The sequence below is a fragment of the Nocardia sp. NPDC004711 genome (genome assembly GCF_053601595.1).
In genome coordinates this window covers 57,097-113,527 of record NZ_JBSGCB010000003.1, presented here as the reverse complement: position 1 = coordinate 113,527, position 56,431 = coordinate 57,097, and the positions used below count along the sequence as shown (strand labels likewise).

52 protein-coding genes (1 of these 52 cut by a window edge) are annotated in these 56,431 nt (G+C 69.4%); 20 read left to right on the top strand and 32 right to left on the bottom strand.

Translation table 11 applies throughout. From position 1 onward, the window contains the following. Positions 1-1,274 carry the 5' portion of an FAD-dependent oxidoreductase gene (locus ACWEKS_RS03575; protein ID WP_452338611.1) on the bottom strand. 235 nt of this gene lie to the left of the window's left edge, so only the first 1,274 of its 1,509 coding nucleotides appear in the window; it begins with the start codon at positions 1,272-1,274; its stop codon lies off the left edge, out of view. Between the two features lie 166 nt (positions 1,275-1,440). Between ACWEKS_RS03575 and ACWEKS_RS03570 the strand changes: the two genes are divergently transcribed. From ACWEKS_RS03570 to xylB, 5 genes are all read left to right on the top strand, one after another. Beyond that, entirely contained in the window at positions 1,441-3,831 is a 2,391-nt protein-coding gene (locus tag ACWEKS_RS03570; RefSeq protein WP_452338610.1) for a PEP-utilizing enzyme, read from the top strand. 169 nt (positions 3,832-4,000) lie between these two features. Continuing rightward, entirely contained in the window at positions 4,001-4,915 is a 915-nt protein-coding gene (locus tag ACWEKS_RS03565; RefSeq protein ID WP_354834944.1) for a tyrosine-protein phosphatase, read from the top strand. A gap of 99 nt (positions 4,916-5,014) precedes the next feature. After that, positions 5,015-6,022: a glycoside hydrolase family 172 protein gene (locus ACWEKS_RS03560; RefSeq protein WP_452338609.1), complete on the top strand. Its 1,008-nt coding sequence runs from the start codon at positions 5,015-5,017 to the stop codon at positions 6,020-6,022. Positions 6,023-6,125: 103 nt separating this feature from the next. Beyond that, entirely contained in the window at positions 6,126-7,136 is a 1,011-nt protein-coding gene (locus ACWEKS_RS03555; RefSeq protein WP_379382428.1) for a zinc-dependent alcohol dehydrogenase family protein, read from the top strand. Positions 7,137-7,153: 17 nt separating this feature from the next. Continuing rightward, the gene (gene xylB / locus ACWEKS_RS03550) at positions 7,154-8,542 is read left to right on the top strand and encodes a xylulokinase (RefSeq protein WP_452338608.1); all 1,389 of its coding nucleotides are present in this window, start codon (positions 7,154-7,156) and stop codon (positions 8,540-8,542) included. On the opposite strand, the gene ACWEKS_RS03545 is transcribed toward xylB, so the two are convergent. After that, positions 8,533-8,703 (bottom strand): ribbon-helix-helix protein, CopG family, encoded by a 171-nt coding sequence (locus tag ACWEKS_RS03545; protein WP_379382431.1) that lies wholly within the window; start codon positions 8,701-8,703, stop codon positions 8,533-8,535. The genes xylB and ACWEKS_RS03545 overlap by 10 nt on opposite strands. Before the next feature lie 167 nt (positions 8,704-8,870). On the opposite strand from ACWEKS_RS03545, the gene ACWEKS_RS03540 reads away from it, so the two are divergent. Continuing rightward, positions 8,871-9,386 (top strand): OsmC family protein, encoded by a 516-nt coding sequence (locus tag ACWEKS_RS03540; RefSeq protein WP_452338607.1) that lies wholly within the window; start codon positions 8,871-8,873, stop codon positions 9,384-9,386. A gap of 30 nt (positions 9,387-9,416) precedes the next feature. Next, positions 9,417-10,724, top strand: coding sequence for a bifunctional o-acetylhomoserine/o-acetylserine sulfhydrylase (locus tag ACWEKS_RS03535; RefSeq protein WP_452338606.1), 1,308 nt, complete (start codon positions 9,417-9,419; stop codon positions 10,722-10,724). Positions 10,725-10,727: 3 nt separating this feature from the next. Here ACWEKS_RS03535 and ACWEKS_RS03530 read toward each other — a convergent pair whose 3' ends face one another. The 4 genes from ACWEKS_RS03530 to ACWEKS_RS03515 form a co-directional block, all read right to left on the bottom strand. After that, positions 10,728-11,387 (bottom strand): TMEM175 family protein, encoded by a 660-nt coding sequence (locus ACWEKS_RS03530; protein ID WP_452338605.1) that lies wholly within the window; start codon positions 11,385-11,387, stop codon positions 10,728-10,730. Positions 11,388-11,421: 34 nt separating this feature from the next. Then, entirely contained in the window at positions 11,422-12,897 is a 1,476-nt protein-coding gene (locus ACWEKS_RS03525; RefSeq protein WP_452338604.1) for an FGGY-family carbohydrate kinase, read from the bottom strand. A gap of 1 nt (position 12,898) precedes the next feature. After that, the gene (locus ACWEKS_RS03520; RefSeq protein WP_452338603.1) at positions 12,899-14,317 is read right to left on the bottom strand and encodes an L-fucose/L-arabinose isomerase family protein; all 1,419 of its coding nucleotides are present in this window, start codon (positions 14,315-14,317) and stop codon (positions 12,899-12,901) included. Positions 14,318-14,428: 111 nt separating this feature from the next. Beyond that, positions 14,429-15,268, bottom strand: a complete 840-nt coding sequence (locus tag ACWEKS_RS03515; protein WP_452338602.1) for a glycosyl hydrolase family 32 — start codon at positions 15,266-15,268, stop codon at positions 14,429-14,431. A gap of 54 nt (positions 15,269-15,322) precedes the next feature. Here ACWEKS_RS03515 and ACWEKS_RS03510 point away from each other — a divergent pair, with 54 nt between their 5' ends. Beyond that, positions 15,323-15,820 (top strand): DNA glycosylase AlkZ-like family protein, encoded by a 498-nt coding sequence (locus ACWEKS_RS03510; protein WP_452338601.1) that lies wholly within the window; start codon positions 15,323-15,325, stop codon positions 15,818-15,820. A 32-nt stretch (positions 15,821-15,852) separates the two neighbouring features. Here the strand turns inward: ACWEKS_RS03510 and ACWEKS_RS03505 are convergent, their stop codons facing one another. The 6 genes from ACWEKS_RS03505 to ACWEKS_RS03480 form a co-directional block, all read right to left on the bottom strand. Further along, the gene (locus tag ACWEKS_RS03505) at positions 15,853-16,596 is read right to left on the bottom strand and encodes a succinate dehydrogenase/fumarate reductase iron-sulfur subunit (protein WP_452338600.1); all 744 of its coding nucleotides are present in this window, start codon (positions 16,594-16,596) and stop codon (positions 15,853-15,855) included. Between the two features lie 14 nt (positions 16,597-16,610). Then, entirely contained in the window at positions 16,611-18,545 is a 1,935-nt protein-coding gene (locus ACWEKS_RS03500; protein ID WP_452338599.1) for a fumarate reductase/succinate dehydrogenase flavoprotein subunit, read from the bottom strand. 2 nt (positions 18,546-18,547) lie between these two features. Beyond that, positions 18,548-19,228: a succinate dehydrogenase cytochrome b subunit gene (locus tag ACWEKS_RS03495; protein WP_452338598.1), complete on the bottom strand. Its 681-nt coding sequence runs from the start codon at positions 19,226-19,228 to the stop codon at positions 18,548-18,550. A 202-nt stretch (positions 19,229-19,430) separates the two neighbouring features. Continuing rightward, entirely contained in the window at positions 19,431-19,766 is a 336-nt protein-coding gene (locus ACWEKS_RS03490) for a BP74-related protein (RefSeq protein ID WP_452338597.1), read from the bottom strand. A gap of 162 nt (positions 19,767-19,928) precedes the next feature. Continuing rightward, on the bottom strand, positions 19,929-20,960 hold the full coding sequence (locus tag ACWEKS_RS03485; RefSeq protein WP_452338596.1) for a MauE/DoxX family redox-associated membrane protein: 1,032 nt from the start codon (positions 20,958-20,960) through the stop codon (positions 19,929-19,931). 249 nt (positions 20,961-21,209) lie between these two features. Beyond that, on the bottom strand, positions 21,210-21,605 hold the full coding sequence (locus ACWEKS_RS03480) for a phage tail protein (protein ID WP_452338595.1): 396 nt from the start codon (positions 21,603-21,605) through the stop codon (positions 21,210-21,212). Between the two features lie 245 nt (positions 21,606-21,850). On the opposite strand from ACWEKS_RS03480, the gene ACWEKS_RS03475 reads away from it, so the two are divergent. Next, complete coding sequence (locus ACWEKS_RS03475) at positions 21,851-22,822, top strand: LysR family transcriptional regulator (RefSeq protein WP_452338594.1); 972 nt, start codon at positions 21,851-21,853, stop codon at positions 22,820-22,822. A 22-nt stretch (positions 22,823-22,844) separates the two neighbouring features. On the opposite strand, the gene ACWEKS_RS03470 is transcribed toward ACWEKS_RS03475, so the two are convergent. Both ACWEKS_RS03470 and ACWEKS_RS03465 read right to left on the bottom strand, forming a co-directional pair. Further along, positions 22,845-23,609 carry a tyrosine-protein phosphatase gene (locus ACWEKS_RS03470; RefSeq protein WP_452338593.1) on the bottom strand — a complete coding sequence of 255 codons (765 nt, stop codon included), beginning with the start codon at positions 23,607-23,609 and terminating at the stop codon, positions 22,845-22,847. A 7-nt stretch (positions 23,610-23,616) separates the two neighbouring features. Further along, the gene (locus tag ACWEKS_RS03465) at positions 23,617-25,797 is read right to left on the bottom strand and encodes a pyruvate, phosphate dikinase (RefSeq protein WP_452338592.1); all 2,181 of its coding nucleotides are present in this window, start codon (positions 25,795-25,797) and stop codon (positions 23,617-23,619) included. A gap of 406 nt (positions 25,798-26,203) precedes the next feature. On the opposite strand from ACWEKS_RS03465, the gene ACWEKS_RS03460 reads away from it, so the two are divergent. Further along, positions 26,204-27,814 (top strand): FadD3 family acyl-CoA ligase, encoded by a 1,611-nt coding sequence (locus ACWEKS_RS03460; RefSeq protein ID WP_452338591.1) that lies wholly within the window; start codon positions 26,204-26,206, stop codon positions 27,812-27,814. A 22-nt stretch (positions 27,815-27,836) separates the two neighbouring features. Here the strand turns inward: ACWEKS_RS03460 and ACWEKS_RS03455 are convergent, their stop codons facing one another. The 7 genes from ACWEKS_RS03455 to ACWEKS_RS03425 all read right to left on the bottom strand — a co-directional run bounded on the left by ACWEKS_RS03455 (position 27,837) and on the right by ACWEKS_RS03425 (position 34,064). Beyond that, a complete protein-coding gene (locus ACWEKS_RS03455; protein ID WP_452338590.1) occupies positions 27,837-28,439 on the bottom strand; it encodes a Dabb family protein in 603 nt (200 codons plus the stop codon). Then, the gene (locus ACWEKS_RS03450; protein ID WP_452338589.1) at positions 28,436-28,762 is read right to left on the bottom strand and encodes a hypothetical protein; all 327 of its coding nucleotides are present in this window, start codon (positions 28,760-28,762) and stop codon (positions 28,436-28,438) included. The genes ACWEKS_RS03455 and ACWEKS_RS03450 overlap by 4 nt, the downstream gene beginning before the upstream one ends. Then, entirely contained in the window at positions 28,759-29,661 is a 903-nt protein-coding gene (locus ACWEKS_RS03445; protein ID WP_379382483.1) for an LLM class F420-dependent oxidoreductase, read from the bottom strand. The genes ACWEKS_RS03450 and ACWEKS_RS03445 overlap by 4 nt, the downstream gene beginning before the upstream one ends. Positions 29,662-30,029: 368 nt before the next feature. Continuing rightward, positions 30,030-30,845, bottom strand: a complete 816-nt coding sequence (locus ACWEKS_RS03440) for an SDR family NAD(P)-dependent oxidoreductase (RefSeq protein ID WP_379382484.1) — start codon at positions 30,843-30,845, stop codon at positions 30,030-30,032. A 29-nt stretch (positions 30,846-30,874) separates the two neighbouring features. Next, positions 30,875-31,606, bottom strand: a complete 732-nt coding sequence (locus tag ACWEKS_RS03435) for a glucose 1-dehydrogenase (RefSeq protein ID WP_452338588.1) — start codon at positions 31,604-31,606, stop codon at positions 30,875-30,877. Position 31,607: 1 nt separating this feature from the next. Beyond that, complete coding sequence (kstD, locus tag ACWEKS_RS03430) at positions 31,608-33,287, bottom strand: 3-oxosteroid 1-dehydrogenase (protein ID WP_452338587.1); 1,680 nt, start codon at positions 33,285-33,287, stop codon at positions 31,608-31,610. Between the two features lie 12 nt (positions 33,288-33,299). Further along, complete coding sequence (locus ACWEKS_RS03425; RefSeq protein WP_452338586.1) at positions 33,300-34,064, bottom strand: glucose 1-dehydrogenase; 765 nt, start codon at positions 34,062-34,064, stop codon at positions 33,300-33,302. Between the two features lie 167 nt (positions 34,065-34,231). Here ACWEKS_RS03425 and ACWEKS_RS03420 point away from each other — a divergent pair, with 167 nt between their 5' ends. From ACWEKS_RS03420 to ACWEKS_RS03405, 4 genes are all read left to right on the top strand, one after another. After that, positions 34,232-35,359 carry an LLM class flavin-dependent oxidoreductase gene (locus ACWEKS_RS03420; protein ID WP_452338585.1) on the top strand — a complete coding sequence of 376 codons (1,128 nt, stop codon included), beginning with the start codon at positions 34,232-34,234 and terminating at the stop codon, positions 35,357-35,359. 35 nt (positions 35,360-35,394) lie between these two features. After that, entirely contained in the window at positions 35,395-36,150 is a 756-nt protein-coding gene (locus ACWEKS_RS03415; protein WP_354834881.1) for an SDR family NAD(P)-dependent oxidoreductase, read from the top strand. 26 nt (positions 36,151-36,176) lie between these two features. Continuing rightward, complete coding sequence (locus ACWEKS_RS03410) at positions 36,177-37,130, top strand: alpha/beta hydrolase (protein ID WP_452338584.1); 954 nt, start codon at positions 36,177-36,179, stop codon at positions 37,128-37,130. Positions 37,131-37,203: 73 nt separating this feature from the next. Next, positions 37,204-37,653, top strand: coding sequence for a DUF4189 domain-containing protein (locus ACWEKS_RS03405; RefSeq protein ID WP_452338583.1), 450 nt, complete (start codon positions 37,204-37,206; stop codon positions 37,651-37,653). Positions 37,654-37,669: 16 nt separating this feature from the next. On the opposite strand, the gene ACWEKS_RS03400 is transcribed toward ACWEKS_RS03405, so the two are convergent. The 3 genes from ACWEKS_RS03400 to ACWEKS_RS03390 all read right to left on the bottom strand — a co-directional run bounded on the left by ACWEKS_RS03400 (position 37,670) and on the right by ACWEKS_RS03390 (position 39,045). After that, positions 37,670-38,038, bottom strand: coding sequence for a DUF5313 family protein (locus tag ACWEKS_RS03400; RefSeq protein WP_354834872.1), 369 nt, complete (start codon positions 38,036-38,038; stop codon positions 37,670-37,672). Next, entirely contained in the window at positions 38,035-38,520 is a 486-nt protein-coding gene (locus tag ACWEKS_RS03395; protein ID WP_379399025.1) for a MarR family winged helix-turn-helix transcriptional regulator, read from the bottom strand. The genes ACWEKS_RS03400 and ACWEKS_RS03395 overlap by 4 nt, the downstream gene beginning before the upstream one ends. 99 nt (positions 38,521-38,619) lie before the next feature. Beyond that, the gene (locus tag ACWEKS_RS03390; RefSeq protein WP_452338582.1) at positions 38,620-39,045 is read right to left on the bottom strand and encodes a nuclear transport factor 2 family protein; all 426 of its coding nucleotides are present in this window, start codon (positions 39,043-39,045) and stop codon (positions 38,620-38,622) included. An 84-nt stretch (positions 39,046-39,129) separates the two neighbouring features. Between ACWEKS_RS03390 and ACWEKS_RS03385 the strand changes: the two genes are divergently transcribed. The 3 genes from ACWEKS_RS03385 to ACWEKS_RS03375 all read left to right on the top strand — a co-directional run bounded on the left by ACWEKS_RS03385 (position 39,130) and on the right by ACWEKS_RS03375 (position 42,455). Beyond that, the gene (locus tag ACWEKS_RS03385) at positions 39,130-39,687 is read left to right on the top strand and encodes a TetR/AcrR family transcriptional regulator (protein ID WP_452338581.1); all 558 of its coding nucleotides are present in this window, start codon (positions 39,130-39,132) and stop codon (positions 39,685-39,687) included. 245 nt (positions 39,688-39,932) lie between these two features. Further along, on the top strand, positions 39,933-41,156 hold the full coding sequence (locus tag ACWEKS_RS03380) for a glutamate ABC transporter substrate-binding protein (RefSeq protein ID WP_452338580.1): 1,224 nt from the start codon (positions 39,933-39,935) through the stop codon (positions 41,154-41,156). Positions 41,157-41,231: 75 nt separating this feature from the next. Next, positions 41,232-42,455, top strand: a complete 1,224-nt coding sequence (locus tag ACWEKS_RS03375) for an RtcB family protein (RefSeq protein WP_452338579.1) — start codon at positions 41,232-41,234, stop codon at positions 42,453-42,455. Between the two features lie 6 nt (positions 42,456-42,461). On the opposite strand, the gene ACWEKS_RS03370 is transcribed toward ACWEKS_RS03375, so the two are convergent. Beyond that, positions 42,462-42,860, bottom strand: coding sequence for a hypothetical protein (locus ACWEKS_RS03370; RefSeq protein ID WP_452338578.1), 399 nt, complete (start codon positions 42,858-42,860; stop codon positions 42,462-42,464). Between the two features lie 584 nt (positions 42,861-43,444). On the opposite strand from ACWEKS_RS03370, the gene ACWEKS_RS03365 reads away from it, so the two are divergent. Next, complete coding sequence (locus ACWEKS_RS03365; protein WP_452338771.1) at positions 43,445-45,667, top strand: RecQ family ATP-dependent DNA helicase; 2,223 nt, start codon at positions 43,445-43,447, stop codon at positions 45,665-45,667. Positions 45,668-45,680: 13 nt separating this feature from the next. On the opposite strand, the gene ACWEKS_RS03360 is transcribed toward ACWEKS_RS03365, so the two are convergent. Beyond that, a complete protein-coding gene (locus tag ACWEKS_RS03360; RefSeq protein WP_452338577.1) occupies positions 45,681-46,187 on the bottom strand; it encodes a MarR family winged helix-turn-helix transcriptional regulator in 507 nt (168 codons plus the stop codon). A 111-nt stretch (positions 46,188-46,298) separates the two neighbouring features. On the opposite strand from ACWEKS_RS03360, the gene ACWEKS_RS03355 reads away from it, so the two are divergent. Beyond that, on the top strand, positions 46,299-47,141 hold the full coding sequence (locus ACWEKS_RS03355) for an SDR family oxidoreductase (protein WP_452338576.1): 843 nt from the start codon (positions 46,299-46,301) through the stop codon (positions 47,139-47,141). 114 nt (positions 47,142-47,255) lie between these two features. Then, positions 47,256-48,356, top strand: a complete 1,101-nt coding sequence (locus ACWEKS_RS03350) for a methyltransferase (RefSeq protein WP_452338575.1) — start codon at positions 47,256-47,258, stop codon at positions 48,354-48,356. 110 nt (positions 48,357-48,466) lie between these two features. Here ACWEKS_RS03350 and ACWEKS_RS03345 read toward each other — a convergent pair whose 3' ends face one another. From ACWEKS_RS03345 to ACWEKS_RS03320, 6 genes are all read right to left on the bottom strand, one after another. Further along, entirely contained in the window at positions 48,467-48,970 is a 504-nt protein-coding gene (locus ACWEKS_RS03345; protein WP_452338574.1) for a DUF4254 domain-containing protein, read from the bottom strand. Between the two features lie 322 nt (positions 48,971-49,292). Further along, positions 49,293-50,375 carry a glutamate 5-kinase gene (proB, locus tag ACWEKS_RS03340; RefSeq protein ID WP_452338770.1) on the bottom strand — a complete coding sequence of 361 codons (1,083 nt, stop codon included), beginning with the start codon at positions 50,373-50,375 and terminating at the stop codon, positions 49,293-49,295. Positions 50,376-50,577: 202 nt separating this feature from the next. Beyond that, positions 50,578-52,032, bottom strand: coding sequence for a GTPase ObgE (gene obgE, locus ACWEKS_RS03335; protein ID WP_452338573.1), 1,455 nt, complete (start codon positions 52,030-52,032; stop codon positions 50,578-50,580). Between the two features lie 211 nt (positions 52,033-52,243). Beyond that, positions 52,244-52,510 carry a 50S ribosomal protein L27 gene (rpmA, locus tag ACWEKS_RS03330; protein WP_067828966.1) on the bottom strand — a complete coding sequence of 89 codons (267 nt, stop codon included), beginning with the start codon at positions 52,508-52,510 and terminating at the stop codon, positions 52,244-52,246. A gap of 40 nt (positions 52,511-52,550) precedes the next feature. Continuing rightward, a complete protein-coding gene (rplU, locus tag ACWEKS_RS03325; RefSeq protein WP_030512746.1) occupies positions 52,551-52,862 on the bottom strand; it encodes a 50S ribosomal protein L21 in 312 nt (103 codons plus the stop codon). 339 nt (positions 52,863-53,201) lie between these two features. Next, a complete protein-coding gene (locus ACWEKS_RS03320; RefSeq protein WP_452338572.1) occupies positions 53,202-56,390 on the bottom strand; it encodes a translation initiation factor IF-2 N-terminal domain-containing protein in 3,189 nt (1,062 codons plus the stop codon). Positions 56,391-56,431 lie beyond the last annotated feature (41 nt).

The following is a 56,431-nucleotide window of genomic DNA, read 5'->3' as shown; positions in this document are numbered from 1 at the left end:
GGCGGGCGCACGCCGGCCTTGACGTCGATGGCGGCGAACGGCGGGGTCAGCTCGCGCAGCCAGCGGGGCGACTTGTGGTGGTCGAGATCGGTTCCCTGCCGGGCGAATTCGTTGTAGCGGGTGATGGCCGCGGTGAGCGAGCCGGCGGGCAGGCCGGTCAGCTCTTCCAGTTCGGCGGGCGTCTCGGCGACGTGGGTGGGCCGCACACCCCAGCGCTGCGGCTCGGGGACGTCCTCGAAGCCGTCCTCGTCGACGACGACCCAGACCGCGGTGTCGTCGCCCGCCCAGCTGCCGCCCATGTTCTGGCGGTAGAGCGCGTGCTGGCCGATGCGGCCGGGGTAGGTGTCCTCGTTGATGAAGCGGCGGCCGAGGGCATTGACCACCAGGCCGCGCACGGCCAGCCCGGGAATGAGGGACATGCCGACCTGACCGGCGGACATGTGGCGCACGGCCGCGCCGAGAGCCTGGGCCATGCGGACGCCGGAACCGTCGTCGGTGCCCGCGCTGACCTTGGTGTGGCCCAGCAGTTGCGGCGCGTGGGCGGCGAGCATGTCGTCGTTGTCGACGAAACCGCCGGTGGTGAGCACGATGCCGCGACGGGCGCGGATGGTGATCTCCTTGCCGTACCGCCGCGCGACCACTCCGGCCACGACACCGTCGCCGTCCACGATCAGGGTGCCGACGTGGGTGTCGAACAGTGCGGTGGCGCCGGCGGATTCGGCCGCGCCGGCCAGGCACTCCATCAGCAGCTTGCCGCCGAAGTCATTGGCGGTGGGCCGGTGCCCGCGCGGGGCCGGGTACGCCACTTCGGTGAAGGGCCAGCTGTTCTCGCCCAGCCACATGAGCCCGTCGTCGGTGGGCGGCACCCAGGTGGGGGCGTCCCACATGGTCGGCTTGAACGGCACGCCGCGGTCGACCAGCCAGTGGAAGTGCTCGACGCTGCCCGCGCAGTACTCGTCGATCTTGGCCGCGTCCGCACCCGCGCCGAGCGCCGCCTTCAGGAAGGCCGCCATCGCCTCGGGGGTGTCGTCGTAGCCGCAGGCCACCTGGATCGGGGTGCCGCCGCCCAGGTAGATCTCGCCGCCCGACATGGCCGACGCGCCGCCCGGACCGCCGGACCGGTCCACCACCAGCACCCGGGCGCCCGCGTAGGCCGCCTCGTAGGCCGCCGAGGCGCCCGCGGCGCCGTACCCGACGACCAGCACATCGGTCTCGATGTCGTACTGGCTCACCTCGCCGGCCGCCCGCGGCGTGACCGGATTCCGCACTGTCATGCCTCGACGGTGCCCGCTCCGACCGCCGTCACTTAGCGCCCCATCTTGCTGAGCGATTCACCGATCCCGTTGACCGGGACTGTGACCCGTCGCCACCCGTTGCACTGGGGATGGTGTGTGAACGGCGTCACTGTGGTTGGGGATGCCTGCATGAGGAGGAGAGTCAATGCGGATTCTGGTCACCGGTGTCACCGAGCCGAGCGGCCGTGCCGTGGCGCGCATGCTGCTGGCGGCCGGCCACGAGGTGGTCGGCCTGGACCGGCAGCGGCACCGCTACGTGGACCCGCGGGTCGAGGTGATCGTCGGCGATCTGTCCGACGCCCAGGTCTGCGCGCGGGCCGTGGCCGGGGTGGACGCGGTCGTGCACCTGGCCGGTCCCGCGGTGGCGGCAATCGCCCAGGCGGCCAAGGATTCCGGTGCGCGCCTCGTGGTTCCCGTTGCGGCGGGCGGCGATTCGAGTGTCGAGAAGATCGTGACCGGCTCCGGCGCGGACGCGCTCGTCGTGCGCACCGCGCTGGTGGCCGGCCGGCGCATCGACCGCGGCAGCTGGCGCGCGCTGGAGAGCCTGACCGGCGGCGGCAAGGGCAGCATCCAGGTGCTGCACTACGACGACCTGGAGCGCTTCCTGGTGCTGGCGGCGCTGTCGCAGCGCGGCGGCGTGGTCGAGCTGGCCGCGCCCGGCAACGTGTCGAGCGCCGAGGTGAAGCGCATCCTCGCCGACGCGGGCGTGAAATACGGTGCGTGGCTGCCCAAGTCGTCGGCGTCGCAGACCCCGGTGGACGCGAGCGCCGCCCGCGAGGACTGGGGCTTCCGCTACGGCTGGACCGCCACCGAGGTGATCGCCGACGTGGCGCGCGCGCTGCACGGCCGCAAGAGCGGCGGCTCCGGTATCCGCGCTCGCCGCGGCGCGATTCCGCTGCCCACCCACGTGGTGCCCCAGAACGCCCCGACCTCCGACGGCTACGCGCTGAAATCGGCTGCGCCCGAAGGCCTGCAGGGCGAGTTCGACGACATGGTCGACGACCGCATCCCGGTCTACACCGCTACCAACACCTCCGAGGCGCTGCCCGGCCCGCTCACCCCGCTGACCATCGATCTGCAGGCGGGCGCGATCCGGCTCGGCAACGAGGCCATGGGCCATATGATCGCCATCGAGGGAATCGCGCTGGAGCACTGGGTGTCCCGCGTGACCAGCGTGCTCGGCCACAGCGTGTACATCAATGCCTCCATCGGCGTCTTCTCCGCGCAGAACATGCCCGGCTGGGACGAGGAGAGCGTGCGCCGCGACGTCTACGGCACCATCGGCGATGTCGAACTGCACCCCGAGGGCCGCCCGGCCATGCCGACCGGCCTGGCCGCCCGCGCCGGCACCTTCAAGGCCATGGGCCGGGTCGCCGCCACCGCGCTCGGCTACAGCAAGACCGCCGAGCACATCAATGCCGCCTCGCACGCGGAAGCGCTGACCCGCGACCAGATCTCGGAGCTCACCGACGAGCAGCTGCACGCCCGCGCCCTGCTCTGGCGCGACCGCCTCAACCAGGCGTGGCAGGCGGCCTCCATCGGCGTCATGATGACCGGCGCGGCCACCGCCGCGCACAAGGGCGAGGTCAAGATCGACCTGAATCGCCTGGAGTCGGCCAAGACGATGCTGGCCGTGGAACGGCTGGCGGCCCTGTGCCGCAAGGACGCCGGACTGCAGGCGCTGGCCAAGACCGGTGACGTGGCGGCCGCCCGCGAGAAGTCGCCGGAGTTCTCGCAGGCCCTCGACCAGGAGCTGGCCCGGATCGGCCACCGCGGCCCGGGCGAGTGCGAGCTCATCAACGCCACCTTCGGCGACCGTCCCGAGCTGCTGGTCACCGCCGCCGGGCGGGCCGCGGAAATGCCCGCGCCGCACCGCGAACCGGTGCCGGAGCCGACCAGCCGCACCGCCAAGATGGCCGTCGGCGCGACCGTCTACCGCGAGCGCGCCCGCGACGCCGTCGTGAGGGTCACCAACTGCCTGCGTCTGGCCACCCAGGAGCGGGCCGCGCGCCTGGTGCACGCGGGCAAGCTCACCGCGATCGAGGATTCGGCGTTCCTGAACCTCGACGAAATCCTCTGGGCCCCGGCCGATCTGCAGGAGCGGGTGGCGCGCCGCCGCGCCGAGCGCACCCGCTTCCAGGCCATCCGGATGCCCGATGTGGTCAACGGCCCGTGGGAGCCGGAGGAGATCTCCGGCGCGATCGCGGTCGGCGACACCATCTCCGGCCTGGGCGTGAGCCCGGGCGTGGTGGAGGGCACCGTCAAGCGCGTGCTGACCCTCGACGACGACATCGAGCCGGGCGACATCCTGGTGGCCGCGGTGACCGACACCGGCCACACCGCCATGTTCGGCTACGCGGGCGCGGTGGTCACCGATATCGGCGGCGCGGCCTCGCACGCCGCCATCGTGGCCCGCGAGTTCGGCGTCCCGTGCGTCGTCGACACCAAGACCGCCAGCACGGCGCTCCAGGACGGCCAGCGCGTCCGGGTCGACGGCGCCGCCGGAACCATCACGCTGCTGGCCGACGCGGAATAGCTCGGCCGGCAACCGCACCGTGCCTCGGGCGCGCTCCCGCGCTCGCGCCCGAGGCCGGTCGGTCATGCCCGGACCCGCGGGCCCACGCCGTATCCGGCAGCCGGGCCCGCGCCAGAAGCCCGGACCGGGACACCCCACCACCCGGTCCGTGACCGAAAGGAACCCCCTAGTGACGATCTCGCGCGCCGTACGCGGCACACTCACCGGTGTAGCCGCCGCGCTCATCGCCCTCACCCCGATCGCCGTCACCCCGGCGCTGGCGGCGCCCGTGCCGGTGCTACAGACGCCCAAGGGCGCGTCACTGGACCTGCCGTCCGCGCCGAACGCCCGGGACCTGAGCGGCATCCCGACCCAGGGCGGCGGGGGCAAGGTCAAGGACGGTTCGGTCTTCCGCTCCGACGCGCTGAACAAGCTGAGCGACGCCGAGCAGCAGCAGCTGGTGTCGGCGGGCATCGTCGAGATCATCGACTTCCGCAGCCCGACCGAGCGCGGCCAGAACCCGGACAAGCTGCCGGCCTCCATCCCGGAGAAGTCGCTGCCGGTCTACGACCCGAACAACGACTTCTACCTGTTCTTCGCCAAGGCCGTGCAGGGCGGCCCGGCCGTGCAGCAGCAGCTGCTCGGTGACGGCAAGGGCCATCAGTACATGGTCGACTACTACAAGTGGATGGTCACCGACCCGACCGCGCGCTCGCAGTTCAGCGCCGCGGTCAAGGAGATCGCCAACGCCAACGGCCCGGTGCTGTTCCACTGCACCGCCGGTAAGGACCGCACCGGCTGGATGTCGGCCATCCTGCTGAGCGCCCTGGGCGCGCCGAAGGGCCAGATCTACAACAACTACCTGGCGTCCAACGACAACCTGGCCGCGTCGAACAAGGCCACGCTGGACGGCCTGGTCGCCAAGGGCCTGGTCACCGATCCGTCGCTGTTCGAGCCGGTGCTCGGCGTGGACCGCGACTACCTGGACGCCTCCTTCGACGCGGTCCAGCAGAGCTTCGGCTCCTTCGACAACTTCCTGTCGCAGGGCCTGGGCGTCGACGACGCGACCGTCGCCGCGCTGAAGTCCAAGCTGGTCGGTAAGTAGCAGTTCCCGGAATGCCGGCGCCGTGCGTGGGACGGCGTCGGCATTCGTATGTCCGCCGCATGTCCGCTTCACATTCGTGATCGACATGCGAAAATTCGCATGGTGCACGATATCTGGCAGCTGGACGGGCGGCGCACCCGCTCGGTGAGCGCGGAGAACCCCACCGGCGCGGCCGGCGGGGGCGGGCGTGCCATCTCCGGAACCGGGGCCTTCGCGGCCGCGGGGCTGGGACGCGGGTGGAAGGTGTCGCCGTCCATCGATCTGCCGCCCGGCGAAACCGCCACGCTCGCCGACCTTTCCGGGCCCGGTGTGATCCGGCACCTGTGGCTCACCACCGATCGCGCGCTGCTGCGCGACTTCACCCTCCAGATGTATTGGGACGGTTCGCCCGAACCGGGCGTCGCGGTGCCGCTGGGCGACTTCTTCTGCAACGGCTGGGATCAGCTGGCGCTGATCAATTCCGCCATGGTGGTGGTCGCGCCCGCCGGCGGGCTGAACAGCTACTGGCCCATGCCCTTCCACACTCACGCGCTCATCACCCTGCACAACGGGTCCGAGCGGGCCGCGCCGGTGTACTACCAGATCACCTATCTGGAGGAGGAATTACCCGGCGCCGCCGGGTATCTGCACGCCCGGTGGCGCTGCTCCGATCCGCTGGGCAACCCGGCGGAGCATCCGATCGTCGAGATCGACGGCGGTCCCGGACGGTATGCCGGGACGTATCTGGCCGTGCAGCCGCGGGCGGCGGGCTGGTGGGGCGAGGGCGAGCTGAAGTTCTATCTCGACGACGACACCGAATTCCCCACCCTGTGCGGGACCGGCACCGAGGACTATTTCGGCGGGGCCTGGAATTTCGAGCTCGACGGCGCTTATCGACCGTACTCCACCCCCTATCTGGGCATGCCGCAGGTGTTGCCGCCGCATCGAATCTACGAACCGCACCAGCGATTCGGCATGTACCGCTGGCACATTCCCGACCCGATCTGTTTCGACCACGGCCTGCGCGCCACCGTGCAGGCGCTGGGCTGGCGCGCGGACGGCCATTACCTACCGCTGGACCAGGCGCATGTGGCCTCCACCGCCTTCTGGTATCACGCCCTCCCCTGATCCCCCGCGTGTCCCCGTAACGATTGCGGGAAAACAGAAAGATTGCGATTGCTATTGCGTAAAACGCGTCGAACGGGTGGCACGCGGGTGCATGGTTATTGCTATGCGCGCCTTGGTGGTCGAGAAGCCCGGACAGTTCTCGGTCGAATCCGTGCCGGATCCTACTCCGGGCACCGGTGAGGTAGTGATCCGGGTGGATGCGGTCGGGATATGCGGTACCGATATCCATATCGTGGAGGGCGAATTCCCGCCCACGCCCTATCCGATCGTGCCGGGCCACGAATTCGCGGGGGAAGTGGTGGCGCTCGGCGCGGACGCGGCCGGGGTGCGGGCCGGTGACCGGGTGGCGGTGGATCCCTCGCTGTTCTGCGGGCGCTGTCACTACTGCGCGATCGGGCGCGGCAATCTCTGCGAGAACTGGGGCGCCATCGGCGACACCGTGGACGGCGCCATGGCCGAGTACGTGAAAGTGCCCGCCGCCAACTGTTATCGGCTGCCCGGGCATGTGCCGCCCGCGCACGGCGCACTGGTGGAACCACTCTCGTGCGCGGTGCACGGATTCGATGTGCTGCCACGGCGACTCGGATCGCACTACCTGATCTACGGCGCGGGCACCATGGGGCTGCTCATGCTGCAGCTGGCCATCGCGGCGGGCGCGGCGTCGGTGTCGATGGTGGACACCAATGCCGACCGGCTGGCCACCGCGCGCACGCTGGGCGCGGACGCGGCCACCGTGTCCGCCGAGGACATGGACCGGCCCGAGGGCTGGGAGATCGTGATCGATTGCAGCGGAACGGTGGCCGCGATCGAGGACGGGCTGTCCCGGGTGCGGCGCGGCGGCACCTATCAGCAGTTCGGGGTGGCACCGGCGGCGGCGCGGGCGAGCATCTCGCCGTTCCGCGTCTACAACGACGAGATAACCATCGTCGGCTCCATGGCCGTGCTGCACAGTTTCGGACGGGCCGTGGACCTGCTCGGTGAGGGCGTCATCGACGCCGACACCGTGATCACCCACGACTTCGCACTCGACGAATTCGGCGATGCCCTGCGGACCTTCCGCGCGGGCACCGGACGCAAGATCCAGCTGCATCCCGGACGGGCGGCGGCACGATAGAGGGTGGTGGCTGGCCAATGACGGTCGTTGCCGGAGTGGACTCGTCCACTCAGTCCTGCAAGATCGTGGTGTGCGATGCCGATACCGGAACGATATTGCGGCACCGCCAGATTCCGCACTACGACGGGACCGAGGTGCCGCCGCTCATGTGGTGGGAGGCGCTGCGGGCGGCGTGTGATCGCATGATGCGCGATGTGGAGGCCATCGCGGTGGCCGGGCAGCAGCACGGGCTGGTGGCGCTGGACGCGGCCGGGCATCCGGTGCGGGATGCGTTGCTGTGGAACGACACCCGGTCCGCGGAGGCGGCGACACAGCTGGTGGACGAGCTGGGCGGGCCGCAGGCGTGGGCGGACGCGGTGGGGAGTGTGCCGCTGGCCGCGCACACGGTGGCCAAGCTGCGCTGGTTCGCCGATCACGAACCCGAACTGGCCGACCGGACGGTCCGGGTTCTGCTGCCGCACGACTACCTGACCTGGCAGCTGCGCGGCGGTGATCCGGCCACCGAGCCGACCACCGATCGGGGTGACGCCTCCGGCACCGGGTACTGGTCACCGGCGGCGGGCGCCTACCGGCCGGATCTGCTGGCGCTGGCCTTCCGCGGCCGCAGTCCCGCGCTGCCGCGGGTGCTGGCGCCCGCCGAGATCGCCGGGCACACGCCGGGCGGGCGGCTGGTGGCGGCCGGCACCGGCGACAATGCCGCCGCCGCACTGGGTCTGGGCATCGGGGAGGGGGATGTGGTGGTCTCGCTCGGGACCAGCGGCACCGTCTTCACCCGCGCCGCGCACCCCAGCGCCGATCCCTCCGGCGCGGTGAACGGGTTCGCCGACGCCACCGGGGCGTTCCTGCCGCTGGTGTGCACGCTCAATGCCGCCCGGGTGCTGGACGCGACCGCGATGCTGCTGGGCATCGATGTGTCCGGCCTGGAGGTGCTGGCCGCGCAGTCGCCCGCGGGCGCGGACGGTCTCACCCTGCTCCCCTATCTCGCGGGTGAGCGGACCCCGAATCTGCCGTACGCCACGGGCAGCCTGCACGGCCTGCGCCCGCACACCATGCGTCCGCACCATCTGGCCCGCGCCGCCATCGAGGGCATGCTCTGCAATATCGCCGAGGCCCTGGACCGTCTGCCGACGGTGCCGCATCGAATCCTGTTGATCGGCGGGGCATCCCGCTCCCGCCTCATCGCGCACGCCGCCGCCACCATCTTCGGCCGCACCGTCACGGTGCCCAATCCGAACGAATACGTTGCCCTCGGCGCGGCCCGCCAGGCCGCGTGGGCCCTGCGCGGTGGGCCCCGCCCACCCCGCTGGCCGACCCCCGCGGGCACCGAATTCCATGCTCTGGCAGTGGGGATCGGCGCCGCTATTCGCCAGCGCTACACCGAGATACGCGACACCTACTACCCGTAGACGACCGGACCGTCGGACAGATAGTCGTCCCAGGTCTGGTGCCGGGTGATGTAGGTCCGGATGGCGTCCCGGGCAATGTCGTGTTTCGACCGCCCTTCCATCGCCGCCTGCGCACTCAGCGCAGCTTCTTCGTCCTCGCTGAGCCGCAAAGTCCATGCCACCGCGAATTCATACCACCCCCGAGCAACCCTGTCTGCCGAACGGTTGACCAGTTGACAACCATCACATGACCGGCGGGTAGCTCCGGGCCGTGCGACCAGCCGCGATTGCGCTCACGGCGAGCGTAACCATCGTCGGTACCGGTGGCCGGGTCGTAGCTTCACGCGGTATGACAACCGAGCTGAGCACTCCGTTGAACGATATCGTCGAGGCGACCGGCCGGGCCGTGGCCGCGGATCCCGCACAGGCCGCGGTGGTGTTCCGGGCCGCGGGGACACCGGAGGGCACCGTCGGGAGCGCGATTGCCCTGGGGCGGTACACGGTTCGGGTGGACGAGCCGCCGGCACTCGGCGGCGCGGGGTCCGCGCCGAATCCCGTCGAGGTGTATCTGGCCTCGCTGATCGCCTGCCAGGTGGTGACGTATCGGTTCTGGGCGCAGCGGCTCGGCGTGGCCATCGAGGAGCTGGCCGTCGACGCCGAGGGCGATCTCGATGTGCGCGGCTTCTTCGGACTCGACGACACGGTCCGCCCCGGATTCCAGGCGGTGCGCGTGACCGTGCGGATCAGCGGACCCGAGTCCGCCGAGCGCTACGCCGAATTGCAGCGGGCGGTCGACGAGCACTGCCCTGTCCTGGATCTCACCACCGGCCGGACCCCGGTCGAGACCACCCTCGTCACCCAGTAGGAACACGTCCCCAACCCACCGGAGGCCCCGATGACCGCATCCGCTCTGCCCGAAGACCCCACCGCCGCCTGGAGTTTCGAGACCAAGCAGATCCACGTGGGGCAGACGCCCGACGGCGCGACCGGCGCCCGCGCGCTGCCGATCTACCAGACCACCTCCTACGTCTTCCGCGACACCGACCACGCCGCCGCGCTGTTCGGGCTGGCCGAGCCGGGAAACATCTACACCCGCATCATGAATCCCACCCAGGACGCGGTGGAGCAGCGGATCGCCGCGATGGAGGGCGGTGTGGCCGCGCTGCTGCTGGCCTCGGGTCAGGCGGCGGAGACCTTCGCGATCCTGAACCTCGCGGGGGCCGGGGACCACATCGTGTCCAGCCCGCGGCTGTACGGCGGCACCTACAATCTGTTCCGGTACACCCTGCCGCGGCTGGGCATCGAGGTGAGCTTCGTCGAGGATCCGGACGACCTCGACCAGTGGCGGGCGGCAATCCGCCCGAACACCAAGGCTTTCTACGGGGAGACGGTGTCCAACCCGCAGAACCACATTCTCGACATTCCCGGCATCGCGGAGGTCGCGCACGGTTCCGGGATCCCGCTCATCGTCGACAACACCGTCGCTACCCCGTATCTCATCCAGCCGCTCGCCCACGGGGCGGACATCGTCGTGCACTCCGCGACGAAGTACCTGGGCGGCCACGGCGCGGCCATCGCGGGCGTGATCGTCGACGGCGGCGCCTTCGATTGGCGCAGTGGACGTTTCCCCGGATTCACCGAGCCCGACCCGAGCTACCACGGTGTGGTCTACGCCGATCTCGGCGCACCCGCCTACGCGCTCAAGGCGCGGGTGCAGCTGCTGCGTGATCTGGGCTCGGCCATCTCGCCGTTCAACGCCTTCCTCATCAGCCAGGGCCTGGAGACCCTCAGCCTGCGCCTCGAACGGCACGTCGCCAATGCCCGGGCGGTGGCCGAATTCCTCACCGCGCGACCCGAGGTCACGGCCGTCTCCTATGCGGGCCTGCCGTCGTCACCGTGGTACGAACGTGGAAAGCAGCTGGCCCCCAAGGGCGTCGGCGCCATCATCGGCTTCGAGCTGGCCGGCGGAGTCGACGCGGGCAAGCGCTTCGTCGAAGCCCTCACCCTGCACAGCCACGTCGCCAATATCGGCGACGTCCGCTCCCTCGTCATCCACCCCGCCTCCACCACCCACTCTCAGCTGACCCCCGAGGAGCAGCTCGCGGCTGGCGTCACCCCCGGCCTGGTCCGCCTGGCCGTGGGAATCGAGGGCATCGACGACATCCTCGCCGATCTGCGCGCCGGATTCGCCGCCGCGCAGTAGCCCTCAGAAGCGATCGAACGGGCGAATCGGCGGGGAGACAGCCGAATTCACCTGGAGAGCGATGATCAGCCCGATGCTCAGGTAGGTGCTGATCGGGCAGAGGACCACCGCCGCCGCATACAGCAGTTGCACGATGCCGATGCGGCGGCGGATGGCCGTCAGGTCCTCGGGTCCGATGTGCTCGGCGAGCAGACCGGCGCGGCGCGCATAGCGGAGCGCGGCGAGCTGGACCAGGCCCAGATACAGCAGGTCGGCCCAGTACACCAGCAGGGCCAGGCGGGACTGGGGGAAAGCGGCCAGCAGCGCGGTGGCGAAGGGCACCAGGCAGATGCCGAACAGGAACATGAGGTGGATCCAGGTCAGCGAGCGGTCCGCCCGGTCCATCAGGTTGAGCTGGGTCTGCTGGCCGATCCAGAACATGCCGAGGGTGAGGAAACCCAGCAGGCAGATGAGGAACTGCGGGCCCACGTGGGTGAGCGCATGCCAGACCGGTTGCTCATCGGAGACCGCGCCCGCACTCCACAGCGAGCGCTCGTGCCACGCCTCGCCCGCGGGCACGTGCAGATCCAGCACCAGCAATGTCATTGCCACAGCGAAGATTCCGTCGCTGAGCGCCCCGAGGCGGCCGAGATCCTGCGCCGCGATGCGGTGATACCGAGTCATCCACCTGCCCTTCCCCGCCGGACCCTAGCGGATGTCACGGGGCGGCGCGGTGTTGCTCCCGGGCGAGGAAGTGGGCGGTGGCTCTCGTTGCGTCGTAAAGGGATCGGTAGTGGCGGTAGTACGGGGCGTAGTGGGCGGTGACCGACGGGTCGGGTTCGACCGTGGTGATGATCGGGTTCCAGGCGGCGGTGTCCAGGCCCAGGGATTCGGCGGCCAGCAGGGCGTCGCCCAGGGCCGCACCGACCGTGTCGGCCGGAAGCTGCTGGGGCAGGCCGGTGATGTCGGAGACGATGCGGGTCCACAGCCCGCCCTTGGTGCCGCCGCCCACGGCCACCAGCCGGGTGGCGGGAGCCCCCGCGGCGGCCATGGCCTCGAGGTTGTGCCGCACGCCGTAGCCGATGCCCTCGAGGACCGCGCGGTAGAGGTCGGCGCGCTGGTGGGTGACGGTGAGACCGGCGATCACGCCGCGGGCGTCCGGATCGAACAGGGGCGTGCGTTCGCCCGCGAAGTAGGGCAGCACCAGCAGCCCGCGGCTGCCCGGCGGAACCTGGGCGGCCTCGTCGACGAGTTCGGAGAAATCGCTGCCGGTGAGGGTGCGCAGCCAGTCGGTGATCGCGCCGGAGGTGGCCATGCCGGCGGCGGACGTGTACGTGCCGGGCCAGGTTCCGCAGGTGGTCCACAGGCCGGGCTGGGGGCGGGGGTCGGTCAGCACCTGGGTGAGGAACATGGTGGTGCCGTACATGATCATGCAGTCGCCGGGGGCGCGGACGCCGACACCGGCGGCCTCGGCCCAGGCATCGATGGTGCCGGTGGTCACCGGCAGCCCGGCGGGCAGGCCGGTGGCCGCGGCGGCCTCGGCGGTGATCCGGCCGACTATCTCGGTGGGCCAGGCCAATTCGGGTAGTCGCAGGCCGGGTGCGACGGATTCGGCCCAGTCCACGGCCCATTCGCGGGCCATCAGGTCGTACATGGGCACGCACTGGCTGGCGGATTGATGGTCCAGGACGTAGCGGCCGGTGAGGCGATGGACCAGAAACGAGCTCGCCATCAACAGCATCCGGGTGGCCCGCCACACCCGCGGATCGTGGCGGATGAGCCAGCGCAGCTTCGGCCCGACCGCCTGACTGGTGAGCGGCGAGCCGCAGCGCTCCAGCACCGTCTGCGCGCCCAATTCCGCGTTCAGTTCCTCGATTTCGTCGCCGGCGCGCGTGTCGACCCCGTAGAGGATGGCGGGCCGCAAGGGGCGGCCCGCAGCGTCGGCGGGCAGCAGGCACGGCCCGATGCCGCTCACCGCGAGCCCCTCGAGGGGTTCGCCGTCGGCGGCCGCCACCAGTTCGCGGGCGATGGCCGCGAAGTCGGCCCACCACACGGTCTCCGCGTCGTGCTCCACCCAGCCCGGGCGCGGCGTCGAAACCCGGTGCGGTCGTTCGGCTCTCATCGCGACCGTGCCCGCGTGGTCGACCAGGACGCCCTTGGATCCGGAGGTGCCGATATCGATGCCGAGGAACATGTCAGCTCGCCCGGCTGAACTCGTCGAGCGTGACATCGAGCAGTTCGCAGGCCGCGCGGACGGTGGCGCGCTGGTCGCCCGGCACGGCGTGAATGTGATTGGCGCCGAAGCGGGACAGGAAGTCCCCGGCGTCGGCGTCCAGGCGGGCGAAGGCGTGCGGCCACTCCCAGGTGGACTGTTTCATCAGCGATTCGTTGGTGGCCGGGTCGTAGGTCTCGAACTCGCCGAGCATCAGCTGCATGCGGTAGGCGCCGTCGCGGCGGGTGAGCCGGGCCAGCGTCATCTGCCCGGGCGCGGCCAGGTGATGCACCGACGCGCCGCCGGCCGGGAAGAAGAACACCTCCGGATACAGGTGCACCCGGGCCAGATTCTCGGCCGGATCGTCGCTGCGCGCCGCGTACCAGGTGGCGTGCTGGCCGGAATTGCACAGATCCCATATGTCACGGTCGGCGTGATAGTGCCGGACATCGGCGAAGAGCACCGGCGTGCCCGCGATCTGCTTGAGCAGCTGCATGGTGAGCGCCCCGTCCATATCCGCCTCGGTGGCGCACACGTGGGGCTGTTTGGGCCCGTTCCAGTCGTAGGGGTCGTTGAGGAACGCCTCGGTGATGTCCATGGTGGCGAAGTACTGGGTGAGCTCCGGCTGTCCTTTGATGCCGGAGAAGTCCAGCCGCCACTCCGCGATCAGATCCCGCATGGCCAGGTAGGAGCGCAGCTGCCGCTCCAGTAGCTCCGGCGTCAGCTTGCCGCCGTCGTAGTGGACCCCGGCGGTATTGCGCTCCAGCCATTCTCGCGCCGCCCGGGCCTCACCGGCGTCGGCGAGTTCGGCGCGGCGCACGATCTCCCACTGGTCGATCTCCTCGACATCGATGCCGAAGGCCCGCTGCCACTGATCGGTATTGGCGACCGCGGTGTTCATGCCCATGGGCCGCCCGCCGATGCGCCCGAAGGTGCTGCCCCGCAGGCCGGCCACCGCCGCCGCACCGCGAGCGCGTTCCCCGATGGCCGCGATCAGGTCCGGATCGGCGGGATCGCCCCACAGCCGGGCGTGCGCGCGGCCGATCTGATCCAGCGCGCCGCCCGCCGCCAGCATGCCCACCATGCCCGGCTGCACCGGGTCGATATTGGACAGCAGCAGCAGCGGCCCGCGCAGCGCGCCCGCGGCCAGCATGGTGAAGTGCGGGAACGCCCACACCGCGTAGTGCAGCACGGTCAGGTCCACCCCGGCCGCCTCCACCTGCCGGGCTACCCGCACCGCCTGGTCGTTGCCGCCGATGGGTTGCACACCGCGAATCACGATGTGCCCGGCCGCGGTCAGCTCGGTGACGAGCCGGTCCTCCGCGGTCCGGATGAATCCGACGATGCCGCCGTGCACATAGTCGCGGCCGTCGGAAAGACTGATCACGCCGATTCGGGCCATACTGCCTGCCTCCCCGCACTGGGTGGACTCTCGACTCCGTTCAGAATTCCAGTTCAGGCCGCACGCCGCGCCCGAAATCGGATTTTCGGGGTGAACGCGGGCCGGGCTGTCTCAGCGTGGGAAGTGCAAGCGGGCCAGCGCGACTCCGCCCTGCGCCCAGCCCGCGTGGGTGATCCAGAGGGCGTCCTCGTGGGTGATCACCTCGGCCGCGTGGGCGGGTACGTGCCCCACGCGGCCGGACGCGTCGAAGTGAAAAGGGTTGTCGCCGCGGAAGATCTCGGTGCCGACATAGCCGGGGCGCGGACCGATCAGCAGATACCAGGCGCCGGCGTGGCGGAGCACGAACGGCGATTCGGTATTGCCCGCGCCGGTTCCGGTCGACGGGTCGGTGTAGGCGATGCGGCGGTCGCTCCAGTGCACCAGGTCCGGGCTGGTGCGGTAGGCGACGACATGGTTGCCGCCGGTGGGGGCGCTGGTCGCGCAGTAGTACATGACCCACTGCCCGGCCACCCGCAGCACCATGGGGTCGCGGGCGTCGTAGCCGTCGCGGAAGACCGGGCCGCCCGGATGCCGGGTCCAGTGGAACAGGTCGGCGGAGGTGGCCAGGCCCATACCCGTTGCGGTGCGGTCGGTTCCGCCGCCGTCGTAGAACATGAAGTAGGCGTCGCCGTCGCGCACCACGAAGGGGGCCCACAGGTGGGTCTCGCCGCGCTCGCGGTCCACCGTCAGCGCGGCGGGATGCTTGGTCCACGGGCCGTGCGGGTCGTCGGCGGTGGCGTGCGCGAACTCGGTCTCGTCGAAGGGGTCGGCGGGCTCGGGATGGGTGATGCCGAACAGGTGCCAGCGCCCGCCGACGTCCTGGACCAGGGTGTGATCGTTGATGTACCAGCACTGATCCGGCTCGCTGGGGTCGTAGATGTGCCGGAACTCCCCCGCTGTCACCGTGCCCATACCCGTCCTCCATATAGGACCTGAACTGTCCTATTTCCGTTCGACAATGGACCCATGCCGGAACTCTCGCTGCGAACCCTAAACCGCACGCTGCTACTGCGTCAGAAGTTGAACGAACGGGTCGCCATGCCCGCCGCCGAGCTGGTCCGGCATCTGGTCGCGGTGCAGGCGCAGGAACCGAACTGGCCGTATGTGGGGCTGTGGTCGCGCCTCACCGATTTCCGCCATGCGAATCTGACCACGTTGCTGCGTGATCGAACAGTGGTGCGCGCCACCATGATTCGCCGGACCGTCCACCTGACGGACGCCCAGGCCTACCGCCGGCTCTACCCGACGGTCCGACCGGCGATCGAGCCCACGCTCCGCTCGGTCCATCTCCGGGCTGCGGTCGAGGGCCTCGATATCGCCGAATTGGCCTCGGCCGGAACAGAACTGCTGACCGGCACCACCATTTCCCGCCGGGATCTCCCCGCTGTCCGCGACGAGGCCGAACGCCTGCTCCCGATCGTCGTACCCGGTGAAGAAGGCAAGATCATGATCGAGACGTGCTGATCGGCTCTCTCCCGCGTGGCCGCATCAGGGGGTCAGCGGGCCTTTCTCGCAGCGCGGAGGAAGTCCTTGTTCAGGCGGCCGATGACGTCCTGCGGGATCTCTTTCGGGCAGGCGAGGGTGCATTCGCCGGTGTTGGTGCAGCCGCCGAAGCCCGCATCGTCGTGGGCTTCGAGCATGCCGACGACGCGGGAGTGGCGCTCCGGCTGTCCCTGCGGCAGGAGGCCGAGGTGGGTGACCTTGGCGGCGGTGAAGAGCATGGCCGAACCATTGGGGCAGGCGGCCACGCACGCGCCGCAGCCGATGCATTCGGCGGCCTGGAAGGCCAGATCGGCGTCGGGTTTCGGGACCGGGATCGAGTGCGCCTCGGGTGCGGCGCCGGTCGGCGCGGTGATGTAGCCGCCCGCCCGGATGATCCGGTCGAAGGCCGAGCGGTCGACCATCAGGTCCTTGATGACCGGAAAAGCCTTGGCCCGCCACGGTTCCACGGTGATCGTGTCGCCGTCGGCGAATTTCCGCAGGTGGAGCTGGCAGGTGGTGGTGGCCTGCTCCGGGCCGTGCGGAGTGCCGTCGATGACGAGTGAGCACGCGCCGCAGATGCCCTCGCGGCAGTCGTGGTCGAAGGCGATGGGCTCCTCGCCGGCGCCGGTGAGCCGTTCGTTGAGGACATCGAGCATTTCCAGGAACGACGCGTCGGGCGAGACCTCCACGCCGTAGTCGACCATCCGGCCCTTGTCGCGGGAGTTCCGCTGCCGCCAGATACGCAGGGTGAGTTTCATTCTCGATTCCGCTCTTACTTGTAGGACCGCGTGCTGGGCTGGACGTACTGGTAGCTGAGCGCTTCCCGGTGCAGCGTCGGTGGCTCGTCCTGGTTCCATTCCCACGCGGCGACATAGGAGAAGTTTGCGTCGTCGCGGCGGGCCTCACCGTCCTCGGTCTGCGACTCGGCCCGGAAGTGGCCGCCCGCGGATTCGGTGCGGTGCAGGGCATCGATGACCATGAGTTCGGCCAACTCCAGGAAGTCGGCCACCCGGCCCGCGCGTTCCAGCGACTGGTTGAGGTCGTCCCCGGAGCCCGGCACGTTGACGCGCTCCCAGAACTCCGCGCGCAGTGCGGGAATCAGGACCAGCGCCTTGCGCAGTCCCGCCTCGGTCCGTTCCATGCCGCAGTACTCCCACATGAGGTGGCCGAGCTCGCGGTGGAAGGAGTCGACGGTGCGGTCGCCCCGGATGGACAGGAGTCTGTCGATCATCGCGGTGACCCGGGCCTCGGCGGCCGCGATCGCGGCGGCCGGCACCTCCCCGGCCGGACCGCGGGCGAGATAGTCGCCGAGGGTGGCCGGCAGGACGAAATACCCGTCGGCCAGGCCCTGCATGAGCGCGGAGGCCCCGAGCCGGTTGGCGCCGTGGTCGGAGAAATTGGCCTCCCCGATCACGAACAGTCCCGGAATGGTGGATTGCAGGTCGTAGTCCACCCACAGCCCGCCCATGGTGTAGTGCACGGCGGGGTAGATACGCATCGGCATCTCGTACGGGTTCTCGCCCGTGATCCGCTCGTACATCGTGAAAAGGTTGCCGTACTTGGCTTTCACCGCATCGACGCCGAGCCGCCCGATGGCGTCGGCGAAATCGAGATAGACGCCGAGCCCGCCCGGCCCGACTCCGCGCCCCTCGTCGCAGACGTTCTTGGCCGCGCGGGAGGCGATGTCGCGCGGCACCAGATTGCCGAATGCCGGATAGATGCGTTCCAGGTAGTAGTCGCGCTCGTGCTCGGGCACATCGCCGGGCTTGCGTTGGTCCCCAGCGTTTTTGGGCACCCACACCCGGCCGTCGTTGCGCAGCGACTCCGACATGAGCGTCAACTTCGACTGATGCTCACCCGAGACCGGGATGCAGGTCGGATGAATCTGTGTGAAGCAGGGATTGGCGAAGTACGCGCCGTGCTTGTGCGCCCGCCAGGAGGCCGTGACATTCGAGCCCATGGCATTGGTCGACAGGAAGTAGACATTGCCGTACCCGCCGGAGGCCAGCACCACGGCGTCGGCCGTGTAGGACCGGATCGCGCCGGTGACCAGGTCGCGCACGACCACACCCCGCGCCACCCCGTCCACCATGATCAGGTCGAGCATCTCGTGGCGCGCATGCAGTTCCACGGTGCCCGCGTCGACCTGCCGCAGCAGCGCCTGATACGCGCCCAGCAGTAGCTGCTGCCCGGTCTGGCCGCGGGCGTAGAAGGTGCGCGAGACCTGCGCGCCGCCGAACGACCGATTGTCGAGCAGGCCGCCGTACTCCCGTGCGAACGGAACACCCTGCGCCACACACTGATCGATGATCTGCGTCGAGATCTCCGCCAGCCGGTGCACATTCGACTCACGGGACCGGTAGTCACCGCCCTTGACCGTGTCGTAGAACAGCCGGTGCACGCTGTCACCGTCATTGCGGTAGTTCTTGGCGGCATTGATCCCGCCCTGCGCGGCGATCGAGTGCGCCCGCCGCGGCGAATCCTGGAAACAGAACTGGATCACGCGATAGCCCTGCTCCCCCAGTGTGGCCCCCGCCGAGCCGCCGGCCAGCCCGGTGCCGATGACGATGACCGTCTTCTTGCGCTTGTTCGCGGGATTGACCAGCTTGGCCTCGAACTTACGGGTGGTCCAGCGCTCGGCGATCGGCCCGCCCGGCGCTCTGGTGTCGGCGATCGGCTCGCCGACGCGGAAAAGACTATCGTTCATGGCTATTTCACCCATCCGAAGGAGACAGCGATCGGGACGGCCAGGAAACCGGCGACCAGCAGGATCGAGACGGCGGCCGCGAGCAGGTCGTAGCCGCGAGCGCCCGCCAGACCCAGGGTCCGGGCGGCACTGCGAATACCGTGCCGCAGGTGCAGACCCACCATGACCACGGCGACAACGTAGAAGAGCGTGACGTACCAGTGGGACGGCGCGAAGTCGGCGACCACCTTCTCGTACGGAGTCGCGTTGCGGCCCAGAGGATTCACCGCGCCGAAGGTCAGATCCAGCAGATGCCAGACGAGATACAGCGCGATGATCACCCCGCCCCACCGCATGGTGTGAACGGCATAACCCTGCGCATGCGACTTCTTCTTCGCCGCGTACCCGACCGGCCTGGCGCGCCGCGCCGTACGCGCAAGCGAGACCGCCGACCACATGTGCAGGATCACGCTCACCGCGAGCACGACCTCCACAGCCGACAACAACCCCCGCCGAGGCACCGCGGGCTCACCAATCGTCCGCAACCACTCGGCGTAATGATTGAAATCCGACGCCCCCAGAAACACTTTGAGATTCCCGGCCATGTGGGCGATGAGGAAAAGGACCAGAATGCCCCCGGTCACCGCCATTACGGCCTTCTTGCCCACCGTCGTCCGGTAGAGCTCAGGTATTACGACAGCCACCAGCGGAAACTACGTCCGCTCCGCGCCCCCGGTCCAAGTCCCCAACGCTCTGGTCTCCATGACCCTGGCCTATGCACCGAGCTGCAACCGGAATTACTACGGCAAGTAGTGAATGCGGCCCGTGAACGATGTCACACGGAGACCGAACCAGCGGACCCCGGCCGAGTGCACTCGGCCGGGGTCCGCTGGTTCGGCGTCGCGATCAGCGGATCTCTCGGGTGAGTCGGGACGACCACGGACACCAGAAGCAACCCGGCAGGAAAGCGCCGCAAGCCTCGTCCAGGTTGTCCTCGACGTAGGAGATAGACGAGTCGCAGACCTCGATCGCCATAGTGAAGAAGCTGATCGTGTCCGGGTCGAGGTGGAAGCTCCAACCCGGGTTGTAGTCGGCCACCCGCTTCCTGATGCGTCCCATGACATGGATCGACATCTGCTCCTCGCCGGACAGGATCCGGCGCGCTTCCGCGATGCGCTGCTCGTCATTGAGCCGGATGATGAATTCCTTGCCGGAGTAATCGGTGAATGCGAAGTCCGCCATGACATCTCCCTGCCAGAAGTAGTGGATGGGATTCGTACGCGGTTCTGCATCGATGCACTCAGCATCGTATCGGCGCGAGAGCGCTGTGTACACGAAATTCTCTGTGCGCCAATCGATTTGGACCTCCGGCCGGTTTCCGGCGGCGGTAACCGGACCGACGGGTCAGTTCTGACCCTGGTTAGCGGCGTGGTGGCCGTTGCTTCGAGAGGAAAGCTGGGCTCGGATCGATCTCCCGGCGAATATCAACTCACGGATCGCGATAGCGCCCCGCGCAACGGGCGCGGCGACCCGGCCCTCGGCGTCGATCAGCACAGCCGACGGTGTACCGCGGACGCGATATCGCAGCGCCGCCTCATTGCCCTGCTGCACCAGCGACGGGATCTCGCCCAGACCCTGTTCGGCGCCCCAAACGGCCTGCTCATCGGCATCGCCGTTCCCGACGACGACCATGGTCATGGCCGTGCGCGCTCGCCACCGCGGCAGCTCACGGGCCAGCGCGGCGCACATCTCACAGCCCGGGTGCACGAACACCAGCAGCACTGCCCTGCCTCCTGAGAGCAGGTCCGCGAGGTTCGTGCGGGTGCCCGCGAGGTCGAGCAACTCGAACTCCGGCGCGACCGAGCCGACCGGCAGGCCCTCCGCGCCCAGCGTCGAGAGCGCCTGCTCGTCCAGCCGGCGCCGCAGCGCGCCGACCTGGCCGACCAGCCATGCCAGGACCCCGCACAGCAGCGCGCCGAGCGCGAGCCCGGTCGCGGCATCGGCAGCCAGTCCGGCGGGCACCGAGGGACGGGCCAACCCGCCCCACACGACCGACGCCGCGAGCACCATCAGCACACCGTTGCGCACGATGCTGCGCGCGCCGATCGGCGTCGTACTCGCCGCGCCGAAGCATGAGCACGAGGGGCGCTTGCCGCGCCGCAACAAACCGACCATGACCACCGTGAAGACCGTCAGCAGGAGCAGCGCGCCGACTGCCGCCGCGACGGCCGTCCACGGCAGCACGACGCCGACCGCCAACACCGCCTCGGCGACCGGCAGCCCCCACGCCACGGCGGGCACCCACCGCACCGGCACCTCGAACTCCCCCACCGCCTGCCGCGTACCGGCGCGATCGGCCAGTTTCCCCCAGGCCGACAACCCGAACACCACGGCGAGCGCCAATCGCGTAACCCACACCCCGTATTCGATCAGCATGGGCCGCACCCTCCCACATCAGCGATTATTCGAATCAGGAATCGCCGGAAGAGTATTCGAGGTGTTGCGAAGACCTGCCGGACACGTCATCGTCCGGCCGCGGCGACAAGAGCGGCGCCTGCACACCGATGCGATGGGTGGCCCGAGACCCCAGCTCGGCGGCCTCGTGGGGGTCGAGACCGCCGGCTGGGATCCGATCGTCGAGTTCGTGACCTTGCACAGCCCATGCGACGGTAGGTACGCCGCGGGCTAGAACTGCTCGATTTTCATCCTGTCGCAGGAGAGAGTGACGGTCTCGTTCGCCGGCCCGGCGTTGCCGGCCTCGAGCGAGGGAACGTTCCACGAGCGAGTCCAGGCATTTATCAGACTGATCGACAGAACGGGTTCCCCGTGACTGTCCAGCTCGGTGATCGTGATCGTCGCTCTCGCGCCGTGGGGGTCCTTCAGCGACTGCCGGATCCAGCGGTCGAATACCTCGCTCTTGTCCGGGCTCCGGGTGATGGTCACCTCACGCTGCTCGGCCTCCGGCTGGCGGTCATCGCGTCCATCGCCGAGACCGGACACCACGCGGCGCGCCTGCTCCATGAAGAACCTGTCCAGATCGATACGGAACATTCCCGTGCTGATCTTGTCCTGGGTTTGCATGTCGACCTCCTGAATTCGTAACCGGTTGGTTTCTCGCTCATGAGGCAATGCCATTCGAGAGTACGGCGTCGACCGGGCCGCCGGAATGGGAAATTGCGGTCTTCTCGATCAACGGCCGTCCGCCGTCCGCACCGCGCGGCGACCTCACGCCCGATACGCCACCAGCCCCCGCTCGAGAGCACGGGTGTTCGTGATCAGCGACTCGGAATCGGAATGGCGGAGTTCATAGTTCTAGGCTATCGACTGTGCAGTTGCAGCAGTTGTCGTATTTTTTGGCTGTGGCGCAGGCCAGGCATTTCACCAGGGCGGCCGATGCGCTGGGGGTCGCGCAGCCGTCGTTGTCGAAGCAGATTCGGACGCTGGAGAGCGAGCTCGGGGCATCGCTGTTCAGCCGGGCGCGGGGGAATATCACGCTGACTCCGGCGGGTGAGGCGTTGTTGCCGTTGGCTACCCGGATTCTGGCGGATGTGGATACTGCGCGGCTGGAGGTGCAGGAGCTCGCGGGGCTGCGGCGGGGGCGGGTTCGGCTCGGGGCGACGCCGTCGCTGTGTTCGGGGCTGCTGGCCGATGCGCTGCGGCGGTATCACGACGCGTATCCGGGGATCAGGCTGCTGGTGGAGGAGGGTGGGTCGCGGGATCTGGTGCGGCAATTGACCAGGGGCGCACTCGATTCGGCGCTGGTGATCCTGCCGCTTGGTGAGGACACCCCGCTGGCCACCACGCCGATCCTGTGCGAGGACCTGGTGGTCACCGCCAGGGTCGACGACAGTTCGCTGCCCCAGCGTCCGCATCTGCGGATCACGGATCTGCGGGATCGGCCGCTGGTGATGTTCCGGCCGGGCTACGACCTGCGGGAGGCGACGATCGGGGCCTGCCGGGAGGCGGGGTTCGAACCCCGTTTCGCGGTCGAGGGCGGCGAGATGGATGCCGTGCTGCGGTTCGTGGAGGTGGGGCTCGGGATCGCGGTCGTCCCGTCCACGGTGCTGGCCGGACGGCCCGGGCTGCGCGGGATTCCGCTGTCGGGCGACGGCGGGCGCGAGTCCCGCGGGCTGCACCGGACGGTCGCGCTCGCCCATCGCAAGGACGTCACACCCACGCACGCCGCCGGGGCGTTCCGGGCGACGCTGGAGAGTTTCGTCCGGGAGGCTGCCGCGAGCGGCGGCCTCCCGGCGGGGGTCCGGTCGCTGCTGCCGCAGGCTGGAACGACCGGGACCTGAGGCAGCGACCGGGAACTGAGGCCTAGGCGACGACCAGAACCTCGCGGAGCCGCTGGAGTTCGGACTCCGAAAGTCCGTTGGCGAGTAGCCAGTTGGCGGCCCCGCCGTGCTCGGCATGCAGATTCCGCAGGAAGCCGAGCATGACCTCCGGAGAGACGGCCAGGATGCCCGTATTGGTCTGCGGCAGGCCCTCGTAGGACGGGAGCGCGTCGAGTCGGTCGCGGACCTTCTGGATGCGCTCGTTGGTGAGGGCGTAGTCGTGGGCGATCGCCTCGGCGGGGACCCCGACCGCGTCCAGCAGGACCGCGGCGAGCACGCCGGTGCGGTCTTTGCCTGCGGCGCAATGGAACAGCACCGAATGGCGGTCCGGATCGACGATGAGACGAACCGCCTCGACGATGTGCTCACCACTGCCGCCGAGCAGCTGACCGTACAGCTCGGTCAGGTCGACGCGGGTCTTGTCGGGGACCAGATCCCGTGCGGCCAGCGAGGATTGCGGCGACTTGCGGATCGGCAGGTTGGCGATGCGCAGGCCGGAGTCGGCGATCAGCCCGTAGCCCTCGCGCTCCACCTCGTCGGGCAGGCGCAGGTCGATGACCGTGCGCAGGCCCAGCTTCTCGACCAGGTGCGACAGGTCGTCGCAGGTCGCCTGCTGCAGCGTGGAGGAGCGCAGGACGATGCCGAAACGTGTGGTGCCGCCGCCGGTTACGGGGAGCCCGCCCAGGTCGCGCACATTGTCGATCTGGGCGAAGTCGATCCAGCGGGTGGGCATGGAATCAGTGATCACAACAGGCTCAGTGGGCACGGCCGGCCGCCGCCTCTTCCGCGCGGGTCAGGCCGCACAGGCCGATCAGGTCTTCGTGCAGCTCGAACCAGACGGTGTGGTAGCTGTCCATGATGGGCCGGGCCACGTAGGTGTGGTCGCCCTCGGCGATGCGCTCGACGGCGCGGTCGAGGCGGTCCAGGTAGCGGGACAGGCGCGGGGCGAGCCCGCCCAGGCGGCCGATGAGCGGGCGCAGGCGCTGGTGAGTCTCGTTGAGCCGGCCCAGCACCGAGGTGTCGTACTCGGCGTCGGCGTGATCGTTGACCGTGGCCGGGTCCTTCATCTGCCAGTCGGTGATGATCACCTTGAGGTCGCCGTTGAAGACGCAGAACTCGTCGTAGGCGGCGGTCATGGCGGCCGCGTCGACGGTCGCGCGCTCCTCGGCCAGCAGCTGCTCCAGGCGCGGGCGGCCCTCGGGGGTGATGCGGAAGCCGGCCGGGGTGGTGGCGCAGTAGCCCGCGGTCACCAAACCCTCACAGCAGGCCGCGATCTCGGCGGTGTCGGCGAACAGGCTGGCGGCCAGATTGTCGGCGTTCACCCGGCCCTTGATGCCGACCAGCCGCAGCACGGCCAGCTCGGTGACGGGAGCGTTCACGGAAACCTCTTCCTGCTCGGCGTTCTCGGTGGCGGCCTCGGCCTCTTCCGATGCGACAGCGCGGTTTTCGAGCCGGTCGGCGAGCTGCTCGCCGGTCACGCCCGCCCACTGGGCGAGCTGACGCACATCGTCGAGGACGGCCTGCTCGACCGGCTTGGCGACGACCTCGCCGGGCAGCACCAGCCCGGCCCCGCCGTCGACGGTGACGGACCTGCCGGTCAGCGCGGCGACCACGCCGGGCCCGCAGCCGACCACGCACGGGCGGCCGAGTTCCCGGCTGACCAGCGCGGCATGCGAGGTGGTGCCGCCCAATTCGGTGACGATGGCCCGCGCGGCGATCATGCCGTGCAGATCGTCGGGGCTGGTGGTGGGACGCACCAGGATGACGTCCTCACCCGCCTCGGCGCGCGCCTCGGCCTCGTCGGGATCGGTCACCACGACGCCGGAAGCCAGTCCGGGACAGGCGGATTCGCCGCGGGCGAGGGGCTCCTGACCGCCGGTGTCGCCGGACGCGGGGCGCAGCACCTCGCGCACCTGGTCGGCGGTGACCCGGTCCAGGGCCTCGTCGGCGCTGATCAGCCCCTCCTCGACCATGGCGACCGCGGTACGCACCGCGGCCCGCGCCGAGCGCTTGGCCGGACGCGACTGCAGCAGCCACAGCGTGCCGGATTCGACGGTGAACTCCACGTCCTGCAGATCGCGGCCGTCGCGCTCGAGCAACTGGGTGGCGGCGATCAGCCGCTCGTGCACCGCGGGCTGGGTGGCGGCCAGCTCGTCGAGCGGGCGCGGGGTCAGGCGGCCGGACACCACGTCCTCGCCCTGCCCGCCGACCAGCCACTCGCCATAGACGGGGCCGTCACCGGTGTTGGGGTTGCGGCTGAAAAGCACACCGGTGCCGGACAATTCGTCGAGGTTGCCGAACACCATGGCCTGCACGGTGACCGCGGTGCCCAGGGTGTCGGGCACGCCGCGGTTGGCGCGATAGGTCTTGGCGCGCGCGGAATCCCAGGACCGGAACACGGCCTCGATCGCACCGCGCAGCTGGTCCCACGGATCGGCCGGGACCGTGCCGTTCGCGTCGCCGAGCACGGTCTCGCGGTACTGGTGCACGAAGCGCTGCCGGGTGTCCTGCGCGTAGGCCGGATTGCTGGTCTCCACGGCCAGCGCCTGCTGCACCGCGTCGGTCATGCCGAGGTTCAGGACGGTGTCCATCATGCCCGGCATGGAGATGGCCGCACCCGAGCGCACCGACACCAGCAGCGGGCGCTCCGCCGACCCGAAGCGACGGCCGGTGCCGCGCTCGATCATGGCGATGCCGTCGAGCACCTGCGCCCAGATCTCATCGGCGATGGCGCCGCGCCGCGTGTAGTCGGCCCAGCCGTCGGTGGTGATGACGAACGCGGGCGGCACCTGCAGGCCGAGGGCCCGCATGTGGTCGATGCTCCACGCCTTGCCGCCGATCTTCTCTCGCGACAGTCCGCACGCGCCGTCGAGTTCGACAACGGTCGCGCCCGCCGCAAGGTCCAGACGCTGCGCAAGCTCCGTTCCGGCCGTCATGTCACTCCTTCGAGGTCCTGGATTCATTCGCACTCCAGCGCTCCGCCGCTGCTCGAGCGGCCTGCCGGGCAATATCCATCCCGTCCCCCTACGGGACCACTGCAACGAGCGTGCCGGGTGAGCGCGCCCACACCCAACTCCCATCCCGATCAGCGGAATGAAAGGTACTGTTCCGCCTCCCCGAGACTTCAGCGCACGGCTCGAGGGCCGTTGCCGGTTTCGCACGCGTGCCGGCGGTGAGGTGCGGCACCGATTTTGGGGGTCCCCGGGGAGTTACCCCGGTCGGCGCGAGATCAGTTGTCGCGTTGGGCAACGAGGCCGGGTGTGAGTGTCGGTGCCGCCCGGTCAGCGGGATGGCACGTCGAAAATGGGCTACGCGGACTGCGGGTTGGGGCAGGATGGGCGGATGGATCGGCGGCACTCGGGCGGCAGCTCCGCGGTCGGGCCCGTGACGACCATTCCGGCGCTGGTGGCGGACCGGGCGCGGCGCTATCCGGAGGCGGTGGCCATTGCCGGACCGGCAGGGCGGCTGACGTTCGCCGAACTCGCCGAGGATGTCGCCGCGGTGACCCGCGCGGCGATGGCGTCGGGGCTCGAACCCGGTGACCGGGTGGGCATGTGGGCCCCCAACAGCGTGCGCTGGATCGTGACCGCGCTCGGAATGCTCGGTGCGGGAGCGACTCTGGTGCCGATCAGCACCCGGCTGCGGGGCGCGGAGACCGCGGAGGTGTTGGCCCGCAGCCACGTCAAGGCGGTGTGCACGGTCCAGGAGTTCCTGGGCGCGGACTATCCGGCCATGCTGGCCGAATCCGGCCGTCCCCTACCGGATCTGGAACATGTCATCCTGCTCGACGACGCCCGCGGCGAGAACGCGGCCGACTGGGACATCAGCTCCTGGGCGGGATTTCTGGCCCCCGGCACCGTGATCGAGCCGCAGTCCGCGGTCGAGCGCAGCGCCCAGGTGGATCCGGATTCGGTGTCCGACATCCTGTTCACCTCCGGCACCACCGGCGCTCCCAAGGGCGTGCTCGCCACGCACCGGCAGACCCTGGAGGTGCTCGCGCAGTGGGCCGATGCGGTGACACTGCGCCCGCGCGACCGGTATCTGCTGGTGAACCCGTTCTCGCACACCTTCGGGTACAAGGCCGGCATCCTGGCCTGCCTGCTGCGCACCGCCACCATGGTCCCGATGGAGCGCTTCGACGCCGCCCGGGCGCTGCAACTCATCGAGAGCGAGCGGATCACCGTGCTGGCCGGGCCGCCAACGCTTTTCACCGACCTGCTGGCCGCCGATCACGATCAGTACCTGCTGGGCTCGTTGCGCCTGGCCGGGACCGGCGGCGCGACCATCCCCACCGAACTGGTGCGGCGCATTCGCGAGGATCTGCGCGTCCCCTACGTCTTCACCGCCTACGGCCTCACCGAATCCATCGGCGTCGTCTCCATCTGCCCGCCCGACGCTCCGACCGAACTGGTCGCGGGCACGGTCGGAAAGACCCTGTCCGGCAGTGAGATCCGCGTCCTCGACCGCAACGGCACACCGGTGGCGCCGGGCGAACCCGGCGAGATCACCGTCACGGGCCCGAATGTCATGCTCGGCTACCTCGACGACCCCGAGGCCACCGCCGCCGCCATCGACGCGGACGGCTACCTGCACACCGGCGATGTCGGCACCCTCGACCACGACGGCTACCTGCGCATCACCGACCGGCTCAAGGACATGTTCATCGTCGGCGGCTTCAATGCCTACCCGGCCGAGATCGAGCGAGTCCTGCTGCAGCACCCGGATATTCGCGATGTCGCGGTGATCGGCATCCCCGACGAGCGGCTCGGCGAGGTCGGCCGCGCCGTCGTGGTGCCCGCCGACGGGGCCGCGACCGATCCCGCCACCCTCATCGAGTGGTCGCGCTCGCGCCTGGCCGGCTACAAGGTGCCGCGGGAGATCGTCTTCGTCGACGACCTCCCGCGCAATGCCGGTGGCAAGGTGCTCAAACAGCAGCTGCGCGATCCCAGCTGATCAGTTCGGCAGCACCGCTCGCTCAGTTCCCCAGCACCGGGCCGTCGGCCCAGCGGTACAGGTGCGCGATCGCCGGTTCCACGATGGAATCCGGGATCTCGCCGTCGAACCAGCGATCCACGTGCGTCCAGTGGTAGGGATGCAGCAGGTAATCGCCATTGAGCCCGTCCGGGTCGGCGAACTCCTGCTCCCACACATGGGTCCAGCGGCCGTGGCCCGGCACCCGGCTCAGCGACCAGGACCGGATGGCCGAGATGTGCGCGGGCATGGCCATCAGGTCGGATTCGAAGCGCGCCACCGTATCCGGAGCCGTGCCGGATCGCACCGTGAGCAGCAGGGTGCGCTTGATGCGGCGGGCGGAATCCAGCCGCACCATGCGCGCGTTCACCGGGGCCAGTGGCACCACGTCGGCGGTGGCGGGCAGGACGGGCAGGACGGTCGCGGGCGCCGAGTCGGCGGCCAGATCCCAGACCGCGCCGAGTCCGCCCGTGCTGCCGGGCAGATCGATACCGGCCGAGCAGTGCGTGACCCCGGGTGTCGCGGTCGCCGCCGCGGCCTGCGCGGCGAGCTGCCCGTCCGCGTCGTCTCCGGCGGGCGGGGCGGTGAGAATCACCCAGCGGCTCATGACAGTTCCTCCTGTACCGCCAGGACGTGCCGCTCCCGCGTCAGCGCGACGGCGTCGGTGTCCGACCAGAAGGCCGAGACGGCGGGATCGGCGGCGGCCGCGCCCCGCATGCCGTAGAAGTCGTAGATGCCGGGCAGTTCCCAGATGATCTGCACAGCAACCGAATCCGCACCGGTGTGCTCGTGCAGCAGCTGAGGCGAACGCAGTCCGCGGGCGGTGGCCCCCGGCAGGTAGTCGCTGCGCCAGCGGGTCAGCCAGTCCTCCGCACGGTGGGCGGGCAGGACGATGCGGTCCACAACGCGGACAGCCGTCGCGGGATTCACAGCTTCGCCTCCACCTCGTTGCGATACCGATCCACGTAGGCCGCAAGGTTTTCCACGCCGTTGAGCAGGGACTCCGGGCCGAACATGGGCGGGGTGAGCACGACGCGGCTCGCGCCCGCCGTGACATAGGGGCGCACGTAGCCGGGGTCGAACTCGCGCGTGAAATCGAAGGAGCCCGGCCAGATGGTCATCTCGACCGCGTCCTCGGCCCGTCCTGCCTCCCGCGACAACTCACGGATCCGGTCCGCGCCGCGCGCGAAATCCTCCGACGAGATGGTGTACGGGAACCAGCCATCTCCGACCCGGGCCGCGCGGCGCACCGCCGGAGCGCTGTTGCCGCCCAGCACGATCGGGATCGATCGTTCGGGCTGCGGCAGGCAGAACTGCTTCTCGAACGACACGTGCTTGCCCTGATAGGTGGCCGGGGACTCAGTCCACAGCGCCCGCATGGCCCCGATGCAGTCGTCCAGGCGTCCGCCGCGATCCTCGAACGGCACCCCGATCGCCGCGTATTCCTCTTTCTGCCAGCCGATTCCGAGCCCGAGCAGCAACCGCCCGCCCGACTGCCGATCGATGGTGGCGGCCCGCTTGGCCAGCACCACCGGGCTGTGCAGCGGCGCCACCACCATGGCGGTGCCCAGTTTCAGGGTGCTCGACGCCGCCGCCACGAATGCCAGTGTCTCCAGCGGATCCGTCATCGGCACCCCGAGATCCCCGCCCGGCATTCGTCCGTCGGGGGAGTACGGGTACAGCGGCTCGTAATCCTGTGCCACCACCACGTGTTCCACGGTCCAGATCGAATCCAGCCCGCATTCCTCCGCCGCCGCCGCGAACTCCCGCAGAAATCCGCCCGAGGTCACCAGACCCTCGAGATATGGCATGAGCATGCCGATGCGCATCGGCCGCCTCCGTCCTTCCGGGTACGACCCGCCACTGGGTCACCCTCCGATCGTGGCGTGTTAGCGGGGTCACAAATCTCCCCGGTCCCGTTCACCGAGACCCACGAAATCCCAGGTCAGAGCGGTAAATTCACGCAACGACAGCTGGCCCCGCACCGTACGGTGCAGGGCTGACGCGGGCGCGGCCGGACAAGGCGAGCCGACGCAGCGGCGGGCCGTCGCAGCGATGGCGGCCTGTTCACCGCTATCGCTGAAAGGCCGGCGGTAGACCGCCCGCCGAGCAGCCGGGCCGACAGGGCACTGCTTACCACTCCTCGGTCCGTGTCCCGGTGCGGAACGCACCGGGACACGGGAGCTCCGAGAGTGGGTCAGATTTCCTTGCGCATCTGTGCGGTGAGGGGCTTCATGTAGCCCGAGCCGAGGAGGCGGCGCATGATGTTCATGGCCTTGGCGTCCTTGCCGATCAGGATGAGCGGCTTGTTCTTCCGGATGCCGTTGACGATGGTCTTGGCGCAGTCCTCGGGGCTGGTCTGGGCCAGGCGGTCGAAGTTGGCGGCCAGGTCGTCGCGGTCGCGGGTGGCGGCGGCGCGGGCCTTCCAGGCGATCTCGGTCTTGATCATGCCGGGGTGGATGCTGGAGACGCCGACGTTGTAGCCGGCGATGATCATCTCCTGGCGCAGGGCGTCGCTGATGGCGTGCATGGCGTACTTGGAGGAGCTGTAGCCGCCCTGGCTGGGGCAGGCCACCAGGCCGAACATGCTGGAGACATTGGCGATGTGCCCGTCACCGGAGGCGATCACGTGCGGCAGGAACGCCTTCACGCCGTGCAGGGTGCCCCAGTAGTTGATGCCGAAGATCCACTCCAGGTCTTCCCAGGAGACTTCCTCGATATTGGCGGTCAGCGAGACGCCCGCATTGTTGACGACGACATTGACCTTGCCGAAATCCGCGACCACCTCGTCGGCGTGCGCGTACACGGCCGCCCGGTCGGTCACGTCCAGCTTGTAGGCACGGGCCTTGGCGCCCTCCTTCTCGCACAGCGCCACGGTCTCCGCGACATTGTCGAGATTGCGTCCGGACAGCGCCAGCTGCGCGCCGTTCCGGGCCAGCTCCAGGGCCAGCGCCCGGCCGATGCCCGCTCCCGCACCGGTGATTACGGCGACTTTGCCGTGGAAGTCCTTCATGGGTGTTTCCTTGTCTCGCAGCGGAGTTGTTACTGGGTGGTGAAGCCGCCGTCGGCGATGAATTCCGCGCCGGTGCTGTAGGAGGAGTCGTCGGAGATGAGGAACAGCACCATGTTGGCGAGCTCCTCGGGGGTGGCCGGGCGGGCGATGGGCTGATTGGCGGCGATGTTCGCCGACCGCTCGGAGGCCGCGACCATCTCGGTCGCCACGATGCCCGGGTGCACGGAGTTGACGCGGACATTGTCGGCCGCGAATTCCTGTGCGGCCGTTTTGGTCATGCCGCGCACGGCCCACTTGGAGGCCACGTAACCCAGGATGTTGGAGTAACCGATGAGCCCGCCGGTCGAGGAGATGTTCACGATGGAGCCCACCCCGGCCCGGCGCATGGACCCGATCACGGCCTTCATGCCCAGGAACACGCCGATCTGGTTGACGTCGATCACCTTGCGGTAGTCGGCCTCCGAGAGCTTCTCGATCGGGTCGACGTGCACGATGCCCGCATTGTTGACCAGGCCCGAGACCGGGCCGAACGCGGCCTCGGTCTGCGCGACCACGTCGTTCCAGGCCGCCTCGTCGGTCACGTCGAGCGGGAAGAACCGTGCGGCGTCACCGATTTCGGCCGCGACGGCCTCGCCTGCCTCGGTGAGCACGTCGGTGATCACCACCCGCGCGCCCTCGGCCGCGAGCTTGCGGGCGAAGGCCGCGCCCATGCCGCGCGCACCGCCGGTGACGACGACGACCTTCGAATCAACCCGTCCCATGTCAGTTCTCCTGTGCCGCTTCGGATTCCGCGTCGGCCAGGTGGTTGGCCGCGATGTAGCCGAACACCATGGCGGGTCCGATGGTGGCGCCCGCGCCGGCGTAGTCGTTACCCATGACGGCGGCGGAGTTGTTGCCCGCCGCGTACAGGCCGTGGATGACCTCGCCCTGGTCGTTCAGCACCCGGGCGTGCTCGTCGGTGACCAGGCCGCCCTTGGTGCCCAGGTCGCCCGGCACCATCTCGACCGCGTAGAACGGGCCGCGCTCGAGCGGGGCCAGGGTCGGGTTGGGCTTGACGGTCGGGTCGCCGTAGTAGCGGTCGTAGGCCGAGTCGCCGCGCAGGAAGTCCTCGTCGCGGCCCTTGCGGGCGAAAACGTTGAAGCGCTCGACGGTGGCCGCCAGCTTGTTCGCCGGAATGCCCAGCTTGTCCGCCAGCTCGGCCAGGGTGTCGGCCTGCTTGATGATTCCCGCGTCGAAGTACTTCTGGGGCAGCGGCCGCTTGGGGAAGTTGCCCAGGAACAGGTACCGGTCGCGGAAGTTCTGGTCGAAGATGAAGTGCGCCGGAATGCTGCCCGGCACCTTCTTCTCCTCCTCGTACATGGTGTGCACGACGTTCACGTACGGCGCGGACTCGTTGACGAAGCGCTCACCCTTGGCATTGACCACGATGGCGCCCGGCTGCGAGCGCTCGGCCAGCATGAAGAACGGCGGGCCCTCGGGGTTGCGCACGGACGGACCCCACCAGGCGTCGTCCATGAGATCCACTGCGGCGCCGGCCTTCTGGCCCGCCACGATGCCCTCGCCGACATTCTCGGTCGCGCCGACGGTCCAGCCGGTGTTCTGCGGCCCGTCGATGTACTGCTTGCGCATCTCCAGGTTGTGCTCGAAGCCGCCCGCGGCCAGCACCACGCCGCGGCGCGCCTTGATGGTGACCGGACGGCCCTCGTGCTCGGCGCGAATGCCGACCACGGCGTCGCCCTCGACGATCAGGTCGGTGAGCGGAGTGTTCAGCCACACCGGCACGCCCGCGTCGCGCAGCGACAGCCACAGCCGGGCCGCGAGGGCCTTGCCCAGGCTGAGCGGCTTCGCGCCCTTGATCAGGTTGAGCGCGGTCTGCGCGCCGACCTTCATGGCGGTCTTCTTGCCGGTCCAGGTGCGCGCGATCATGTTCAGGTCGTGGAAGTCCTTGACCGTGATGGCGATGCCCTTGGGCGCGGACATGGTCGGCTGGTTGATCTTGTGCAGATCCCCGCCGAGCAGGCGGCCGTCGATCGGCTTGGGCTCGATGCTGCGGCCCTGCGCCAGACCGCCCGGGAACTCCGGGTGGTAGTCGGAGTAGCCGCGGTCGTAGGCGAAGTCCCAGTGCTTGGAGCGAGCGCCGATGTAGCGGAACATCTCCGGGCCCTGCTCCAGGAACGCGCGCTGCTTGGCCTCCGGAACGCGGTCGCCGACAACGGCTTTCAGGTAGGTGCGGGCCAGCTCCGGGCTGTCCGGCACGCCCGCGGCCTGCAGTACCGGATTGTTGGGCACCCAGATGCCGCCGCCGGAGCGCGCGGTGGAGCCGCCGAACAGGCGGCTCTTCTCGATGAGGGTCACCGACAGGCCCCGGTAGGCGGCGGTCAGCGCGGCGGTCATGCCCGCCGCGCCGGAACCCACCACAACGACGTCGAATTCGAATTCCATGAATCTCGTTCCTTAGTAGCCGCAGCTGGTCAGCATGCCGCCGTCGACGACGAATTCGCCTCCGGTGCAATAGCTCGAGGCGTCCGAGGCCAGGAACAACGCCACCTCGGAGACCTCGACCGGCTGACCCCAGCGCGGAATGGGCAATTCGGAGAAGAAGGTGTTGCCGTCCACCCCGGACGCGCCCGCGACGGACGCGGTCATGGGAGTGGCGATGCCGCCGGGATGAATCGAGTTCACCCGGATACCCGAGTGCCCCAGTTCCCGGGCGGCGGACTTGGTGAGCCCGCGCAGCGCGAATTTGCTCGCGCTGTAGGCGGAGAGACCGGCCGCACCGACGAAGCCCTCGACCGAGGAGACGTTCACGATGGACCCGCCGCCGGCAGTGGTGAGCGCGGGCGCGGCCGTCTTGATGCCGAGGAAAGCGCCGGTGACGTTGATGTTCATGATGGTGTTGAACTCGTCCAGGCTCATCTCCACGATGCGCTTGAACCGCAGGATGCCGGCATTGTTGATCAGCACATCCAGCTTGCCGAACGTGGTGGTGGCCGCGGAAACCGCTGCCTGCCAGTCGCTTTCGATGGTGATGTCGTGGTGCACGTAGTGGACGGCGGCACCCAGCTCGGCGGCCAGCGCCTTGCCCTCGTCGTCCAGCACATCACCGAACACGACCTTGGCGCCCTCGGCCACGAAGCGGCGCACGTGCTCCGCTCCCATGCCCCGGGCGCCGCCCGTCACCAGCGCCACCTTGCCGTCCAGCTGTCCCACCGATTCCATCCCTTCCTCTGCTCGTCAACCGACGCTAAGTCCCGATGCGGAACCCCGGCACGATGTGGTCCCGGCCACTGAGACAGACCCATGACCTGAGGCTATGGGTGCAGTTGTATTCCGGTTAGGCATAAGCGCCCGGACGGGTGAGGCAGCGTCGCGGCAAGGAGCCCCGGATGAAGTTCTCGATGATCTTCGAAGCGCAGATGACCGACCCCACCGCCGCGCACGAGGCCCAGGTGCTGCGCGATTGCGTCGAGCAGGCCGTGCTCGCGGATCAGGTCGGCTTCGACGCGGTGTGGGCCGTCGAGCATCACGGGCTCAAATGGTACGCGCACATGAGCGCGCCGGAGATCTTCCTGACCTGGGTGGCCGCCAAGACCTCGCGGGTGCGCATCGGGCACGGCGTGGTGTGCATGCCGTTCGGCTTCAATCATCCGGTACGCACCGCTGAACGCGCGGCCATGCTCGACGTGCTCTCCGGCGGCCGTCTGAACCTGGGCGCCGGCCGCGGCGCGACCGCCGTCGAAACCTCCATGTGCGGAGTCGATCCCGACCGCACCTATCAGGAGGTCGAGGAATCGCTGCGCATGATCGCGGCCGCCTGGCAGGACCCCGAGGGCGAATTCGAGTACCACGGCGAGCTTTTGGACATCGACCCCCATCACCTGCTGCCGCGCCCGGTGCAGCGCCCGCATCCGCCGCTGTTCATGGCCTGCACCAAGAAGGACACCCTGAAGCTGGCCGCCGAGTACGGAATCGGCGCGCTGGTCCTGGGTTTCGCGGGCATCGAGGAGATCGCCGAACTACGCGGCATCTACGACGAGGCCATCGCGGCCCGCACCGGCGACCGCTTCGTCTCCACCGTCGTCAACGATCATTTCGCGGCGCTGTGCCCGACCATCGTCCTCGACGACCGGGAGAAGGCGCAGCAGATCGGCGCGCGCGGCCAGCGCTTCTTCGCCCAGTCCATCAAGTACTACTACGGCGCCGGTCCGGTCCCCGACGAGGCCGTGGACCCGGCCGTCGACGAGATCGCCAAGATGCAGCAGGTCGCCGACGAACACGTCGCCTACCTGCACGAGGCCAAGATCCCGGTGAAGACCGGATCCACCGCCATCTTCAACACCGAGCACGCCTACGGCACCGCCGACGACGCCATCGCCTACGTCGAGCGGCTGCAGGCGGCCGGGGCCGACGAGATCCTGTGCCTGATCCAGATGGGCACCGTGCCCCAGGACGCATGCCTGGAAACCATCCGCCAGTGGGGCGAGAAGGTCATCCCCCACTTCCGTAACCGATAGACGACCGACAAGTAGAGACACAGAAAGAAGTCGAAATGGCTGATCTGACAGGCAAAGTCGCTCTGATCACCGGCGCCGCCCGTGGCCAGGGTGCGGCCGAGGCACGACTCTTCGTGGAGCGCGGCGCCAAGGTGGTCATCACCGACGTGCTCGAGACCGAGGGCAAGGAGCTCGCCGAATCCCTCGGCGACGCCGCACGTTTCGTGCGCCACGACGTCACCGACGCCGAGAGCTGGGACGCCGCCGTCAAGGTCGCCGTCGACACCTTCGGCAAGCTGGACGTGCTGGTGAACAATGCGGCCATCTACATCATGAAGCCGCTCACCGAGACCACCGCCGAAGAGCTGGAACGCATCCTGAAGGTCAACCTGATCGGCGCGTTCCACGGCATCAAGGCCGTGCTGCCCGCCATGACCGCGGCCGGCGGCGGCTCCATCGTGAACATCTCCTCGCAGGCCGGGCTCGAGGGCCTGATGAACCACAGCGCCTACGGCTCCTCCAAGTGGGGTCTGCGCGGCCTGTCCAAGATCGCCGCCCTGGAGCTGGGCCCGGCCCAGATCCGGGTCAACTCCGTGCATCCCGGCCCGATCGCCACCCCGATGGTGCCCTATCTGACCACCGGCCCCGGCAGCTTCCCGACCCTGCCGCTGGAGCGCACCGGCCTGCCCGAGGAGGTCGCCGAGCTGGTCGCCTTCCTCGCCTCCGACGCCTCCGCCTACGTCACCGGCGCCGAGGTGACCGTCGACGGCGGTCTCGCCGCGGGCAAGTTCATCCCGCGGAACATGCAGTAAGACAGCGCGATCCAGGAAGGCCCGCAATGACCCTGTCCCCCGAATGGCAGACCTTCGTCGACGCCGCCACCGCGGCGTTCCCGGCGCTGGGCACCGAGGTGCTCGACGCCGCCGAAGCGCGGGCCTTCCTGGCCGCCCGCCCCGCCGCCGCCGTCGAACCGATTCCCGTTGCGGGAGTGGAGGAATGGCTGGTGCCGGGGCCGGAGAACGCACCGGAGGTGCCGGTGCGCCTGTACCGGCCGCTGGACGCCGAACCCGTTCCGGCCGTGGTGGTCTTCTACCACGGCGGCGGATTCGTGCTGTGCAGCCTGGACTCCCACGATCGGTTCTGCCGCACCATGGCCAACGAGGCCGGGGTCATCGTGGTCTCGGTCGACTACCGCCGCGCCCCGGAGGCACGCTTCCCGGCCGCGGCCGACGACGCCTACGCCGTCCTGCGCTGGGTCGCCGACCACGCCGAATCCCTGGGCGGGGATCCCGATCGCATCGCGGTGGCCGGGGACAGCGCGGGCGGCAATCTCGCCACCGTCGCCGCCCTCACCGCGCGCGACAACGGCGGTCCCGACATCGCCTTCCAGCTGCTCATGTACCCGCTGCTGGACCCGAACTGCGACCGTCCCTCCCACACCGAGAACGCCGAGGGCTACTTCACCACCGCGGCCCACATCCGGTGGTACTGGGAGCAGTACCTGTTCTCGGACACCGAGAAGTCCGACCCCTACGCCAATCCCACCATCGCGGACCTGACCGGACTCCCGCCCGCCCACATCGCCACCGCGGAATTCGATCCGCTGCGCGACGAGGGCGAGGCCTACGGGCAGCGGCTGCGCGAGGCGGGCGTCGAGACCGAGATCCACCGCTGGGACGGCACCGTGCACGGGTTCATGTCGATGGCCTTCCATCTGCCAGAAACCCAGCGCGCCAATGCGACCGCGTTCAGCGCGCTGCGCCGGGCGCTGGCCCGCACACCCGTCGTCTGAAATTCCCCGTGGATTCACGGGCGGACCGATTAGCATCACCTGCGTTCACACATCTGAAACGTCAGGAATTCTCTTGCCGGTCGCACGCCTCATCCCCTCGGCGACGAATCATGCCCGATTCGCCACGGGGGCAGCCGCTCTCACCGCGGCCATCACCCTCACCGCGCTGGCGGGATCCGCCGGGGCCGCACCCCAGTCCTTCGGCACGCTGGCCCTGTCCCGGCTGAAGAACGCCGCGGTCGCCGACATCGGCACCACCAAGGTGACCGCCGACGCCGCCGCCATCCGCGACTGCGCCAACTACGACTGCGAGATCGTGCTCCGCTTCACCGGCGGCTGCGGCGCGGTCGCCCAGGGCGCGGACGGCACCTGGGGCTGGGCCCAGGGCGCGAGCCTCGACGAGGCCGAACAGAACGCCGTGAACGGGCTCGGCCAGAGCGCTCCCCCGTTCCCCGACCTGGGCAGCGCGCAGCCCCGCGCCGCCCACGTCGTTGCGAGCACCTGCACCGAAAGCGGGCAGTAGCAACGGTTTTCGAGGCTCAGTGCGGGTACTGGGCCTCGTAGGCCGCGCGTTCGGCGGCCCGGCGGGCAGCCCGCGCCGGATTCTCCAGGTCCTCGGGGAAGCCGTGCTTCACCAGGCGGTGCGCCCGGTTCATCGGCATGTAGGCCACGATGTAGAACAGCGCCAGCAGCAGGCCCAGCAGGATCACCGCCAGCTTCAGCCACAGCTCACCCGGCAGCAGGAATGCCAGCGCGAACACCGGGACCAGCGGCACCAGCTGCCGCACGAGGTGCCGCGGCACCGCCCAGGGGCCGGTGAGGTCGTTGCGCACCCACTCGTGCAGATCCTCGGGCAGCACACGCCCGCACGAGTAGCCGAGCCACTGAACAGGGTTGGGGCGCTTCATTTCCGGTTTCCCTTCGTCGATCCGGCCTGCTCGCCATCCGCCAAGACCGACCGCCGCGCCGCGGCGTTGACCCGGTTCAGCACCTCGCGCAGTTCCTCGAGATCCGCCAGGCTCACCCCCAGCCGCGCCACCACCGCCGGCGGAATCCGCTCCGCCTCCCTGCGCAATTCGCGCCCGGCCTCGGTCAGATCCACGACCAGATTGCGCTCGTCGTGACTGTCGCGCCGGCGAGTGATGAGCCCGGCCGTCTCCAGCCGCTTCAGCAGCGGCGAGAGCGTCGGCGAGTCGAGTTGGATGGCCTCGCCGATGTCCTTGACCGACATCGGCGCCTCACCCCACAGGGCCAGCATCACCAGATACTGCGGGTGCGTCAGGCCCATGGGCTCGAGCAGCGGCCGGTACACCGCCAGCACCGCCCGATTGGCCACCGCCAGTGCGAAGCACACCTGCCGGTCCAGCCGCAGCGGGTCCTCGACCTCCAACTCCACCGATCAGCCCTCCTCGATCGTCTTGGTTAGGGCAATAATAGTTAATGCACTAACCATTCGTCGACGATCTGGTGGGTGATCGGCGCCACACGCTCAACCCTGCAGCGCCTGCCGCATGGTCAGGATCCGACCGGTGTCCATGTAGTCACGAAAGAGCGTGACCAGGCCGTTCCGCACGCGAATCACATTGACGGAGCTGCGAATCCAGGCGCGCGGCTGCCCCGGGCGGGTGATGTCGATATCGACCTCGGTGATGAGCAGTTCCGGATCGCCGGTCTCGTGCACGACCGGACGGATGCCGTGCAGCTCCAGACTCGGCATTCCCGACCAGCGGGAGGCCAGGTACTCGCGGATCGCCTCCCGGCCCTCGATGCGGGTGGGCTCACCGGGAATCAGGAACGGGATCTCGAATACGGCATCCGGATCGAAGAGCGCGACGAACCGGTCGGCATCGCGCGAGGGCAGGCTCTGAAACAGCTGTTCAACAAGGTCACGAGGGGTTTCGACGGAAGTGGACACGACTGCCTCCAAAAACGGAACGTTGGACCCGGTTAGTATTCGGGGCGTCCGCCCCGTTTGTCAACGGGTGGGTAGGCTATCGGAGTGACGGATCGACCCCTGCGCGCCGATGCGCGCCGCAATCGCGAGCGGGTGCTGGCCGCCGCCCAGGAAGCCTTTGCCGCCGAAGGCCTTTCGGTGCCGCTGGACGAGATCGCCCGGCGGGCCGGCGTCGGGGCGGGCACGGTGTACCGCCACTTCCCCACCAAGGAGGCGCTTTTCGAGGCCGCCATCCTGGATCAGGTCGAGAAGATCACCGCGCACGCCCGCGACCTGACCAACTCCAACGATCCGGGGACGGCGTTCTTCGAATTCCTGGAAAAGCTGGTCCTGCAGGGCGGCGTCAAACGCGACCTCGCGGACGCGTTGCGCGCCAACGGCGGTGAATACCCGCGCACGGTCTCGCGCGACCTCGAAGCAGCACTGGGGACCCTGCTCTCCCGCGCCCAGCAGGCGGGCGCGGTGCGGCCCGACATCAGCGTCGGCGACCTGCTCACCATCATCAAGGGCATCTTCCTCGCCGCACACGACACGGGCGCGACCCCGGGACTGCGCGAGCGCACCTTCGCCGTGATGACCGACGGATTGCGCACCTCGCGCTGACGGGCCGGAACAAACGGAGACCAGTCCGTCCAGAAGTTCGCAAACCTGGGGCAATAATCGCTGAAATATTGCGGAATTGACTGAGGCGCGGGCGAATCACGCGTCCAGTTCGGCGATGTCCGCACGTTTTCTCAACTCGGATGCTTTGATGCACCATGTGCTGACCGGTTGCCTCTCCGGCACCTCGGCCCGGGGCTGTTCTTCGACGTTCATCCGCACGAGTTGACGACAGGAGATCGGATTCGATGAAGCGTGCGATCCGCGCCGTCGCGGTTATGACCGGACTGGCACTCGCAGCCTGCGGTAACATCCCGAAACCCGACGACGCGCCGCGGTCGGCGCCGCCGCGGACGCTGACCATCGGCATCAAATTCGATCAACCCGGGCTATCGGTCCAGGGACCCGACGGCAAACCCTACGGCTTCGATGTCGACACCGCCGTCTACATCGCCGACAAGCTCGGCGTCACCCCCGACCACATCACCTGGCGCGAGGCCCGCACCGATCAGCGCGAGGACCTGTTGAACTCGGGCGCAGTCGATTTCGTCGTCGCCTCCTACTCCATCACCGCCGCCCGCCAGCAACTGGTCTCCTTCGCCGGGCCCTACCTGCTGGCCGGGCAGGACCTGCTGGTGCGGCAGAGCGAACGCGCCATCGACCAGCCCGAGGACCTGAACGGACGCACCGTCTGCACCGCCGACGGCTCGACCTCCGCGGACAAGATCCGGCGCAGCTTCGCCCAGAACGTGAAGCTCGCCACCCGCGACACCTACGCGGAATGCGTCGCCGACCTGATCGCGGGCACCATCGACGCCGTCACCACCGACGACGTCATTCTGGCCGGATACGCCCATGAACACCCGGGCGTGCTGCGCGTGGTCGGGCATCGCTTCACCCGCGAGCGCTACGGGGTCGGCGTGCGCAAGGGCGATCTCGAATTGCAGAGCCGCATCACCACGGTCATCCGCATGATGATCGACGACGGCAGCTGGCGGCGCGCCATGGACGCCGATCTCACCGCGAGCGGATACCAGCCGCTGCCCGCGCCGGTGGTGTTCAATGCGCCGGATAAAACGGTCACTCCCGGCGATCCGACCACCCTCGATCCGGAATTGGTGAATGCCGCCACGGCCGTCGCGGCCACCTCCAATGCTCGCGACTGGGAGGGCTTTCGCTCCCTGGTCTGCCCCGAAACAGCCGACGCCATCGACCAGATCGTCTTCCAATACACCCCGCAATTCGACAAATCACTCGGTGCGGAAGTGAAGAACGCCGGTTACACGAACACCGTCACCGGAGTCACCCAAAACGACCCGAACTCCGCCACCTTCGCATTCCACGAAACCTTCACAAACGTCCCCGAGAAATACCGCAGCTACTTCAAGGACATCGATTACACCGGCACCATGGTCCGGCGCAACGGCGCCTGGAAGCTGTGCGGCCTCGCCGCGGATTTCGTCGAACCCTGACCGCCGGATAAATACGGTGCACCGGGACGGGCGGTGGACCTACCGTGGACGGCAGTCGAGAGGAAGGAAAGTCCCATGTTTCCCGTCGAGCTGCGCGGTACTCGGGCGCAGACGCTCATGTGGGCCCACGAGCACGAGGTCGAGCCGGCCGCGCTGCAGCAGCTGCGAAATATCGCGCAACTGAAGTGGGTATACGGGGTACGGGTGATGCCGGACGTGCACCTGGGCAAGGGCGCGACGGTCGGCTCGGTCATCGCCATGAAGGACGCGGTCGCGCCCGCGGCGGTCGGGGTGGACATCGGTTGTGGAATGGAGGCCGTGCTCACCTCGCTGACCGCGGCCGATCTGCCCGACAACCTGCACTCGCTGCGATCACGAATCGAGGCGGTGCTGCCGGTGGGATTCGCGGCCCACCACGACCCGGTGAACGTGAACCGGTTGAACGCGGAGGTTTTCGGTCAGCGCGCGGCGGGCACCACCCTGCGCGCGGGGTGGGACCGTTTCTGGAAGGCGTTCGATTCACTGGATCCGGCCGTGCAGGCCCGCGAGTCCAAGGCGCACAAGCAGATGGGAACGCTGGGCGGCGGCAACCACTTCCAGGAGCTGTGCATCGACACCGAGCAGCGTGTGTGGATCCTGCTGCATTCCGGAAGCCGCAATATCGGCAAGGAACTCGCCGAGCGGCACATGACCGTGGCCCGCAGACTGCCGCACAATGCGGATCTGCCGGACCGCGACCTGGCGGTATTCCTTTCCGGGACACCGGAAATGGATGCCTACCGCCATGACCTGACCTGGGCGCAGGAGTACGCGGCGCGCAACCGCGCCGTCATGCTCGCCCTGGTCTGCAAGGCAGTGCGCGACGAATTCCAGGGTCTGGACGTGCGATTCGACGATCCCATCTCCTGCCACCACAACTATGTGGCGGAAGAGGTCATCGACGGGATGCCCATGCTGGTCACCCGCAAGGGCGCGGTGCGCGCGGGCGCGGGCGACCTGGCGCTGATTCCGGGGTCGATGGGCACGCGCTCATATGTGGTGCGCGGCAAGGGGAATCCGGCCTCGTTCCAGTCGGCGGCGCACGGCGCGGGCCGGCGGATGAGCCGCAATGCGGCCAAGCGCCAGTTCACCGTGGCCGACCTGGTCGCGCAGACCGAGGGCGTGGAGTCCCGCAAGGACGCCGGGGTGATCGACGAGATTCCCGCGGCCTACAAGGACATCGACCAGGTCATCGCGGCCCAGTCCGACCTGGTCGACATTGTCGCCACGCTGCGGCAGGTGCTGTGTGTGAAGGGTTGACCGGGGTCAGCGGCGGCGGAAGGTCGCCGCTGCACCCGCACCCACCAGCAGGATGCCCACGATGAGCGGGAATCCCGTTTGCAGCCACTGGTACAGCGCGATGTGCATGTCGTCGGACACCGGCAGATCGCCGATCAGGCGGAAGGTGTCGTCGGGGAAGATGAAATGAATGATCCCGGGCAGCACCCCCCACACCAGCCCGGCGATGATGGTGCCCGCCGGCGAATAGGCGGCCAGGGCCGCCACCAGCAGGAACACCACCGCGGCAATGAGGATCTCGAAGGTGGAGCCGACGCGGTCGGCGAAGTCCCCGAGGATCGTCCACTGCCTGGTCCCGGCCGCGCCGCGGGCGGCGAGGACGATGCCGACCGGAGTCAGGATCAACCCCACCAGCGCGCCGGTCACCGTCCGCGAAGCACCTCCACTACTGCGAAACTCTGTACCCGGCGGAGTCCACCCCGCGGGCGACGGAAACTTCTCCGGCATCTGCGTCTCCCTGCGCACCCCCGGACGCCCTTCGTGCCCGGAACCCTATTGTCCGTCCGCACACGGGATTCCGCGCGATCTTGACCCCACCGCAACCAAGGCGGTCTCCACCGGTGTTGTGCAGGGCAGACGTTTGTCCGGTTCGGAGCATTTGCACGGTTGTCTCCGGGTCGAGATCCGCTGCGGCGGCAGGGCTCCCGACCAGGTATCTCCTGATCGAGACCGAGGCCACCGCGGGCGCACCGGATCCCGAAGCCACGGCGCAAGGCCTCCGGGCCGGCATGCACGGCCTCATCACGCTGCGTCAGGACCGGCCCAGCTTCCCCTCGCTTCCTCTCGATCGGCTGGTCGGCACGCTGGTCGACGCCCATCTGGCCGCCGGGCGCTGATCGGCTGCCTGCCCCGGCTACAGCGCAGGTCGCCTGCGCGGGCGGCAGGCGAGGGGTGCGAAGTTGGCCGAAAATCCGGGCGGCGGGCAGGTGGTGTCGGTGCGGTGGGGCACGATGGAGCGCGTGACCTCGACCGACCCCGCCACCTCGCCCGCCACCGACCCTTCGGCCTCGGCGGCGACCGGCACGTCCCGGCCGTCGCCCGATACCGCCGACGCCCGCTCGGCGGCCTCGGAGCCGGTTCGCGCGGGCGGCCTGCGGGCGGACGCCGAGTCGCTGCTGCGGGAGCTGGCCGGGCCGCAGGCGCGGCTGCGCGAGGATCAGTGGATCGCGATCGAGGCGCTCGTAGTGCAGCGGCGGCGGGCACTGGTGGTGCAGCGCACGGGGTGGGGCAAGTCGGCGGTGTACTTCATCTCCGCGAAGCTGCTGCGGGCGCAGGGCAGGGGGCCGACGGTGATCGTGTCGCCGCTGCTGGCCCTGATGCGCAACCAGGTCGCGGCGGCCGAACGCGCGGGAGTCGTTGCGGCGACCATCAATTCGGGGAATGTCACCGAGTGGGACGAGATCCACGCGCGGGTGGCGGCCGGGGATGTCGACGTGCTGCTGGTGAGTCCGGAGCGCTTGAACAACCCGGACTTCCGCGATTCGGTGCTGCCGAAGCTGGCCGCGGACGCGGGGCTGGTGGTGATCGACGAGGCGCACTGCGTGTCCGACTGGGGTCACGATTTCCGGCCGGACTATCGGCGGATCCGCACGCTCATCGCCGATCTCGGGTCCGAGGTGCCGGTACTGGCGACCACCGCCACCGCCAACGACCGGGTGGTGACCGATGTGGCGACCCAGATCGGCACGGACACCTTGGTTTTGCGTGGCAGTCTGGACCGGGAGTCCCTGCATCTGTCGGTGGTGCGCATCCCCGATGCGGTGCAGCGCACGGCCTGGCTCAGCCGGCGGCTGCACCAACTGCCGGGCTCCGGCATCGTCTACACGCTCACGGTGGCCGCGGCCCACGATCTCGCCGACGTTCTCAACTCACACGGACACGACGTCGCCGCCTATACCGGGCAGACCGACCCCACCGAACGCGAAGCCCTCGAGGCCGCGCTGCTGAACAACGAGGTGAAGGCGCTCATCGCCACCTCCGCGCTCGGAATGGGTTTCGACAAGCCGGATCTCGGCTTCGTCGTGCACCTCGGCGCGCCCTCCTCCCCCATCTCCTACTACCAGCAGGTGGGCCGTGCGGGCCGCGGCACCGAGCGGGCGGAGGTGGTGCTGCTGCCCGGCCACGAGGACCGGCAGATCTGGAGTTACTTCGCGTCGGTGGCCTTCCCGCGCGAGCACATCGTGCGCTCGGTGCTCGCCGCCCTCGACACCGACCGGCCGCTGTCCACCGCCGCCCTCGAACCGCTGGTCGAGCTCAACCGCTCCCGTCTGGAGATGGTGCTCAAGGTGCTGGACGTGGACGGCGCGGTGCGCCGGGTGCGCGGCGGCTGGCTGGGCACCGGTCAGCCCTGGGCCTACGACACCGAGCGCTACGAGCGGCTCAGTGTGGCGCGCGAGGCCGAGCAGCAGGCCATGATCGACTACGAGTCCACCACCGAGTGCCGGATGACGTTCCTGCGCAGGCAACTCGACGATCCCGGCCTCACCGCGGACGCCCGCTGCGGCCGCTGCGACAACTGCACCGGCACCCGCCTGGACATCACCGTCGACGCCGCCGACCTGGCCGATATCCGCACCCGCCTGGACCGCCCCGGCATCGATCTCGCGCCCCGCAAGCAGTGGCCCACCGGCCTGGCCAAACTCGGAATCCCGTTGTCCGGCAAGATCACCGACGGCCCCGAGACCGGCCGCGTCCTGGGCCGCCTCAGCAACCTCGGCTGGGGTCAGCGCCTGCGCCCACTCCTCGACGGCCCCGACGCCCCGATCCCCGACGAGGTCTTCCGCGCCTGCACCACCGTGCTGCGCGAATGGAATTGGGCCCAGCGCCCCACCGCCGTCATGGCTCTGGACTCCGGCGCGCACCCGATCCTGACTCGCTCACTGGCCGCCCGCCTCGCCGAGGTCGGCCGCCTGACAGACCTCGGCGTCCTCCACCTGCGCCCCGACCTGCCACCGGTCTCCGCCGCCAACTCGGCCCACCGGGTGGCCGCCCTCCACAATGCCTGGGAGACACCGGATCTCACCGCGGTCGACGGCAAGCGCGGGGAGGCGGAGCGTATCCTGCTGGTCGACACCCTGACCGACACCGGCTGGACCTTCACCATGGCCGCCCGCATGCTGCGCGCCGCGGGCGCCGCCGCCGTCCTCCCCTTCGCGCTGGCCACCCCATCCTGACCACCCCGCGGGCTCAGGCGTCGGCGGGCGGGCGGCGGTTCTTGAGGTCGTCGATGGCGTCGACGTAGCGGAGCATCAAGCGGGCGAACTCGAGGCGGTCCTGTTCGGGCCATTCGGCAGTGATGTATTCGTACGTGGCACGCTGCCGGCGACGGAAGGTGCGCATGAACTCGAGGCCCTGCTCGCTCAGCTCGAGGACCGCGCGCCGGCCGTCCAGCTGGGACGGGACCCGCCGCAGGTAGCCGGCCTTGATGCTGTCGGCGACCATGCGGCTGGCCACCGAGGGATCGACGCACATACCCGCGGCGATACCGCCGACCGTCATCTCCTGCCCGGGATCATGGGGTTCTCGGCCGGTGCCCTGAGGGCAGCCGAGCACCATGCCCAGCAGCAGGGCGCGGGTCGAATCCTTGGTGCTGATGGGGTCTTCGACCTCCTGGAGGACACCGCGGCGGAGCTTGCCGAATGCCGGTCCGATGGCATCGAGCAGCTCGTCGGGGGTGCGGTCGTCCTGGGTCATGGGCACATCGTATCTGCATGCATTCAGGAACATATGTGTTGACTAACAAATGTGTGCATGACAGCATGCATTTGTCCATCTGCATGGATTCTCACTCGATCGGAGTACGCCATGACCATCCTCGTCACCGGCGCCCGCGGCCAGATCGGCCGCGCCGTCCTCACCACCCTGCACGCCCGGGGGCTGCCCGTCCGCGCGGCCAGCAAGGACCCGTCCGCCCTCGACCTCCCCGCCGGAATCGAGGCCGTCGCACTGCGCGGCGACGATCCCGAAAGCCTCACCGCCGCACTGGAAAACGTGCGCCAGGTCTTCCTCTACGCCGACCCCGGCACCGCGACCACCTTCGTGCGGGCCGCCGAGCAGGCCGGAGTCGAGCACGTCGTACTGCTGTCGTCCTCCGCGGTCGACTCCCCCGACGCCGCTTCCAATCCCATCGGCGCCAGCCACCTGGCGGTCGAAAAGGCGCTCGCCGCTTCGACTCTCGCCACCACCACGCTGCGACCGGGCGGATTCGACAGCAATGCCTTCGGCTGGATCCCGGCCGTCTCGGCGGGACAGCCCATCGAGCACGCCTACCCGGACGCCGCCCTGGCCATGATCCACCCACTGGATATCGCCGATATCGCGGTCGCCGCCCTCACCGGCCCCGAATTGCGCGGCCGCACAGTCAGTCTCACCGGCCCCGAGGCGATCAGCTTCCGCGCGCAGATCGCCGCGCTGTCGGAGGCCATCGGCCGGGAGATCCCGATCGTCACCATCACCCCGGAGCAGGCACAGGCACAGCTGTCACAAACCATGCCGCCGTACATCGTGGACGCCCTGCTGACCATTTGGGCGCTCACCACCGAGCAGCCCGAAACCCCGGCCGACACCACCGACACCCTGCTGGGCATCCCGGGCCGCACCTTCGCGCAGTGGGCCCGCGAGCACGCCGCCGCCTTCACCGCCGCCTGACCCGCGCCACGCCGGGCTGATTGCCCGCCGTCACGGAAACCACTGCCCACCAGGGACGCAGCGCGTAGGCTCAGGCAAATCCCGCAGTCGCCGAACGATCCCGGGGAGTTCATCATGGCGTCCGCACCACTCAAAGCTCCACCGTTGCCGTTCCTGCGCGCCATCACCTGGCTCCGAGACGGCATGTACGCCCTGCATCGGCGGATGGTTCCCGGGCACATCGCGCTGCTGGAACTGGCCACGGCCGGATATCTCAGTCAGGCCACCTGCGCGGCGGCCGAGCTGGGCATCGCGGACGCGCTCGCCGAGGGCCCCAGGCAGCCGGCCGACCTCGCAGCGGCGGTCGGCGCGAACGAGGACGCGCTGCGGCGGCTCATGCGCCTGCTGATCAGTGCGGGCGTGTTCGCCCAGCGCCGGGACGGCGCGTACGAGCTGACCGGCATGTCGCAGGCGCTGCGCTCGGATGCGCCGGTCACGCTGCGGGATCTGCTCCTGTTCTTCGGGGCCGATCTGCATCGCAAGCACTGGACGCACCTCAGCGGCTCGGTCCGGTCCGGCGGATCACTCTGGCCCGAGCTGGAAGGCATGGAGTTCTTCGAGTTCGCCGACAAACACCCCGAGGCCGGGGAGATCTTCGACCGCGCCATGACCAGCGTCAGCGGTCTGTCCAACGAGCCGTTGCAGGCCGCCTTCGACTTCGGCCGATTCGGCTCGATCGTGGATGTCGGCGGCGGGCGCGGCAGCCTGCTCGTCGATATCCTGCGACGCCACCCCGCCATGCGCGGCACCGTCTTCGACCTGCCCCGCGTGCGGGAAGGCCTCGAGGAAGAGCTCCGGATGCCGGGCCTGACCGGCCGTCTGACCTTCGAGCCGGGCAGCTTCTTCGACTCGGTCCCCAAGGGCGCCGACGCCTACCTGCTCAAACACATCCTGCACGACTGGTCGGACGAGGATGCCGAACGCATCCTGCGCACCATCCGCGCCGCCATGGAATCCGAGGCGCGCCTGCTCATCATCGAAATGGTCATGCCGCAACACCACCGCCCCCACCCGGGCAAGATCATCGACCTGGAGATGCTGATCCAGACCCGCGGCGGCCGGGAACGCACCCAGACCGAATTCGGAAACCTGCTCTCCCGCAGCGGATTCGTGCTCACCGGGGTGACCGCGTCCGCCGCCCCCGACTGTGTGATCGAGGCCCATCCGGCGTGGTGATCGGGCCTGACCGCCCCGATGAGTGAGGCGCCCGCGGGGCGTGTGCAGCACAAGGTCACACGCCCGGCGGGGGCCTCCCGCCACCCGGATGCGGTTGCCGCACCGGCACTTCAGGCGGAGCGGCGGACTCTCGGGCCGACAACCCCTGCGGCCCGATCGGTCCAGCCGTCCGCCATCTGCGCCAGCAGGAACCAGGCGGCGTGTACTTGTTCGTCCGTTACGTTCTCGGCCGTCCGGAGCAGATGCACGGCGCGCACATGGGCGGCCGCCATCGCATCCACCACGGCCCCGAGGGATTCGGCCCGCGCTGCACCCCTCGGCAGCGCCCGGCTCGTCACCCACTCGTCGATGAACGAGACCAGTTGAGCGCGTAGCTCGTCGATCCCGCCCGCGTCGCCGGACTGTTCCCGCCGCTGCAGGTGCAGTTCGGCCAGCGCCCGGGCCCAGCGGGTGACCGCGTGGTCCTCGGGCTGATCACCGATGTGGCCGCAGAAGGCGGCCAGCAGTTCATGCCAATCGGGCAGTAGTGGGCGTTCGGCGAACCTCTCCTCGAAACTCGTGTCACGTCCGCTCGCCCGCCACAGCTGTGTGCTATCAGGTTGCGGTACGTACATACCTACCTCCACGGGCGGTGCGGCGCACCCGGAGCCGCGGGCGATCACCGGACCGCGAGCCCGGCGCGGCAAGGGCGGACCGCGCCGGATCCAGGCGACCGCTATCGGCGAAGGGCACATCTCGATGCGGCACCGGGTGCTCCTCAAGCATGAACCTCCGGGCCGTCCCGCCCACTGCCCTTCCCCCGCCCTCCCCCTGCCCCTCGCCCGAGCGACCAACCGACCGGTTCGCGGCGTTACTTCGCCTCTCCCCCAATGCAATTCGCTCGTAACCGGCGCTTCGCCTCCGTGAGCCGCGGGCGAAACCGGACCTTCACCAGGGCTAGACCTTCACCAGATCGTCGGCATGCACGACCGGGCGCTGCATGCTGTCGGGGAGGGCGGTGGTGGAACGGCCCTTCATGGTCTCCAATTCGTCGCTGTCATAGGCGGCTACGCCGCGGGCGACGAGCCGGCCGTCGGGCGCGATCAGATCGATGACGTCACCGGCATAGAAGTGACCCGCCACCTCGGTGATGCCCGCCGCCAGCAGCGAGTGGCGGCGCTCCGACACGGCCGCGACCGCGCCCGCGTCCAGATGCACCGCGCCCCGGGCATCGGCAGCGTGCCGGACCCAGAACTTGCGAGCCGAGAGCCGCACCGGACGCGCGGCGAAGGCGGTGCCCACGGTCGCGCCCGAAAGCGCCGCCGCCGCCGCATCCGAAGCCGCGGCCAGCAGCACCGGCACGCCGGCATCCGCGGCCAGGCGGGCCGCCGACAGCTTCGAGGCCATGCCGCCGGTACCCAGCGCGCCACCGGATCCGGCGATGACGCCGTCCAGATCGGCGCTGCTGCGCACCTCGGGAATGAAGTTCGCCGCACCCTTGCGCGGATCGCCGTCGTAGAGGCCGTCGACATCCGACAGCAGGATCAGGGCATCCGCGCCGACCAGGTGGGCCACCAGCGCCGCCAGCCGGTCATTGTCGCCGAACCGGATCTCTTCCGTTGCGACAGTGTCGTTCTCGTTCACCACCGCAATGGCGTGCAGTGAGCGCAGGCGGTCGAGGGTGCGCTGGGCATTGCGATGCGGCTCCCGGCGGCCGAAGTCGCCCGCGCTCAACAGCACCTGGCCGACGACGCGATCGTAGCGGGCGAAGGAGGTGCCCCAGGCGTGTGCCAGCGCCAGCTGCCCGACACTCGCGGCGGCCTGCTTGGTGGCGAGATCCCTTGGGCGCTTGGACAATCCGAGCGGGGCCATGCCCGCGCCGATGGCGCCCGAGGACACCACCACCAGATCCGATCCCGCGCGCATGCGGGCCTCGACCGCATCGGCCAGCCGATCCAGCCGGCCGGTGTCGAGGCCGCCCTCCAGGGAGGTCAGCGCCGACGAGCCGATCTTCACCACGACACTGCGCGCCGACGCGATCGCCTGCCGCGCCGCACTGAACTCGCCGGATCCAGCACTGAGCTCTCCGAGTCCAGCGCCCTGTCCCGTCACCTGAGTGCCGCTCGAACCCACTTGCACCACACCTCAATTCGCCCGCGGCGCCGCAGCGCCGTCGCACCCGAATCCGTTGCCCACCCGCGTCGGCCGCCCGCTCCGTCGCGAACGGCCCTGCGGCACTGTATTACTCGTCGTCCTCGGTCACCAGACCGCGGCGCACGCGCGAGGCGTGCTTGCGTTCGGCGGCGCCGATGCGTTCGGTCTGATCCAGGCGCGGGTCCACGCCGCGGCGGGTCATCAGAGTCTCCACACCGGCGGAAATCGAAGGCTCCCAATCGAAGCAGTAATCCGCGATGGTGACCGACGCACCCGGCTCCGCACCGAGCTTGACCAGCTCGTCCTCGACACCGAGGCGGGCCAGCCGGTCGGCCAGGTAGCCCACGGCCTCGTCATTGTCGAACTGGGTCTGGTGCACCCACCGCTCGGGCCGCTCGCCGATGACGATGAAGCCGCCCTCGACCTCGGGATCCTGAATGACCCGGAAACCGCTGTCGCCCTTGGCGACCGGTCGGATGATCTGCCGCTTCGGCTCCGCCTTCGGATGCGCCGCCCGGTACTCGGCGACCATCTCCGCGAGCGCGAAAGTCAACGGCCGCAAGCCTTCCCGGCTCACCGCCGAGATCTTGTAGACCGGCCAGCCGCGCTTCTCGAACTCCGGCAGCACGAACTCGGCCAGCTCGTCGGCATCCGGGATATCGGCCTTGTTCAGGATGACCACGCGCGGGCGATCCGCCAGATCACCCAGACCGGCGTCGCCCACCAGCGCGGGCTGGTACGCGGCCAGCTCGGCCTCCAGCGCGTCCACATCCGACACCGGGTCACGGCCCGGCTCCAGCGTCGCGCAGTCCACCACGTGGGCCAGCACCGCGCAGCGCTCCAGATGCCGCAGGAAATCCAGGCCCAGGCCGCGGCCCTCGCTCGCACCCGGGATCAGACCGGGCACATCGGCCACGGTGAAAGTGGTGTCACCCGACAGCACCACACCGAGATTCGGCACCAGCGTGGTGAACGGGTAATCCGCGATCTTCGGCTTGGCCGCCGACAGCACCGACACCAGCGACGACTTGCCGGCCGACGGGAAGCCCACCAGGCCCACATCCGCCACCGACTTCAGCTCGAGCACCAGCTCGCGCTCCTGGCCGTCCTCGCCGAGCAGCGCGAAACCGGGCGCCTTGCGCGCCTTGGACACCAACGCCGCATTGCCCAGCCCGCCGCGACCGCCCTGGGCCGCCACATACTGCGCGCCCACGCCGATCAGGTCCGCCAGCACCTCGCCATCGGTACTCATCACCACGGTGCCGTCCGGCACCTTCAGCAGCAGCCCCTCGCCCTGCTTGCCATTGCGGTTGCTGCCCTCACCGGGCTTGCCATTGCCGCCCTTGGCATGCGGATGGAAGTGGAAGTCCAGCAGGGTGTGCACATTGGGGTCGACCTCGAGGATCACATCCCCGCCATTGCCGCCATTGCCGCCATCCGGGCCACCCAGGGGCATGAACTTCTCACGCCGCACCGAGGCACACCCGTGCCCACCCTTGCCCGCGCGCACGTGCAAAACGACACGGTCGATGAATTTGGACATATCGGTGATCATCCTCCTTCAGGACTAGTCGTCAGCAATGCCGCTCGGAGTAGCGGCATTTCAATACCTCATTGCTCGGTCCGCCCGGCCCCACCGGGCCGGGCGGACCCTGCTGTGCTGGTTCACAGAACCCGCAAACAGCAAAGCGGGCCAGGGTTACTTCGAACCCTGACCCGCTCGGAAGCTTGTGGAGCGAACTCCGGTGCGCCGGTCAGGCGTTCACCGGCTCCGGAACCACGATGTTGACGGTCTTGCGACCACGCTTGGTGCCGAACTGCACCGCGCCCGCCTCGAGGGCGAACAGCGTGTCGTCGCCGCCACGGCCGACGTTGACGCCGGGGTGGAAGTGCGTGCCGCGCTGGCGAACCAGGATCTCGCCGGCCTTGACGGCCTGACCGCCGAAGCGCTTCACACCGAGCCGCTGGGCATTCGAATCGCGACCGTTGCGCGAGCTGGATGCACCCTTCTTATGTGCCATTTCAGAACTCCTCGTGCCGGGGTGCGAACCCCAAGTCGGATTACTTGATGCCGGTGACCTTCAGGACCGTCAGCTTCTGACGGTGGCCCTGACGCTTGTGGTAGCCGGTCTTGTTCTTGAACTTGTGGATGCGGATCTTCGGGCCCTTGGTCTGTTCGACGACCTCGGCGGACACGGAAACCTTCGCCAGCTTGTCAGCATCGGTGGTCAGCTCGGCGCCGTCAACGACCAGCACCGGCGACAGCGACACCGCGGTGCCCGGCTCACCCTCGATCTTCTCGACCTTCACCAGGTCACCGACCGCGACCTTGTACTGCTTTCCGCCGGTCTTGACGATCGCGTACGTTGCCATCGGTCGGCTGCCCTTCTTTCTCTTCAAGTGCGCGAAGTGCTCGGCACTCTGCTCACACGGCCGGTCGCCCGGTTCGCACCGGAAACCGCCGCAGACTGGTCTGGTGGTTTTCACCGCCGCCTCGGGCCTTTGGTTCTACCGAACCGAACCGGGCCCACTCACAGCACTAGTCACAACAGAGTGCCGTCGCAGGGGGCAGCGACTGACCAAGACTACAGGACACGGCCGACCCCCTCCAAACCGGGCCGCCGCCCACCACAGATGGTGTTCGTCACCGACCGAAAAGGCCGTGGCCCCGCCGGAATTCGGGCGGGGCCACGGCCTGTTGACGGGAGCCGGCTAGTTCTCGCCCTCCGGCGCACCGGCGGGACGGCCCGCGGCCCGGCGACGCGGGCGAGCCCGCGGCGGCACCACGGCCGGAGCCAGATCGTCCAGGTTGAAGCCCGGCTTGTCGGACTGATCCGCGTTGGAGAGCACGAACACCGCGCCCTGGCTGTCGGCGGCCGGGGCCGAGGCCGTGCGCGCCACCCGGCGACGGGTGGGACGACGACCGGGCTGCGCTTCCGCGGCGGCCACGGCGGCGTGGGCCTCCGCGATCGGCGATTCCGTTGCCACGGGCTCGGACTCGACCACGACGGTGTCCACAGCCGGCGCGGTGCCGTTGGTGGCCGGTGCGGTCTCGACCGCCGCCTCCTCGGTGGCGGTCTCGATCTCGGATACCGCGCGTTCGGCCAGGGCGGCCTCGGCGGCGGCGTTCTCGGCCTCGCGAACGATCACGGACTCGGCGGCCGTGACATCGGCCACGCTCGCCGATTCACCCTCGGCCAGCAGCGCATTCGCGGCATCGGCGGCCGCGATGGCGTCCTCGTCCGCCGCGTGCACGGCCTCGTCGGCGGCGTGCGCGGCCATGGCCATGGCCACCGGGTGGGCGCGCTTGGCCGCGGCCTGCTCGGCCTTGACCTCGTGCTTCTCGGCCTTCTCCTCGACCACCGGCTCGACGGCGGGGGCCTCGGCGGCGGCCGCGCTGCGGTCCTTGCGGCGGCGGCGCGAACCCTCACGACGGCTCACACCCTCGCCGCCGTCCCCGGCCGGAGCCGACGACTCGACGGGGTAGTTGTGCACCAGGATGCCGCGGCCGTGGCAGGTCTCGCAGGTGGTGGAGAATGCCTCGACCAGGCCGGTGCCCAGCTTCTTGCGGGTCATCTGGACCAGGCCCAGCGAGGTGACCTCGGAGACCTGGTGACGGGTGCGGTCCCGGCCCAGCGCCTCGGTGAGGCGGCGCAGCACCAGATCCCGGTTCGACTCCAGGACCATGTCGATGAAGTCGACGACGATCATGCCGCCGATATCGCGCAGCCGCATCTGGCGCACGATCTCCTCGGCCGCCTCCAGGTTGTTGCGGGTCACGGTCTCTTCGAGATTCGACCCGCCCGACCCGGTGAACTTGCCGGTGTTGACGTCGATGACGGTCATGGCCTCGGTGCGGTCGATCACCAGGGTGCCGCCGGAGGGCAGCCACACCTTGCGGTCGAGCGCCTTGGCCAGCTGCTCGTCGATGCGCAGGGAACCGAACACGTCGACGCCGTTGTTCTCGTGCCGCTCGACCCGGGCCAGCATGTCCGGGGCGACCGTGCGGACGTAGTTCTCCACCGTGGTCCAGGCACGCTCGCCCTCGATGACCAGCTTGGAGAAGTCCTCGTTGAACAGGTCGCGGACCACCTTGACCAGCAGGTCCGGCTCTTCGTACAGGGTCTTCGGCGCGCCCGAGCCGTTCTTGGACTGCTCCTCGATGGTGCGCCAGGTCGCCTGTAGCCGTTCCACATCGCGGGCCAGCTCGGCCTCGGAGACACCCTCCGACGCGGTGCGGATGATGACGCCCGCGTCCTGCGGCACGATGTCGCGCAGGATCTCCTTGAGCCGCTTGCGCTCGGTGTCGGGCAGCTTGCGGGAGATACCGGTCGAGGTGCCGCCCGGCACGTACACCAGGAAGCGACCGGCCAGGCTGATCTGCGTGGTCAGGCGGGCGCCCTTGTGGCCCACCGGATCCTTCGAGACCTGCACCAGCACGGTGTCACCGGGCTTGAGCGCCTGCTCGATCTTGCGCTCCTTGCCGCCCAGACCGGCGGCCTCCCAGTTCACCTCACCCGCGTACAGCACGCCGTTGCGGCCGCGGCCGATGTCGACGAACGCCGCCTCCATCGACGGCAGCACGTTCTGCACCTTGCCGAGGTACACATTGCCGACCATCGACGCCGACCCGGTGGAGGTCACGAAGTGCTCGACCAGGATGTTGTCCTCGAGCACCGCGACCTGGGTGGTGGAGGTGGGGTGCTCGGAGAAGTGCTTCTCGCGCACCACCATCACCCGGTCCACCGCTTCGCGGCGGGCCAGGAACTCCGACTCGGTCAGGATGGGCGGACGCCGGCGGCCGGCCTCGCGACCGTCCCGGCGGCGCTGGCGCTTGGCCTCCAGGCGGGTCGAGCCGCTGATCCCCTGCACCTCGTCCACCTGCGCGGCGCGGCGCTTGCTGCGCGGCTCGCGCTCGTGCACGACGGTGTTCGGCGGATCGTCGTCGGCGGCCTCGGGCTCGTTGTCGTCCCCGCCCTTGCGGCGGCGACGGCGACGGCGGCGACGGCTGCTCGAGCCCTCGGGCACGGCCGCGCCCTCGTCCTCGTCCTCGTCGACGTCGGCGGATTCGGCCGACTCGTCGGCCTCGCCCTCGAGCTGCTCGTCGCCCTCGGCCTCATCGGTGTCGTTGTCGCCGTGCTGTTCGCCACGACCGCGGCCGCGACCCCGGCGACCCCGGCGGCGACGCCGCGAGGTGCCTTCACCGCGCTGGTCGCGGTCCTGGTCGCCGTCCCACTCGCCCTCGTCCTCGGTGTCCTCGGACGCGGCTTCCTCGGTGACGGCCTTGGCCTCGAGCTCCTGCTCCTCGGCGACCGGTTCCTCGGCCCGGGCCTTGCGACCGCCGCGCTCGGCGCGGCGCTGGCGGCGGGCGTCCTCGGCGGCCGCGGCATCCGGCGCCTGGAACAGCGGCGCGGCCACCACGGCGGACGGCTGATACTGGACCGGCTCCTCGAGCTGCGGCTCGGTCTGGAACGGGCTCGCGAACAGGGTGGTCTGCTTGACCGCGGGCGCGGCGCCCGCGATGTCCTCGACGGCCTCCACCTCCTCGGCGGCGATCTCGTCGGCCGCCCGGTCGTCGCCGGCGGCGATGGCCGCGTCGACAGTGGTCTCGGCGATCGGCTCGGGCCCGGCCGGGGCAGGTTCGACGAGCTCGACGTCACGCGGGCCGAAGGCGTCACGGACGGTTTCGGCGACGGTGCGGTCCAGACTCGATTGCGGGCTTCGCGCCTGCGCGCCCATCTCGGTCAGGTGGGCCAGAATACGTTTGCTGGTAGTGCCCAGCAGCTTCGCCAGTGCGTGCACTCGGATCCGTTCCGGCAATTGTTCGGCAGCCGGGGTGATCTGAGCGCCCTCCCCTTCACCGTTGCTCTGCGATGCTTCCAGCGGCTCTTGATCGGCCACGAAATCTCCTCGGGGCCCCCGGGCGCGTTCCTCCGAGGAGT

Excerpts from the sequence above, each read along its gene's own strand:
- xylB (WP_452338608.1), top strand. The coding sequence starts at position 7,154 with ATGACGGTCGTTGCCGGAGTGGACTCGTCCACTCAGTCCTGCAAGATC.
- ACWEKS_RS03380 (WP_452338580.1), top strand. The coding sequence starts at position 39,933 with ATGAAGCGTGCGATCCGCGCCGTCGCGGTTATGACCGGACTGGCACTC.
- ACWEKS_RS03455 (WP_452338590.1), bottom strand. The coding sequence starts at position 28,439 with ATGAGCCGCTGGGTGATTCTCACCGCCCCGCCCGCCGGAGACGACGCG.
- ACWEKS_RS03445 (WP_379382483.1), bottom strand. The coding sequence starts at position 29,661 with ATGCGCATCGGCATGCTCATGCCATATCTCGAGGGTCTGGTGACCTCG.
- ACWEKS_RS03540 (WP_452338607.1), top strand. The coding sequence starts at position 8,871 with ATGACAACCGAGCTGAGCACTCCGTTGAACGATATCGTCGAGGCGACC.
- ACWEKS_RS03420 (WP_452338585.1), top strand. The coding sequence starts at position 34,232 with ATGAAGTTCTCGATGATCTTCGAAGCGCAGATGACCGACCCCACCGCC.
- ACWEKS_RS03415 (WP_354834881.1), top strand. The coding sequence starts at position 35,395 with ATGGCTGATCTGACAGGCAAAGTCGCTCTGATCACCGGCGCCGCCCGT.
- ACWEKS_RS03375 (WP_452338579.1), top strand. The coding sequence starts at position 41,232 with ATGTTTCCCGTCGAGCTGCGCGGTACTCGGGCGCAGACGCTCATGTGG.
- ACWEKS_RS03520 (WP_452338603.1), bottom strand. The coding sequence starts at position 14,317 with ATGGCCCGAATCGGCGTGATCAGTCTTTCCGACGGCCGCGACTATGTG.
- ACWEKS_RS03525 (WP_452338604.1), bottom strand. The coding sequence starts at position 12,897 with ATGTTCCTCGGCATCGATATCGGCACCTCCGGATCCAAGGGCGTCCTG.
- ACWEKS_RS03350 (WP_452338575.1), top strand. The coding sequence starts at position 47,256 with ATGGCGTCCGCACCACTCAAAGCTCCACCGTTGCCGTTCCTGCGCGCC.
- ACWEKS_RS03505 (WP_452338600.1), bottom strand. The coding sequence starts at position 16,596 with ATGAAACTCACCCTGCGTATCTGGCGGCAGCGGAACTCCCGCGACAAG.
- ACWEKS_RS03535 (WP_452338606.1), top strand. The coding sequence starts at position 9,417 with ATGACCGCATCCGCTCTGCCCGAAGACCCCACCGCCGCCTGGAGTTTC.
- kstD (WP_452338587.1), bottom strand. The coding sequence starts at position 33,287 with ATGGAATTCGAATTCGACGTCGTTGTGGTGGGTTCCGGCGCGGCGGGC.
- ACWEKS_RS03500 (WP_452338599.1), bottom strand. The coding sequence starts at position 18,545 with ATGAACGATAGTCTTTTCCGCGTCGGCGAGCCGATCGCCGACACCAGA.
- ACWEKS_RS03480 (WP_452338595.1), bottom strand. The coding sequence starts at position 21,605 with ATGCAAACCCAGGACAAGATCAGCACGGGAATGTTCCGTATCGATCTG.
- ACWEKS_RS03440 (WP_379382484.1), bottom strand. The coding sequence starts at position 30,845 with ATGAAGGACTTCCACGGCAAAGTCGCCGTAATCACCGGTGCGGGAGCG.
- ACWEKS_RS03530 (WP_452338605.1), bottom strand. The coding sequence starts at position 11,387 with ATGACTCGGTATCACCGCATCGCGGCGCAGGATCTCGGCCGCCTCGGG.
- ACWEKS_RS03555 (WP_379382428.1), top strand. The coding sequence starts at position 6,126 with ATGCGCGCCTTGGTGGTCGAGAAGCCCGGACAGTTCTCGGTCGAATCC.
- ACWEKS_RS03570 (WP_452338610.1), top strand. The coding sequence starts at position 1,441 with ATGCGGATTCTGGTCACCGGTGTCACCGAGCCGAGCGGCCGTGCCGTG.
- ACWEKS_RS03560 (WP_452338609.1), top strand. The coding sequence starts at position 5,015 with ATGGTGCACGATATCTGGCAGCTGGACGGGCGGCGCACCCGCTCGGTG.
- ACWEKS_RS03485 (WP_452338596.1), bottom strand. The coding sequence starts at position 20,960 with ATGCTGATCGAATACGGGGTGTGGGTTACGCGATTGGCGCTCGCCGTG.
- ACWEKS_RS03360 (WP_452338577.1), bottom strand. The coding sequence starts at position 46,187 with ATGACCCAGGACGACCGCACCCCCGACGAGCTGCTCGATGCCATCGGA.
- ACWEKS_RS03465 (WP_452338592.1), bottom strand. The coding sequence starts at position 25,797 with ATGACGGCCGGAACGGAGCTTGCGCAGCGTCTGGACCTTGCGGCGGGC.
- ACWEKS_RS03425 (WP_452338586.1), bottom strand. The coding sequence starts at position 34,064 with ATGGAATCGGTGGGACAGCTGGACGGCAAGGTGGCGCTGGTGACGGGC.
- ACWEKS_RS03400 (WP_354834872.1), bottom strand. The coding sequence starts at position 38,038 with ATGAAGCGCCCCAACCCTGTTCAGTGGCTCGGCTACTCGTGCGGGCGT.
- ACWEKS_RS03355 (WP_452338576.1), top strand. The coding sequence starts at position 46,299 with ATGACCATCCTCGTCACCGGCGCCCGCGGCCAGATCGGCCGCGCCGTC.
- ACWEKS_RS03490 (WP_452338597.1), bottom strand. The coding sequence starts at position 19,766 with ATGGCGGACTTCGCATTCACCGATTACTCCGGCAAGGAATTCATCATC.
- ACWEKS_RS03460 (WP_452338591.1), top strand. The coding sequence starts at position 26,204 with ATGGATCGGCGGCACTCGGGCGGCAGCTCCGCGGTCGGGCCCGTGACG.
- ACWEKS_RS03345 (WP_452338574.1), bottom strand. The coding sequence starts at position 48,970 with ATGTACGTACCGCAACCTGATAGCACACAGCTGTGGCGGGCGAGCGGA.
- ACWEKS_RS03515 (WP_452338602.1), bottom strand. The coding sequence starts at position 15,268 with ATGGGCACGGTGACAGCGGGGGAGTTCCGGCACATCTACGACCCCAGC.
- ACWEKS_RS03435 (WP_452338588.1), bottom strand. The coding sequence starts at position 31,606 with ATGGGACGGGTTGATTCGAAGGTCGTCGTCGTCACCGGCGGTGCGCGC.
- rpmA (WP_067828966.1), bottom strand. The coding sequence starts at position 52,510 with ATGGCACATAAGAAGGGTGCATCCAGCTCGCGCAACGGTCGCGATTCG.
- ACWEKS_RS03410 (WP_452338584.1), top strand. The coding sequence starts at position 36,177 with ATGACCCTGTCCCCCGAATGGCAGACCTTCGTCGACGCCGCCACCGCG.
- rplU (WP_030512746.1), bottom strand. The coding sequence starts at position 52,862 with ATGGCAACGTACGCGATCGTCAAGACCGGCGGAAAGCAGTACAAGGTC.
- ACWEKS_RS03510 (WP_452338601.1), top strand. The coding sequence starts at position 15,323 with ATGCCGGAACTCTCGCTGCGAACCCTAAACCGCACGCTGCTACTGCGT.
- ACWEKS_RS03365 (WP_452338771.1), top strand. The coding sequence starts at position 43,445 with ATGGAGCGCGTGACCTCGACCGACCCCGCCACCTCGCCCGCCACCGAC.
- obgE (WP_452338573.1), bottom strand. The coding sequence starts at position 52,032 with ATGTCCAAATTCATCGACCGTGTCGTTTTGCACGTGCGCGCGGGCAAG.